This window comes from Priestia sp. VA7 (genome assembly GCF_055710015.1).
In genome coordinates, this window is record NZ_JBVQPN010000004.1 from 57,672 (window position 1) to 115,342 (window position 57,671).

Annotated in this window: 61 protein-coding genes and 4 pseudogenes; 41 read left to right on the forward strand and 24 right to left on the reverse strand. The window is 33.9% G+C overall.

The window, feature by feature from the left end; all coding sequences use genetic code 11:
- Positions 1-175 precede the first annotated feature (175 nt).
- The 3 genes from AC0C45_RS18140 to AC0C45_RS18150 form a co-directional block, all read right to left on the reverse strand.
- Positions 176-475, reverse strand: a complete 300-nt coding sequence (locus tag AC0C45_RS18140; protein ID WP_053215339.1) for a DUF2653 family protein — start codon at positions 473-475, stop codon at positions 176-178.
- Between the two features lie 13 nt (positions 476-488).
- Positions 489-941, reverse strand: coding sequence for a hypothetical protein (locus tag AC0C45_RS18145; protein WP_047933616.1), 453 nt, complete (start codon positions 939-941; stop codon positions 489-491).
- Between the two features lie 519 nt (positions 942-1,460).
- Positions 1,461-2,894: an amino acid permease gene (locus AC0C45_RS18150; protein WP_047933615.1), complete on the reverse strand. Its 1,434-nt coding sequence runs from the start codon at positions 2,892-2,894 to the stop codon at positions 1,461-1,463.
- A gap of 636 nt (positions 2,895-3,530) precedes the next feature.
- Between AC0C45_RS18150 and hutP the strand changes: the two genes are divergently transcribed.
- The 11 genes from hutP (at position 3,531) to aspA (ending at position 17,362) form a co-directional block, all read left to right on the forward strand.
- Complete coding sequence (hutP, locus tag AC0C45_RS18155; protein ID WP_028408945.1) at positions 3,531-3,995, forward strand: hut operon transcriptional regulator HutP; 465 nt, start codon at positions 3,531-3,533, stop codon at positions 3,993-3,995.
- Positions 3,996-4,305: 310 nt separating this feature from the next.
- Entirely contained in the window at positions 4,306-5,817 is a 1,512-nt protein-coding gene (gene hutH / locus AC0C45_RS18160) for a histidine ammonia-lyase (protein ID WP_257064411.1), read from the forward strand.
- A gap of 217 nt (positions 5,818-6,034) precedes the next feature.
- Positions 6,035-7,693: a urocanate hydratase gene (hutU, locus tag AC0C45_RS18165; protein WP_047934124.1), complete on the forward strand. Its 1,659-nt coding sequence runs from the start codon at positions 6,035-6,037 to the stop codon at positions 7,691-7,693.
- A 19-nt stretch (positions 7,694-7,712) separates the two neighbouring features.
- Entirely contained in the window at positions 7,713-9,008 is a 1,296-nt protein-coding gene (hutI, locus tag AC0C45_RS18170) for an imidazolonepropionase (RefSeq protein WP_237893848.1), read from the forward strand.
- Entirely contained in the window at positions 8,983-9,966 is a 984-nt protein-coding gene (locus AC0C45_RS18175; RefSeq protein WP_237893849.1) for an agmatinase family protein, read from the forward strand. Before hutI ends, AC0C45_RS18175 begins: the two co-directional genes overlap by 26 nt.
- A 109-nt stretch (positions 9,967-10,075) precedes the next feature.
- Positions 10,076-11,407, forward strand: a complete 1,332-nt coding sequence (locus tag AC0C45_RS18180) for an MFS transporter (RefSeq protein ID WP_257064408.1) — start codon at positions 10,076-10,078, stop codon at positions 11,405-11,407.
- 750 nt (positions 11,408-12,157) lie between these two features.
- Positions 12,158-12,637 (forward strand): site-2 protease family protein, encoded by a 480-nt coding sequence (locus AC0C45_RS18185; RefSeq protein WP_171777400.1) that lies wholly within the window; start codon positions 12,158-12,160, stop codon positions 12,635-12,637.
- A gap of 384 nt (positions 12,638-13,021) precedes the next feature.
- The gene (locus AC0C45_RS18190; protein WP_016763729.1) at positions 13,022-13,294 is read left to right on the forward strand and encodes a GlsB/YeaQ/YmgE family stress response membrane protein; all 273 of its coding nucleotides are present in this window, start codon (positions 13,022-13,024) and stop codon (positions 13,292-13,294) included.
- A 33-nt stretch (positions 13,295-13,327) separates the two neighbouring features.
- Complete coding sequence (locus tag AC0C45_RS18195; RefSeq protein WP_255219823.1) at positions 13,328-13,453, forward strand: hypothetical protein; 126 nt, start codon at positions 13,328-13,330, stop codon at positions 13,451-13,453.
- 1,159 nt (positions 13,454-14,612) lie between these two features.
- Positions 14,613-15,884: a cation:dicarboxylate symporter family transporter gene (locus AC0C45_RS18200; protein ID WP_237893851.1), complete on the forward strand. Its 1,272-nt coding sequence runs from the start codon at positions 14,613-14,615 to the stop codon at positions 15,882-15,884.
- A gap of 35 nt (positions 15,885-15,919) precedes the next feature.
- Complete coding sequence (gene aspA, locus AC0C45_RS18205) at positions 15,920-17,362, forward strand: aspartate ammonia-lyase (RefSeq protein WP_128820942.1); 1,443 nt, start codon at positions 15,920-15,922, stop codon at positions 17,360-17,362.
- A 326-nt stretch (positions 17,363-17,688) separates the two neighbouring features.
- Here the strand turns inward: aspA and AC0C45_RS18210 are convergent, their stop codons facing one another.
- The 3 genes and pseudogenes from AC0C45_RS18210 to AC0C45_RS18220 form a co-directional block, all read right to left on the reverse strand.
- Complete coding sequence (locus AC0C45_RS18210) at positions 17,689-17,979, reverse strand: spore coat protein (RefSeq protein ID WP_257064402.1); 291 nt, start codon at positions 17,977-17,979, stop codon at positions 17,689-17,691.
- A 16-nt stretch (positions 17,980-17,995) separates the two neighbouring features.
- Positions 17,996-18,193, reverse strand: a complete 198-nt coding sequence (locus tag AC0C45_RS18215; protein WP_013082684.1) for a hypothetical protein — start codon at positions 18,191-18,193, stop codon at positions 17,996-17,998.
- Between the two features lie 95 nt (positions 18,194-18,288).
- Positions 18,289-18,486: pseudogene (locus tag AC0C45_RS18220) on the reverse strand (KGG domain-containing protein); the annotation flags it as partial.
- A 177-nt stretch (positions 18,487-18,663) separates the two neighbouring features.
- Between AC0C45_RS18220 and AC0C45_RS18225 the strand changes: the two are divergent.
- The 4 genes from AC0C45_RS18225 to AC0C45_RS18240 all read left to right on the forward strand — a co-directional run bounded on the left by AC0C45_RS18225 (position 18,664) and on the right by AC0C45_RS18240 (position 21,930).
- Entirely contained in the window at positions 18,664-19,566 is a 903-nt protein-coding gene (locus AC0C45_RS18225; RefSeq protein WP_237893852.1) for a YsnF/AvaK domain-containing protein, read from the forward strand.
- Between the two features lie 330 nt (positions 19,567-19,896).
- Positions 19,897-20,733 (forward strand): STAS domain-containing protein, encoded by an 837-nt coding sequence (locus tag AC0C45_RS18230; RefSeq protein WP_171777399.1) that lies wholly within the window; start codon positions 19,897-19,899, stop codon positions 20,731-20,733.
- Positions 20,734-21,099: 366 nt separating this feature from the next.
- Positions 21,100-21,459 (forward strand): SOS response-associated peptidase, encoded by a 360-nt coding sequence (locus AC0C45_RS18235; RefSeq protein WP_257064447.1) that lies wholly within the window; start codon positions 21,100-21,102, stop codon positions 21,457-21,459.
- A 228-nt stretch (positions 21,460-21,687) separates the two neighbouring features.
- Positions 21,688-21,930 carry a hypothetical protein gene (locus tag AC0C45_RS18240; protein WP_016763737.1) on the forward strand — a complete coding sequence of 81 codons (243 nt, stop codon included), beginning with the start codon at positions 21,688-21,690 and terminating at the stop codon, positions 21,928-21,930.
- A gap of 85 nt (positions 21,931-22,015) precedes the next feature.
- Here AC0C45_RS18240 and AC0C45_RS18245 read toward each other — a convergent pair whose 3' ends face one another.
- On the reverse strand, positions 22,016-22,168 hold the full coding sequence (locus AC0C45_RS18245; RefSeq protein WP_087944160.1) for a DUF8096 family protein: 153 nt from the start codon (positions 22,166-22,168) through the stop codon (positions 22,016-22,018).
- Positions 22,169-22,332: 164 nt separating this feature from the next.
- A complete protein-coding gene (locus AC0C45_RS18250) occupies positions 22,333-22,644 on the reverse strand; it encodes a hypothetical protein (RefSeq protein ID WP_047933679.1) in 312 nt (103 codons plus the stop codon).
- 326 nt (positions 22,645-22,970) lie between these two features.
- On the opposite strand from AC0C45_RS18250, the gene AC0C45_RS18255 reads away from it, so the two are divergent.
- From AC0C45_RS18255 to AC0C45_RS18275, 5 genes are all read left to right on the forward strand, one after another.
- The gene (locus tag AC0C45_RS18255) at positions 22,971-24,062 is read left to right on the forward strand and encodes a YsnF/AvaK domain-containing protein (RefSeq protein WP_237893854.1); all 1,092 of its coding nucleotides are present in this window, start codon (positions 22,971-22,973) and stop codon (positions 24,060-24,062) included.
- Positions 24,063-24,394: 332 nt separating this feature from the next.
- Positions 24,395-24,565, forward strand: coding sequence for a hypothetical protein (locus AC0C45_RS18260; protein ID WP_016763740.1), 171 nt, complete (start codon positions 24,395-24,397; stop codon positions 24,563-24,565).
- A gap of 339 nt (positions 24,566-24,904) precedes the next feature.
- The gene (locus tag AC0C45_RS18265; RefSeq protein ID WP_047933677.1) at positions 24,905-25,210 is read left to right on the forward strand and encodes a hypothetical protein; all 306 of its coding nucleotides are present in this window, start codon (positions 24,905-24,907) and stop codon (positions 25,208-25,210) included.
- Positions 25,211-25,230: 20 nt separating this feature from the next.
- A complete protein-coding gene (locus AC0C45_RS18270; protein ID WP_171777397.1) occupies positions 25,231-25,788 on the forward strand; it encodes a hypothetical protein in 558 nt (185 codons plus the stop codon).
- A 20-nt stretch (positions 25,789-25,808) separates the two neighbouring features.
- Complete coding sequence (locus AC0C45_RS18275) at positions 25,809-26,417, forward strand: hypothetical protein (RefSeq protein WP_171777396.1); 609 nt, start codon at positions 25,809-25,811, stop codon at positions 26,415-26,417.
- A gap of 309 nt (positions 26,418-26,726) precedes the next feature.
- On the opposite strand, the gene AC0C45_RS18280 is transcribed toward AC0C45_RS18275, so the two are convergent.
- Both AC0C45_RS18280 and AC0C45_RS18285 read right to left on the reverse strand, forming a co-directional pair.
- Positions 26,727-26,972: a hypothetical protein gene (locus AC0C45_RS18280; protein WP_047933674.1), complete on the reverse strand. Its 246-nt coding sequence runs from the start codon at positions 26,970-26,972 to the stop codon at positions 26,727-26,729.
- An 85-nt stretch (positions 26,973-27,057) separates the two neighbouring features.
- Entirely contained in the window at positions 27,058-27,282 is a 225-nt protein-coding gene (locus AC0C45_RS18285) for a hypothetical protein (RefSeq protein ID WP_047933673.1), read from the reverse strand.
- 378 nt (positions 27,283-27,660) lie between these two features.
- Here AC0C45_RS18285 and AC0C45_RS18290 point away from each other — a divergent pair, with 378 nt between their 5' ends.
- Positions 27,661-27,936, forward strand: coding sequence for a hypothetical protein (locus AC0C45_RS18290; RefSeq protein WP_047933671.1), 276 nt, complete (start codon positions 27,661-27,663; stop codon positions 27,934-27,936).
- A 237-nt stretch (positions 27,937-28,173) separates the two neighbouring features.
- Entirely contained in the window at positions 28,174-28,518 is a 345-nt protein-coding gene (locus AC0C45_RS18295) for a YflT domain-containing protein (RefSeq protein ID WP_257064395.1), read from the forward strand.
- A gap of 181 nt (positions 28,519-28,699) precedes the next feature.
- Here AC0C45_RS18295 and AC0C45_RS18300 read toward each other — a convergent pair whose 3' ends face one another.
- Entirely contained in the window at positions 28,700-29,026 is a 327-nt protein-coding gene (locus AC0C45_RS18300) for a YflT domain-containing protein (RefSeq protein WP_257064394.1), read from the reverse strand.
- Positions 29,027-29,398: 372 nt separating this feature from the next.
- On the opposite strand from AC0C45_RS18300, the pseudogene AC0C45_RS18305 reads away from it, so the two are divergent.
- A pseudogene (locus AC0C45_RS18305) lies at positions 29,399-29,635 on the forward strand (serine hydrolase); the annotation flags it as partial.
- Positions 29,636-29,793: 158 nt separating this feature from the next.
- Here AC0C45_RS18305 and AC0C45_RS18310 read toward each other — a convergent pair.
- On the reverse strand, positions 29,794-30,021 hold the full coding sequence (locus tag AC0C45_RS18310; RefSeq protein ID WP_047933668.1) for a hypothetical protein: 228 nt from the start codon (positions 30,019-30,021) through the stop codon (positions 29,794-29,796).
- A gap of 164 nt (positions 30,022-30,185) precedes the next feature.
- Complete coding sequence (gene gdh / locus AC0C45_RS18315) at positions 30,186-30,971, reverse strand: glucose 1-dehydrogenase (protein ID WP_047933667.1); 786 nt, start codon at positions 30,969-30,971, stop codon at positions 30,186-30,188.
- Positions 30,972-31,526: 555 nt separating this feature from the next.
- On the opposite strand from gdh, the pseudogene AC0C45_RS18320 reads away from it, so the two are divergent.
- Positions 31,527-33,205, forward strand: a pseudogene (locus AC0C45_RS18320) (glycoside hydrolase family 13 protein).
- Positions 33,206-33,771: 566 nt separating this feature from the next.
- The gene (locus AC0C45_RS18325) at positions 33,772-34,401 is read left to right on the forward strand and encodes a flavodoxin family protein (RefSeq protein ID WP_013082702.1); all 630 of its coding nucleotides are present in this window, start codon (positions 33,772-33,774) and stop codon (positions 34,399-34,401) included.
- Between the two features lie 86 nt (positions 34,402-34,487).
- Here AC0C45_RS18325 and AC0C45_RS18330 read toward each other — a convergent pair whose 3' ends face one another.
- Positions 34,488-34,814, reverse strand: coding sequence for a YflT domain-containing protein (locus AC0C45_RS18330; RefSeq protein WP_237893859.1), 327 nt, complete (start codon positions 34,812-34,814; stop codon positions 34,488-34,490).
- Positions 34,815-35,035: 221 nt separating this feature from the next.
- Here AC0C45_RS18330 and AC0C45_RS18335 point away from each other — a divergent pair, with 221 nt between their 5' ends.
- The 3 genes from AC0C45_RS18335 to AC0C45_RS18345 all read left to right on the forward strand — a co-directional run bounded on the left by AC0C45_RS18335 (position 35,036) and on the right by AC0C45_RS18345 (position 36,483).
- Complete coding sequence (locus AC0C45_RS18335) at positions 35,036-35,461, forward strand: CBS domain-containing protein (RefSeq protein WP_013082704.1); 426 nt, start codon at positions 35,036-35,038, stop codon at positions 35,459-35,461.
- Positions 35,462-35,538: 77 nt separating this feature from the next.
- Positions 35,539-35,844: an MTH1187 family thiamine-binding protein gene (locus AC0C45_RS18340; protein WP_016766202.1), complete on the forward strand. Its 306-nt coding sequence runs from the start codon at positions 35,539-35,541 to the stop codon at positions 35,842-35,844.
- A 144-nt stretch (positions 35,845-35,988) separates the two neighbouring features.
- Positions 35,989-36,483: a YflT domain-containing protein gene (locus AC0C45_RS18345; protein ID WP_171777393.1), complete on the forward strand. Its 495-nt coding sequence runs from the start codon at positions 35,989-35,991 to the stop codon at positions 36,481-36,483.
- A gap of 466 nt (positions 36,484-36,949) precedes the next feature.
- On the opposite strand, the gene AC0C45_RS18350 is transcribed toward AC0C45_RS18345, so the two are convergent.
- The gene (locus AC0C45_RS18350; protein WP_472928471.1) at positions 36,950-37,951 is read right to left on the reverse strand and encodes a DUF3231 family protein; all 1,002 of its coding nucleotides are present in this window, start codon (positions 37,949-37,951) and stop codon (positions 36,950-36,952) included.
- 217 nt (positions 37,952-38,168) lie between these two features.
- Here AC0C45_RS18350 and AC0C45_RS18355 point away from each other — a divergent pair, with 217 nt between their 5' ends.
- The 4 genes from AC0C45_RS18355 to AC0C45_RS18370 all read left to right on the forward strand — a co-directional run bounded on the left by AC0C45_RS18355 (position 38,169) and on the right by AC0C45_RS18370 (position 40,533).
- Positions 38,169-38,330, forward strand: coding sequence for a hypothetical protein (locus tag AC0C45_RS18355; protein WP_162837690.1), 162 nt, complete (start codon positions 38,169-38,171; stop codon positions 38,328-38,330).
- A 538-nt stretch (positions 38,331-38,868) separates the two neighbouring features.
- The gene (locus AC0C45_RS18360; RefSeq protein ID WP_100229253.1) at positions 38,869-39,342 is read left to right on the forward strand and encodes a hypothetical protein; all 474 of its coding nucleotides are present in this window, start codon (positions 38,869-38,871) and stop codon (positions 39,340-39,342) included.
- 357 nt (positions 39,343-39,699) lie between these two features.
- Positions 39,700-39,909 (forward strand): hypothetical protein, encoded by a 210-nt coding sequence (locus tag AC0C45_RS18365; protein WP_233335154.1) that lies wholly within the window; start codon positions 39,700-39,702, stop codon positions 39,907-39,909.
- A gap of 9 nt (positions 39,910-39,918) precedes the next feature.
- Positions 39,919-40,533: an STAS domain-containing protein gene (locus tag AC0C45_RS18370; RefSeq protein ID WP_233335153.1), complete on the forward strand. Its 615-nt coding sequence runs from the start codon at positions 39,919-39,921 to the stop codon at positions 40,531-40,533.
- A 296-nt stretch (positions 40,534-40,829) separates the two neighbouring features.
- Here AC0C45_RS18370 and AC0C45_RS18375 read toward each other — a convergent pair whose 3' ends face one another.
- Positions 40,830-41,666 (reverse strand): STAS domain-containing protein, encoded by an 837-nt coding sequence (locus AC0C45_RS18375; RefSeq protein WP_013082710.1) that lies wholly within the window; start codon positions 41,664-41,666, stop codon positions 40,830-40,832.
- Between the two features lie 756 nt (positions 41,667-42,422).
- Positions 42,423-42,545: pseudogene (locus tag AC0C45_RS18380) on the reverse strand (hypothetical protein); the annotation flags it as partial.
- A 72-nt stretch (positions 42,546-42,617) separates the two neighbouring features.
- Here AC0C45_RS18380 and AC0C45_RS18385 point away from each other — a divergent pair.
- A complete protein-coding gene (locus AC0C45_RS18385) occupies positions 42,618-43,073 on the forward strand; it encodes a hypothetical protein (RefSeq protein ID WP_171777392.1) in 456 nt (151 codons plus the stop codon).
- Positions 43,074-43,469: 396 nt separating this feature from the next.
- Here AC0C45_RS18385 and AC0C45_RS18390 read toward each other — a convergent pair whose 3' ends face one another.
- The gene (locus tag AC0C45_RS18390; RefSeq protein WP_047933065.1) at positions 43,470-43,679 is read right to left on the reverse strand and encodes a hypothetical protein; all 210 of its coding nucleotides are present in this window, start codon (positions 43,677-43,679) and stop codon (positions 43,470-43,472) included.
- 137 nt (positions 43,680-43,816) lie between these two features.
- Positions 43,817-44,998 (reverse strand): cation:proton antiporter, encoded by a 1,182-nt coding sequence (locus AC0C45_RS18395; RefSeq protein ID WP_047933066.1) that lies wholly within the window; start codon positions 44,996-44,998, stop codon positions 43,817-43,819.
- Between the two features lie 389 nt (positions 44,999-45,387).
- Here AC0C45_RS18395 and AC0C45_RS18400 point away from each other — a divergent pair, with 389 nt between their 5' ends.
- Together AC0C45_RS18400 and AC0C45_RS18405 are read left to right on the forward strand one after the other, a co-directional pair.
- Entirely contained in the window at positions 45,388-46,992 is a 1,605-nt protein-coding gene (locus AC0C45_RS18400) for a copper resistance CopC/CopD family protein (protein WP_047933067.1), read from the forward strand.
- A 24-nt stretch (positions 46,993-47,016) separates the two neighbouring features.
- Positions 47,017-47,652 (forward strand): YcnI family copper-binding membrane protein, encoded by a 636-nt coding sequence (locus tag AC0C45_RS18405; protein WP_016766214.1) that lies wholly within the window; start codon positions 47,017-47,019, stop codon positions 47,650-47,652.
- 80 nt (positions 47,653-47,732) lie between these two features.
- Here AC0C45_RS18405 and AC0C45_RS18410 read toward each other — a convergent pair whose 3' ends face one another.
- From AC0C45_RS18410 to AC0C45_RS18425, 4 genes are all read right to left on the reverse strand, one after another.
- Positions 47,733-48,584, reverse strand: coding sequence for a TIGR03943 family putative permease subunit (locus tag AC0C45_RS18410; protein WP_047933070.1), 852 nt, complete (start codon positions 48,582-48,584; stop codon positions 47,733-47,735).
- A gap of 15 nt (positions 48,585-48,599) precedes the next feature.
- Positions 48,600-49,469 (reverse strand): permease, encoded by an 870-nt coding sequence (locus AC0C45_RS18415; protein WP_047933073.1) that lies wholly within the window; start codon positions 49,467-49,469, stop codon positions 48,600-48,602.
- Positions 49,470-49,987: 518 nt separating this feature from the next.
- Positions 49,988-50,950, reverse strand: a complete 963-nt coding sequence (locus AC0C45_RS18420) for a TIGR03943 family putative permease subunit (RefSeq protein ID WP_171777388.1) — start codon at positions 50,948-50,950, stop codon at positions 49,988-49,990.
- 10 nt (positions 50,951-50,960) lie between these two features.
- Positions 50,961-51,947 (reverse strand): permease, encoded by a 987-nt coding sequence (locus AC0C45_RS18425; protein ID WP_047933078.1) that lies wholly within the window; start codon positions 51,945-51,947, stop codon positions 50,961-50,963.
- A gap of 277 nt (positions 51,948-52,224) precedes the next feature.
- Here AC0C45_RS18425 and AC0C45_RS18430 point away from each other — a divergent pair, with 277 nt between their 5' ends.
- The 6 genes from AC0C45_RS18430 to AC0C45_RS18455 all read left to right on the forward strand — a co-directional run bounded on the left by AC0C45_RS18430 (position 52,225) and on the right by AC0C45_RS18455 (position 56,716).
- The gene (locus AC0C45_RS18430) at positions 52,225-52,572 is read left to right on the forward strand and encodes a hypothetical protein (RefSeq protein ID WP_016766219.1); all 348 of its coding nucleotides are present in this window, start codon (positions 52,225-52,227) and stop codon (positions 52,570-52,572) included.
- 341 nt (positions 52,573-52,913) lie between these two features.
- On the forward strand, positions 52,914-53,198 hold the full coding sequence (locus AC0C45_RS18435; RefSeq protein WP_016766220.1) for an HMA2 domain-containing protein: 285 nt from the start codon (positions 52,914-52,916) through the stop codon (positions 53,196-53,198).
- 18 nt (positions 53,199-53,216) lie between these two features.
- Positions 53,217-53,750, forward strand: coding sequence for an HMA2 domain-containing protein (locus AC0C45_RS18440; protein ID WP_047933083.1), 534 nt, complete (start codon positions 53,217-53,219; stop codon positions 53,748-53,750).
- A complete protein-coding gene (locus AC0C45_RS18445; RefSeq protein ID WP_253948241.1) occupies positions 53,750-55,864 on the forward strand; it encodes a heavy metal translocating P-type ATPase in 2,115 nt (704 codons plus the stop codon). The genes AC0C45_RS18440 and AC0C45_RS18445 overlap by 1 nt, the downstream gene beginning before the upstream one ends.
- Positions 55,836-56,426 (forward strand): HMA2 domain-containing protein, encoded by a 591-nt coding sequence (locus AC0C45_RS18450; RefSeq protein WP_016766223.1) that lies wholly within the window; start codon positions 55,836-55,838, stop codon positions 56,424-56,426. Before AC0C45_RS18445 ends, AC0C45_RS18450 begins: the two co-directional genes overlap by 29 nt.
- A gap of 65 nt (positions 56,427-56,491) precedes the next feature.
- Positions 56,492-56,716: a hypothetical protein gene (locus AC0C45_RS18455; RefSeq protein ID WP_011106165.1), complete on the forward strand. Its 225-nt coding sequence runs from the start codon at positions 56,492-56,494 to the stop codon at positions 56,714-56,716.
- Positions 56,717-57,065: 349 nt separating this feature from the next.
- Here the strand turns inward: AC0C45_RS18455 and AC0C45_RS18460 are convergent, their stop codons facing one another.
- A complete protein-coding gene (locus AC0C45_RS18460; RefSeq protein WP_016766224.1) occupies positions 57,066-57,524 on the reverse strand; it encodes a hypothetical protein in 459 nt (152 codons plus the stop codon).
- Positions 57,525-57,671 lie beyond the last annotated feature (147 nt).

Sequence of the window (57,671 nt, forward strand, 5' to 3'; positions counted from 1 at the left end):
AAAACGATGTAATATAGAAGAAATTCATTAAAAAGAAGCCTTCTTTTTTAAAAACTGAGGCTTCTTTTTATTTTACATTTACATATATCTTTTTATAATAAACTAAACTTATAATGAAAGAACTTATTCGTTCCAGTATGAAAATGCTCGGAAGTCTCATGTCAAAAATTAATTACTAATTACTCAATACTTGAATAGAGGAAGTAAACCCATTCTTTTCCGAAAAAGATAAATTAACTTGTAGATGATTAGCGACGAACTGGTGATAGTCCTGTAAATATACTGCAACAGCATCAATGATGTCTTGTTCATGCAATCGCGCTGTACGTCCTAATGCTAAGGTAGAAGCAGCAAACCCAAGAGAGGGATGAAATTCCAAATCTACTTCTACTTGTTGAGGTTCGATTCTTTCTTTTAACGCAATATAAATACAAATACTATCTACAATATCTTGTTCATTAAATAGTACTTCCATCTTAAATTTCTCCTTAATATCTTCTTCTTGTAAAGATGTTTTTAATTACCCAAATGATGACTAAAATCACAAGTATATCTACAAGAATTCCTAAAAAAGAAAATCCATTTGAAGCGTTATTTCCATACGTACCATTATAATTTCCTCCAAATGGATGGAGCATATGGCCCAAAAGTGCCCCCGTTCCAAACGCTGCAGCATGAGTCAGTATACTTTTTGCTCGTGAAGGCGGCGTCTGGTTATACGTCGTGTGAGACCTAGTATACGATGGTGTTTTTGTAACGTTGCTTGACGGAGACTTATATCCAGAATGATAAGTGCCACTTGAATATGTGCCCCTACTTGAATGAGAACTGAACGAAGAACTGTGACTGAAAGAACTATGGCCACTAAATCCTTTTGCCTGAGCAACATTTGGTATAGCTATTGCAAATATTAATACAAATATTAAGGTCAATTTTTTCATTACAATTACTCCTGTCTTTATTAATCTAATATAGCTGATTTATAATAAAGTTTCTTTCTTAGAGAGCTTATGTAGCTGTTACTATACCACTAAATTTATAAAATTCTACTATTTTCATCTATTTTTAATGTGATTTTAAGATGAATTTTAGAGTGATTATCATGATTAGAAAAAGTATAAGGGGTTTCAATATCTAATTGATATGTGAAATTAACATAAAAGACGGTGATATAATTTATAAAAATTAGAAAAGAAAGAAAAAGACGAAAAATAAATGTAGAGTATAGTAAAGGTCTTTTGAGAAATATAGAGGTAACCCATATTCAGATGGCAGAGTCTAATCACATGTTTTATAAAAAGGGTTGATGAATTAATTCGTGTCTAATGTTTGTTAGTGTAATTAAAAAGCAGATCTTATCCAAGGATAAAATCTGCTAAAAAATCAAAAAGAGGTAATGAAAATATCGTGATTTACTCAATGATCCATTAATTAAAGGAAGAATGTAATTCCCACTAGGTCTATTCCCCAGAACTTCTCTTTAATATTATTGTATCTTTTTCCTTATCTATTTTCTTATGAATACGTAAGTAATAGTAGGCATAGCACCCAATTGCAAATGGGAGACCGCAATATAAAGCAGCCCTGAGAGAATCAACAAAAGCCATACTAACAATGACTACTAAACAGAGTACAAAGCAAGTAATTGGAACAATAGGATACAGAGGTGTACGGAAGTTTAATTGATTAATATCATTTCCTTCCGCAATATAAGCTTTACGGAAATTTAATTGAGATAGGGCAGTTAACATCCAAACAGTGATGCCAGCTAGGCCAGCGATTGATACTAAAATTAGAAAAACAGTATTAGCAGCAATGAAGCTTGTTAAAAGAGATAGACATGCTACTAAAAAAGTTACACTTAATGCGCGTAATGGTACCCCCTTTTGGCTTAATTTTGAAAAAGATTTCCCAGCAAATCCTTCGAGGCTCATAGCCCATAGCATTCGTGTGGATGCATATAACCCTGAATTTGCAACCGATAAAACCGCAGTGAGAATAACAAAATTCATCACATCTGCTGCATACGGTATCCCAACATTGTCGAAAACATAGACAAAGGGGCTATCTACTGATCCTGCTTTTTTCCAGGAGACTAAACTAACGAGGATAAGCATGGAAATTACATAAAAAAATACTGTTCGCCAAACCGTATTTTTAATAGCTCTAGGGATTTCCCTATGTGGATTTTCAGATTCTCCAGCTGCAATACCAATCAATTCGGTTCCCTGAAAAGAAAAAACAACTCCAATCATGGCAAAGAAAACACTACTAAATCCATTTGGAAAAAGTCCTCCATTATTCATTATGGTAGAAACACTTTGAACTGGATTTTTTGCCCCATGAGTATCAAGAAATCCAAAAATTATACCTGCCCCAATTATAATAAATAATAAAATGGTTACGATTTTAATACTTGAAAACCAAAATTCTGTTTCTGCAAAACTGCGAGTAGACAGAGAGTTAATGATAAACAAAGAAGTTCCAAAAATAGCACACCAAACCCAAACAGGAATATCAGGAAACCAGCGCTGCATTAATAATCCAGATGCTGTGAATTCAACACTTACTGTAACTGCCCAATTCAACCAGTACATCCATCCCACAGTAAAACCTGTTCCAGGTCCTATATATTTTGTTGCGTAGGCTTGAAATGATCCTGTCACCGGCATAGATACGGTCAATTCACCAAGACAAAGCATAACTAAGTACATTAAGAAACCCACAACAAGGTAAGCTAATACAGCCCCACCAGGACCTGCTTCATTGATAATATGACCCGAATTTAGAAAAAGGCCTGTTCCAATTACTCCACCAATTGAAATCATAAATAAATGTCTGCTTTTCATATTTCTTTGAAGCTCATTGGATACTTCTATTTTTTTACTATGCATGTATAACCCTCTTCCTAATAGTATGATTTAATTATTTTTATGTTATAAGCAGGGTTCTCCTTTAAACTAAAAATTTAAATGAGCAGATCGGTTGGACATAATTTAAAATATGTTTTGAATGAATATAGTTTCTTTATGATTTTTAAAATATCTATTAAAACCTCAAAAAATATAATCTAGCTTTCCTTTCCAAGTTACTATAAGTCTTTCCAACACAAAAAAACTTCGCAAAAATAATAATTTCCTTTTTGCCAAGTTCCATTCTATAAACTAATAACTAAATTGGAGTCTTGTCTTATTTACTTAACTACGCCTAAATAAACTTATATAAGTAATATTTTTAAGTTTGATAGGTATCTGATCTACTCTCTTGGAGAAAACCCTATTCTAAAAAATAACATCATACCTGATTTTTATATTTCCATCTTTTTGTTAAGATCCTCCATTAACTAAAATTTAATTCATCCACTAAAGGCTATATTATCTAGAATTTTCAGAATTATATTTAGTATATCTACCGAATAAATAGTTGTCAACGCAGAAATGTATGCGCTACCAAAAGGTGGGTTGACATCTAATATACTCTTCAGTATATACTAATCTAGTAGTAAGGGAAGCACAAAGGGGGAACATCTTATGAGCAATCAGGTCAAACAAAAGAATAATTTTTCAATGGGTAAGTTAACTTCTTTATTGGTTCTCTTGCATAATACTGAACTGGTGAAAGAAGTTGAACAAGAACTGGACTCAAGGGGTTATAACTATACAGTTGGAAAAGTTGGGGCTATGGAGCTATCAAAAGTAGTTGCTGCTGTTGAAACAAGTGCTAAAAATAACCATATTATAAATGCTAATTCGTATAGGGAAGTCCATGCTCTTTATCATGCCATATTGGAGGCAATTCAGGGAGTAAGTAGGGGGACTTTACAGTTAGGCGATATTTTACGTACAGTTGGTTTAACTTTTTCAATTGTCAGAGGAAATATTGACTCCTCTGGTTATGGGGGAGAATGGATTAGTGTATGTGTCTATGGAACTATAGGGGCTCCAAAAAAAGGGTTTGAACATGATGCATTAGGTTTTGGGTTTAACCATATCTAAAAAAATCTATTCAAAGCAATTTAAATAAATAATTTTAAATTTTTCAAAAAACAATTGACAAATTATTCAGATAAAGAGATACTAGTTTCAGACACATTAGTTGCTTTAAGCTTTAGACCTTAAAGTATAGATTCATTTAGCATTGTTAGTTATGTTTGTTTTAGATATTTAAAATTGTATTTAAAGCCCATAGTTTATTCAGTTTAGTTTATAGGGGGCTATATCAAAAAAGATTTGTTTCTTTTTTGATATAGCCCCTTTTTATGTTCAAAAACAATAAGACTTTTTAATTTAAGAAGGAGTGATTAGAATGTTTGTTCAAATAGACGGTAACTCATTAACGTATGAACAAATTCATCAAGTTATTTATGAAGGTTATTCTGTTAAAATTAGTGATCACGCTCTAGAAAATATCAAAAAAAGTAGAGCTTTAGTGGAGGATAGTATTACCAATAACAAGGTAATTTACGGTGTAAACACAGGGTTTGGGAAATTCAGTGACACAGTTATTTCAAAGCATGATTTAGCTGACTTACAAATCAATTTAATTCGAAGCCATGCTTGTGGGCTTGGGGAGCCATTTCCTAGAGAAGTAAGCCAGGTTATGTTACTTCTAAGAGCTAATGCATTAGCGAAAGGCTATTCAGGAATTCGTCTAGAAACACTTCAGTTATTAATAGATTGTTTAAATCAAAATATCGTTCCAGTTATTCCTAGTCAAGGATCGCTAGGAGCAAGTGGTGATCTAGCTCCTCTATCGCACTTAGCCCTATTATTAGTTGGAGAAGGAGAAGCCATTTTTAATGGTGAAAAAATGTCAGGTGCAGAAGCATTGAAATTAGCAGGTCTTCAACCAATCAAATTGCAAGCTAAGGAAGGGCTTGCTTTAATCAATGGAACCCAAGCTATGACTGCTGTAGGTGTGGTTGCTTACATGGAGGCTCAAAAGTTAGCTGATCTTTCAGATGGAATTGCTTCCCTGACATTAGAAGGTTTACAAGGAATTGTTGACGCTTTCACACCAGAATCTCATTCTGTAAGACCTTACCCTGAACAGAAACAAGTGGCTGAACGGATTCTTTCTTACCTTGACGGTAGTCAACTAACCACTACTCAGGGACAAATTCGAGTTCAAGATGCCTATTCATTACGATGTATCCCACAAGTCCATGGTGCTATTCAACAAGTTTTAAATTATGTAAAAGAGAAACTATCGATTGAGATAAACTCAGCAACAGATAATCCACTAATCTTCTCGGACAGTGGAAATGTTATTTCCGGTGGAAACTTTCATGGACAACCTATTGCTTTTGCGATGGACTTTCTTGGAATTGCAATGTCTGAAGTAGGAAATATTTCTGAAAGACGTATCGAACGATTGGTGAATCCCCAACTAAGTGATTTACCGGCATTTTTAAGTCCTGACCCTGGTCTTCAATCAGGCTTAATGATTACTCAATATGCTGCTGCTTCATTAGTTTCGGAAAATAAGACATTAGCTCATCCTTCTAGTGTAGACTCTATTCCATCTTCTGCTAATCAAGAAGATCATGTGAGTATGGGAACAACTGCTGCTCGCCATGCTTATCAAATTATTCAAAATAGTAGAAGGGTTCTTGCCATCGAAGCTATCTGTGCTGCTCAGGCTGCTGATATTAGAGGTGTGAGTAAGTTAGCTCCAGAAACAACGAAACTTTATTCAAGAATTAGAAAATCTGTTCCAACAATTACGAAAGATCGAATCTTCTCACGTGATATTGAAAAATTGGCTGCTGATTTAAAAGGGGTTGTAAAAGAAGTTAATTACGAAATGGTACGTTAATGAACGTGTAAAGTCGTTTTTATTATAAAACTCTAGCATAGACTTATTAAAATATTAGGGTATCAACCTTTCTTTTTCTCAATTATAAAGATTTATGAGATTTCCTGCGTAAAGTAAACCCGTATGAAATATGGCCAGATTATAAGTAATTATCTATAAGAATAAATTTTTAAAAAACGTTTAAAATTATTTAAATTTATTTACAGGGGGAAGAAATATGACTACTGAACAAAAGATAATTAAGGCACCTCATGGAAAAGAATTAAATACAAAAGGTTGGGTACAAGAGGCTGTTCTTCGTATGTTAATGAACAATTTAGATCCAGAAGTGGCAGAACATCCGGAGAAATTAGTTGTATATGGGGGAATAGGGAAGGCAGCTCGAAATTGGGATGCATTCGATCGTATCGTAGCCACTTTGAAAGATCTAGAAGAGGATGAAACACTATTAGTACAGTCTGGAAAACCAGTAGCTGTTTTTAAAACTCATAAAGATGCACCACGTGTACTTTTAGCTAACTCCAATATTGTTCCGGCCTTTGCAAATTGGGGAAAATTCCATGAACTCGATAAAAAAGGATTAATGATGTATGGGCAAATGACAGCCGGTAGCTGGATTTATATTGGAAGTCAAGGAATTGTACAAGGTACATATGAAACATTTGCTGAATGTGCAAAACAACATTTTAATGGTAGTCTCGAAGGTACCATTACCGTAACAGCTGGATTAGGAGGCATGGGAGGCGCTCAGCCATTAGCAGTTACAATGGCAGGGGGCGTAGTCATTGGAATTGATGTTGACCGAACACGTATTGAAAAACGAATTGAAACACGCTATTGTGACGTTGTGTTAGAAAGCCTAGATGATGCGATTGCCTTAGCACAAGAAGCAAAGGACTCAGGAAAAGCGCTCTCGATTGGTTTGGTTGGAAACGCAGCTGAAGTGCTTCCTCAAATGATTAAACGTGGATTTATTCCAGATATTGTAACGGATCAGACATCTGCGCATGATCCATTAAATGGATATCTTCCAGTAGGCTTTACCTTAGAGCAAGGAGAAGTATTACGTACTGAAAATCCTGAAGAATATGTAAGGAAATCTAAGGCGAGTATGGCTGTTCATGTTCAGGCTATGTTAGATATGCAGAAAGAAGGAGCCATTGCTTTCGACTACGGAAATAATATTCGTCAAGTAGCGTTAGATGAAGGCGTAAAAGACGCGTTCAACTTTCCAGGTTTTGTACCTGCTTATATCCGTCCTCAATTCTGTGAAGGAAAAGGACCTTTCCGTTGGGTAGCTTTATCAGGTGATCCAGAAGATATTTATAAAACAGACGAAGTTATTTTACGTGAATTCTCATATAATACCCATCTTTGTAACTGGATTAAAATGGCGAGAGAAAAAATTGAATTTCAAGGATTACCGGCACGTATCTGTTGGTTAGGATATGGAGAACGTGCACGATTTGGAAAAATTATTAATGAAATGGTTGCATCTGGAGAACTTTCAGCACCTATTGTTATTGGTAGAGATCATTTAGACGCGGGATCTGTTGCTTCACCAAACCGTGAAACAGAAGCGATGAGAGACGGCAGTGATGCTGTAGCAGATTGGCCTATTTTAAATGCACTAGTTAATACAGCCGCAGGGGCAAGTTGGGTATCTGTTCACCATGGTGGTGGCGTAGGCATGGGATATTCTCTTCACGCAGGTATGGTCGTAGTAGCAGATGGTACGGAAGATGCGGCTAAACGTCTTGAACGCGTATTAACAACAGATCCTGGTATGGGCGTAGTTCGTCATTTAGATGCAGGCTATGAATTAGCCATTCAAACTGCCAAAGAAAAGGGCATGAACATTCCAACATTAGACTAAAAGAAAAGGAGTGAGCATTATGTCATGTATTACGTATATTAAATGTGCCTCACAACTGATTACAGTTAGAGGCGGAACTAAAGAACCAAAACGTGCTCAAGATATGTCCGATATCGGTATTATCGAACATGGCAGTGTTGTAGTAGAAAATGGATTGATTACATTTGTTGGATCAGATGTTGAAGCAGAACGCTATGTTCATACTTTGAATGGACATATAAATACGATTGATGCTTCAGGAAAGATTGTTACTCCAGGTCTAATTGATGCTCATACTCACATTGTGTTTGGGGGCAGTCGTGAAAAAGAACTAGAGATGCGATTAAACGGAGCTAAATATATTGATATCCTAAAAGCAGGCGGAGGAATTCTCCAAACAACAACAAGTACAAGAGAAGCTACAGGAGAACAACTGATCCAAGAAACCTCTAAACGCCTGAATCGTTTTCTACAATATGGAGTTACGACGGTTGAAGCGAAAAGTGGATATGGTTTGACACTGGAAGATGAATTGAAACAGCTACGAGCAGCAAAAAAGCTAAACGAAAAACACCCTGTTGATTTAGTTTCTACCTTCATGGGAGCGCATGCTGTTCCAGTTGAATATAAAGAAAACCCAGACGAATTTGTTCGTTTAGTGATAGAGGAAATGATTCCAAGAGTTGCAGAAGAAAATTTAGCTGAGTTTTGCGATGTTTTTTGTGAAGAAGGAGTTTTTACAGTTGAACAGTCGGAGCAAATTCTTGAGGCAGGAAAAGTCTACGGATTAAAGCCAAAAATACATGCAGATGAAATTGTTCAATTTGGCGGTGCAGAACTTGCAGCAAAAGTAGGGGCTGTTTCAGCCGACCATTTATTACAGGTATCTGATGAAGGTATTAAACAAATGGCTAAAAGTGGTGTTATTGCAGTCTTGTTGCCAGGTACAGCGTTCTTTTTAATGGAGAAGCCTGCGAATGCAAGAAAGATGATTGAAGCTGGAGTTCCGGTTGCCCTTTCAACTGATCGTAACCCAGGGTCATCACCTACTGAATCATTACCTTTTATTATGAATCTAGCTTGTCTTACGATGAAGATGACGCCAGCCGAAGTCCTAACAGCATGTACAATTAATGCAGCTCATGCCATTGGAAGAGCTGATGAAGTTGGGAGTATCGAAGTAGGAAAGAAAGGGGACCTTGTTTTATTTGATGCACCAAATTATCAAACGTTGCAATATAACTATGCAGTAAACCTTGTAGATACTGTGATTAAAGAAGGACAAGTGATTGTAGAAGGTGGGGTTTTACGTGACGTACCCGTACCCACAACTTAATCGTCCCTCTTTTCATTGGGGAAGACAGCGTTCAACTGAACCTAAGGTAAGTGATTGGATCGAGACTTTTGAAGGGCAAGATGAAATAGATTTTCAAGCTGTAGATGTAACCGTTTTGGGAGTCCCTCTTTCGAGATCTTCTATTAGTGCCTCAGGAGCAAGTGAAACACCCCTTGCTATGAGACAACTATGGAAATCGTTTAATCCGTATCATATTGAATATGATACGGATTTGACCTCCTTATCGGTTTTAGATTTAGGCGATGTCAAACAGCATGTAACAGATATTTCACTTTCTCATCAGTATATTAAAGAAGCAATGATTTCAATGAGGAAATATCACCCCCATACCCTCCCTATCATGTTAGGGGGAGATCATTCGATTACGGCTATGTTAGTAAAAGGCTGGAAAACATCACATCCAGAACAACGTATAGGAATTCTTCAATTCGATACACATTTTGATTTACGCAGTTTAGAAGATAACGGACCATCAAATGGAACACCCATTCGAAACTTGATTGAGAGTGGTACAATTGAAGGCAAAAACGTTTGGAATATTGGCTTGCATGGGTTTTATAACTCTAAATCTCTCACAGAGTATGCAGATACCCACAAGGTTAATTATGTGACCTTACTTCAAGCTAGAAAAACAGGAATCTCTAATACAGTTGAAAAAGCCTTAGACGATTTAGCTAAGAAAGTGGATGCCATTTATCTTACAGTAGATATGGATGTTCTTGATATCGCTTATGCCCCTGGTGTACCAGCAGGAACTACAGGAGGAATGAGAACGGATGAATTGTTCGAAGCGATATATATTGCTGGCTCACACCCATTAGTCCAAGCGATGGATATTGTATGTTTAGATCCCTTACGTGATAAATCAGGAATGACTATTAAAGCAGGAGTTCATGTATTCTTAAATTTTTTAACAGGCTTTGCAAATAGAAAATAAAATATTAATTTCCTTATCCTTTTGAAAATAACAAATCTCTAGTGATTTGTTATGAAGCTTTCTTTCTCAGGAAGAAAAGTGAAAAAATGAGAGAGGAGAGAAGTAATTGATGAAACACAATTATCGCTACTTTATTATTTTTATGATTGTTATTATAACAATCATAAACTACATAGATAGAGGAGCGCTTTCATACGCTCAAGCTGAAATTATTCAAGAATTCAACTTAAATCCAGTAAGTTGGGGGGCAATTTTGGGGTATTTTGGCTATGGTTATATTTTTGGTGCACTATTTGGAGGAGCGTTGGCAGATAAGAAAGGTCCTAAGTTTATGTGGATTCTTGCTGGCACCACATGGTCTATATTTGAAATTGGGACAATATTTGCTGGTCACTTAGGTGCAACGTTCTTTGGGGGTTCTGCATTAGCTGGTTTTGCGGTATTTCGTGTTTTGTTTGGTCTGGCTGAAGGACCTACTTTATCTACAATGAACCGAACGATGGCAAATTGGGTATCTCCAAAAGAAAAAGGTTTTTCCGTAGCACTTGGCTTAGTTGGAACTCCAATTGGAGCATTGGTCACGGCACCTATTGTAGTGGGTCTTCTCACATTCACTAATTGGAAGATAACATTTATTATTCTTGGCCTATTAGGTTTTATTTGGGTATTAATATGGAGAAAAATATTTACAAATTTACCTGAAGGTCATCCAAGAGTTTCAAAAATTGAACTTCAAAAAATTCGAAGCACAGATAATTTAATAAAAGGTGAATTACAATTAGATAATACAAATCCCCAAAATGTTCCTTGGTATTATTTTTTTAAAAACCCTACATTAGTAATGAACGCTATTGGGTACTTTGCATTTTTGTATGTCAATATCCTATTACTAACTTGGACTCCAAAATATCTGCAAGATGAATTTAATTATTCTTTAGCATCTCTTTCATATATAGGTATGATTCCATGGGTAGGTGCTATTGTTACAGGATTAATAGGAGGGAAAATTTCGGATAAATTACGTGAGAAAACAGGAAATTTGCGTATAGCTAGATCCTGGTTCACAGTAGTCTGCTTATTTTTTACAGCTATTTGTTTTATGCTAATCCCAACGGTTGGAAGCGCGGCCTCAGTGCTTTTATTAATGTGTATAGGTAATGCCTTTAATTACCTACCCAATTCGATCTATTGGACAGTTGTTCTTGATACAGAGCCCAATAAAGCAGGAACTTTTGGGGGAGTAACTCATTTTATTGCAAACCTGGCTACTATTATTGCGCCTACGCTAACAGGAAGTCTTGTTGCGGCACATGGGTATAATGCTATGTTTACTGCTGCTGCCATTGCCGTAATAATTGGAATGGTATCTATGATATTTGTGAAACCAGGACAACGAAGTCATATATCGGATATGCATAATGAGGAAAACATTATATTGTAAGAACTATTATTCTTCTATAGGATAAAAAGTTTTTTAAGGAAAAAGATGGTTAATCTAAGAATTCAAAAAGATAAAAATAATTATAATCATGCTAAAGAGCACTCCTGTTTTTTGAGTACAGAGGTGCTCTTCTACAATAAAATTTGTATGACAATCTTTCAATTAATATGTTATAATTACTAGTAGACCTAACCTTTCTTATACTTTTGCAAAGTATAACTCAAAATCAAAAAAAGTCACCTCACTCTTCAATGCCAATAGAACGAGGTGCTTTTTATTTTATAGTATCGTTTAGTCTTCCTCCGAAATCTTAATTAAAATAGTGATAGCTACTGTTGTCAGAAATATAACCCCTAAAATTATCAATAGATTTGTACTCATATCTCCCATCTACCCTTCTACTCTAATCCTTATAATTTCATTGTAACAAAGGAAATAAGTGAATAGAAAAAAATGAAAGCGTTTTATTTAAGTGTTTTATCATATTAAAATACTTAAATTTTTTAAACCAGATTAACGTATGTAATTTTTTTCTTGAGTAGAGCAAGCTACCTTTTTCTATTTGGAGGTAGCTCTTTTTATTGTAAAGAAGGTCGGGTTTAATTATTTAGTTAACCTAATAGAAACCATAAAAACAAAACATAGAAACGCACCGTTCTCTTATATAGCCCTCATAAGAATACCGGTTTTGATAGACGGAAATGTGGAATATCAAATGTAAGACTATTTTAGCATGAAGGGGAGACAGGTATGTTTGGATGGAGTGATATGCCGAAATTATTATTTTCTTTTTTAATTGTCATTCCACTTGTGTCTGTTATTCACCAGCTGGGGCACTCACTTATGGCTATTATTTTAGGTGGAAGGATCGATTTTACCATTGGACAAGGGAGAACGATTTTTAGATGGAAAAAAATTAAAATAAAATCTATTTATTTTTTGCACTCCTTTTGTATTTACGAAAAATTAAAGTATGATAATCGGTTTACTCATGCTTGTGTTTATGCTGGAGGTACCATAGCTAATTTAGCGTCTATCCTTCTTGTATATGGTTTAATTATGTGGGGTGTTCTCTCAAAGAATCTCTTCTCTTACCAATTTGTTTATTTCTCTATTTATTATATTGTTTTCTCGCTCTTACCCTTTGAATATTCAGAAACGAGTTTAAGCGATGGGCGAGCTATCTATGATGCATTGAGATATGGAAAGATAACGTGTAATCCGGATTAACAAAGGAAAAGTAGCTAATTAAAACTGTACATTCACAACGTATATTAACGCGGCAACGATACTGAAATAGATACTGATTAGTAATCAAGTCGTAATTCTTTAGATACTATGATGCAGCTACTGCAGTAAACTTACCTGTCTACTCAAAAAATAACAAGGAGCTCTTACTGCAGTAGGTAAGGGGTAGATGGTTATATAGGAGGTGCTGGTTTTTTATATGCTGAGGGCTGTCTTAATCGTTTATCTTTTTCATGAAACAGTCGAGAAATGAGAGGGTGTCCTTTTATATACGAGAAAAGCTCTAATCAGGAAAAAAATAACAAGATTAATGAGTTCTAGTGAGGGGTAAAGTTAACTAAACAATTTAGAAGGAGGGAAATATTAATGGAGATTCTATGGATGCTAATTGTAGGTGGAATTATTGGGTGGCTCGCCGGTTTAATTACAGGACGCGACGTTCCTGGAGGTATTATTGGTAATATTATCGCTGGCTTTATTGGTTCTTGGTTAGGCGGCCTTATCTTAGGAAGTTGGGGGCCAGTCATTGGCGGTTTTGCAATCATCCCAGCAATTATTGGATCAATCATTTTAGTATTAATTGTAAGCTTTCTTTTAAGAAAGATGGGTCAAAAAAAGAATCATAGTCATCATGTATAAAAATTGAAAAAACTTAAATTGGAGTGACTAAAAATGAGAGAAGAAAATAATTCTATGCTATATGATTTTGTTGAAGGTAATCAATTTGAACTAGATTCTTATCTTACCTATTTATTCGATCAAATTAATAATGATAGCGAAATTCTGTCAGAAGATTAATGAGATTACAGATATTTTATTATAAAGAAACAGACAAAAAAATAATAAATCAAAATATAGTATAAGCGACCTTATTAACTTTGTTTACGGTATATAGGGTCGCTTATTATTATGGAAAATATTTAAAAATAAAGTGCAGATATGCTTCTTTACTGCAGTAGGTCAGGAGTAAACGGATCTAGAATATGCGCTTTTTTTATAGATTAGGAATTAGCTTCCTCATTTAAACTGAAGTATCTATTACTCAACCTTATTGAACATAAACGAAAGGTTAATATTTAAGTAACAGTTCTTCGTTATTAAAATATCATTCACTTCTATGAGACCTATCTAAATAAAATGTACGCGAAATGAATAATAATTTTCTTGATTTATCTGTTATATATAAATATAATGTAACTGAAGTACGCAAAAAGAGAACATGAAATTAAAAATATACTTTTCGTTATCCTCATTTTTTTGATTCCATTCATTACCTATATACAAGAAAAGTATGTTTATTATAATGAGATTACAGTATGAAGAGATTAAAGGAGATAGCCCAACTTAATGCTATAGTTTCGTTAATTAAGTTACACCTGGAATAAACCCTAAATTCCTTTAGCTTTCGGAGAAGATATGTGTAGTTATTACGATTGAGATTTTTTGAAAGCGATATCATTTCGTTCGAAGAAAAACACTTTAAGAGACTTAATTATTTTAACAAATTATAGAGATATCTAGGGTTATTGCTACCTTATCTCTAGACACTAGATAAAGAAGAAGATATTTCTTTATCTGAAATGAAGGAATAATAGATTAGGATATTTTGTCTAACATTCATATAAATATAAAAGTGACTGTTACTACATTTATATGAATGTTAGACAATAAACAGGATTTCAAAAAGGTTAAAAGGATAATAGAAAATCTCTTTATGAACGATACTATATGCTCAGGTATATAAGGTGAGCAGAAAAAGTGTATTTTTACAATGAAAGTATTGAAAACGCTTTACTGAAGGGGGGAGTTAATTTCAAATCATATGATTACCAGTTATTTTAAAGATTATTCACACATTGGACTTATTTTTAATTATTGTCTTTTTTATAGACGCTAGCCTAAGCATAGGCTCTCTTTAAGTGTTTTAATGAACCAGAAATTGAAAGGGGTTACAACTATGAAGAAATTGGGATTAGCTACACAAATATTTATTGGACTTGCGTTCGGGATTGCTATAGGCGCTATTTTTTATGGAAATAATACAGTGATGGCGATTCTTCAACCTTTAGGGGATATTTTTCTTCACCTAATTAAAATGATTGTTATTCCTATCATTGTATCTGCACTAATCGTATCTATAGCTGGTGTAGGTGATATTAAAAAGTTAGGAAGACTAGGTGGAAAAACCATTCTTTATTTTGAAATTGTTACTACAATTGCATTAGCAGTGGGCTTATTAGCCGCAAATTTATTCCATCCAGGTAGTGGTATAGATATGGGGAACCTAGAGAAAGGTGATATATCCAAATATGAAGAAACATCTAAAACAACTGAGAGTGCAGGTGTAGCAGCTCAAATCGTTCATATTATCCCAACCAATATATTCCAATCTCTGACTGAAGGAAATTTATTAGCGATTATCTTTTTCTCAGTCTTATTTGGCCTAGGAGTTGCAGCAATTGGAGAAAAAGGCAAACCAGTTTTAAACTTTTTTGAAGGCGTACTGGAATCCATGTTTTGGATGACAAACTTAGTTATGAAATTTGCCCCATTTGGCGTATTTGCTTTAATTGGTTTGAATGTGGCGAAGTTTGGAATCGGCTCATTAATTCCTTTAGGAAAGTTAGTACTTGTTATATATCTGACCATGATTTTCTTTGTTTTTGTAGTATTAGGTATTATTGCAAAAATGGCTGGAACGAATGTTTTAGTCCTTATAAAAATCTTAAAAGATGAGTTAATTTTAGCGTTTACAACTGCAAGCTCTGAAGCAGTATTGCCAAGGTTAATGACTAAAATGGAGAACTTTGGTTGTCCAAAAGCTGTCACATCATTTGTTATTCCGACAGGGTATACGTTTAACCTTGATGGATCATCCATTTACCAAGCTATTGCTGCCCTTTTCATCGCACAAATGTATGGCATTCATTTATCTTTCATAGAACAAATTACACTCTTACTTGTGTTGATGTTGACTTCTAAGGGAATGGCAGGTGTTGCAGGAGCATCATTTGTTGTTGTATTAACAACACTGGGATCAATGGGATTACCTCTAGAAGGCATGGCATTCATTGCTGGTATTGATCGTATTTTAGATATGCTTCGTACATCTGTCAACGTAGTAGGTAACGCATTAGCTGCTATTGTAATGTCTAAGTGGGAAGGCGGATTCGATAAAGAAAAAGCAAAGCATTATACAGAGTCTATTAGAAAATCGGACGTAGCATAAAAAATTTCTTTTTATGTAAAGAAGGAGACAATGTTATGGCAAATATAGAAATACCAAAAAAACAAAATGTAAGAATTGAAAAAGATTTCTTAGGAACAAAAGAAGTTCCTACTTATGCTTATTATGGGATTCAAACTTTACGCGCAGTTGAAAACTTCCCAATAACAGGATATCAGATTCACCCAGAGCTTATTAAAGCATTAGGAATCGTTAAAAAGGCTGCTGCTCTTGCTAACATGGAAACAAAAAGGTTATATGATGGGTTGGGTAATGCAATTATTGAAGCAGCAGACGAGGTTATTGAAGGGAAAAGAAACAATCAATTTATTGTTGATCCAATACAGGGTGGTGCGGGGACCTCAATGAATATGAATGCAAATGAGGTTATTGCAAATAGAGCTTTAGAGTTACTTGGTCACAAGAAAGGTTCTTATTCCGATTTAAGCCCTAATAGTCATGTAAACATGTCACAATCCACAAACGACGTATTCCCAACTGCTATCCATATTGCAACGCTTAATCTGTTAAATAAGTTACTGAAAACAATGAATTATATGCACAGTGTATTTCAGAAAAAGGCAGAACAATTTGATTCTATTATAAAGATGGGACGTACTCACCTACAGGATGCGGTTCCAATCCGTCTTGGTCAAGAATTTGAATCATATAGTCGTGTTCTTGAGCGCGATATGAAACGTATTAAGCAATCTTATGGACATTTATATGAGGTTAATATGGGAGCAACTGCAGTTGGGACGGGTTTAAATGCAGATCCACGTTATATCGAAAATGTTGTAAGATATCTAGCAAATATCAGTGGTTTACCACTTAAGAAGGCCAATCATCTTGTAGACGCGACTCAAAATACAGATGCTTATACAGAAGTCTCTGCTAGCTTAAAAGTTTGCATGATTAATATGTCTAAAATTGCGAATGATATCCGATTAATGGCATCTGGTCCTCGTGCTGGATTAGCTGAACTTATATTACCAGCTCGTCAACCTGGTTCATCTATTATGCCTGGAAAGGTCAATCCTGTCATGCCTGAAATGATTAATCAAGTAGCTTTTCAAGTTATAGGTAATGATCATACAATTTGTCTGGCATCGGAAGCAGGTCAACTTGAACTAAATGTGATGGAGCCTGTTCTTGTGTTTAACTTGCTTCAGTCAATCAGTATTATGAATAACGCATTTCACGTCTTCACAGAACATTGTCTAAGAGGCATTGAAGCAAACGAGGGACGTTTAAAAGAGTATGTAGAAAAAAGTGTAGGGATTATTACAGCCGTAAATCCACATATCGGATATGAAGTAGCGGCTCGAATTGCTAGAGAGGCTATTTTAAATGGAAAGTCGGTACGAGAACTATGTTTGCAATATGACGTATTGACTGAGGAGGAGCTGGAATTAATTTTAAATCCCTATGAAATGACGAACCCAGGTATATCTGGTAGCTCTCTTTTTTACAGAAATTAACTTTTAAAAGCGTAATCCATATTAAGTTTACAGTATAAGCCACCTACTTTCGATATCCCTAGGTGGCTTATTTTCTATATACACATCAAGAGATTACGGATTATATGGTGTCAAAGGGGTACTATCACCCTCAAAATATGCAAGAACAGCTAAAGATAGACTTGCAAGCAACTGATACAGCCTTACATCTTCCTCAACAGTAATAATGAGACATATTCATTAGCAAAAAAGCTATCCACTTTATATAGTGGATAGCTTTTTTGCTTTTACCCTTATGATTCGGCTCGAACTCTCTTGTAAAGAGACGTTCCAAACCTACCTACCATTTAACCTTTTGCTAAATCTAATGCTTTATCTGCCTTTTTCAAATCGTGATTTACTTGTTCTTCAACATCGTAGGCATGATACATTTCATTATCAATCATGTATTGAGCGATTTTTTCATGAAGATCGATCGCTTCATCTAATTGTTTTTTTAATACTTTGCGCACTTCTGGTGTTGCCGTTTCTGTAAGCGCTACTGCATACGTTCGTACAACATTTTTCGCTGATAATAATAAATCTGTTGCGATAGCAAGATCATCTAATGTTTTGTTAAGCGTACTTTTAGTAGCCATTCCTCGACCCCTCCTGTTATTGAGCTTTCTTTAAAATTTTTTGTAATTCATCAATTGCCTTAGTAGACGTTTCCACGTCTTCTTCAAGAATCTTTTTTAATTTTTCATCCTCTACCAGCTCCAACATCGCTGTACCTTTCGTTACACATGATGTTTTAAGCGTTAAGATTTCATGGACTTCTAGCGTCTCATGCATAGCTAATTTTTTTGTCATGTCTCAATTCCTCCATGTCATCGTATTTTTTGAAGACCCTATGCGTATAAATCAGTACCTAGCTAAGCTATTTTGTAGAGATTTTAATTGTTAGAATTTTTATTGCTAGCTTTTCCGCCTTTTTCACCAATTTCTCGAAAAAACTCTTTGCTTTGGTTCTTAGATGTAGCCTTTCCACCCTTTTCTCCAATCTCCTGGAAAAACTCCTTATCATGATTTTTAGATGTAGTTTCTCCACCTTTTCGTCCAGCTTCTTCTCTACTCATTTTTTCATTTTCCTTATTCTTTTCCATGTTTGTTTCCTCCTTATGATTTTTTTGACTTGTGAGTTATATTCCTAGCTCACTTCCATTTAAACAAGGATTGGCTAATTTTTTGAATGTTTTAGAAAAAGAACCTGGGGTATTACAAATAGCATAAATGAATCCATTTATATAAACCATTTTCTATATTAGGAGGAGGAACTACTCATGACAAAAAATGTAATAGGTACGTATGATAATGAAGAAGCTATTATCACAGCTATTCAAAACTTAAAAACACAAGGATTTCAGGAGAAGGATCTTTCTCTGGTAACCAGCAAAGATATCGATAAAGAGGAATATTTGGAAGTAGAGAGCAAAGAAGGAATTGACGTAAAGAAGATTGAAACCACAGAACAAACTCATCATGATGAGTCAATTATGGATAAAATTAAACATATGTTTTCACCAAATCATCATCAAGAGACTCATAAAGATAAAGCAAAAGTAGAAAAGCGTTTAATTAACTTAGGTGTCCCTCTTACAGAAGCAGGACCTTATGCAGATGATCTACAAAAAGGAAAAGTATTATTGTTAGTAAGAGCTAATAGAGAGACAAAAACAAATTCTTTCTTAGGAAATAGAGAGAATTCTGCTTTTGCGAAAGGTGACTCTGTTTATGATAAATCATTATATGGAGAACATCGTGAGAATGAAAGAAATGTTCCTGAAAATGCGGAAGAACATATTGAGCTAAAAGAAGAACAATTAAACGTAGATAAAGAACGAGTCCAAACAGGAGAAGTTCAAGTCGATAAGGACGTTCTTCAAAAAGAAGAAACAGTTAATATCCCTGTCGAGCATGATGAAGTGTACGTAGAACGTCGTCCTGTATCTGATAAAAGAACCAATACGCAGATTAGAGAAGATGAAGAGACAGTTCGTATTCCCCTTGAAGAAGAGAAAGTGACCGTATCAAAAGAGCCTGTGGTAACAGAAGAAGTAGTTGTAGGTAAACGACGAAAAGAAAAAAATGAAAAGATATCGGAAACTTTAAAGAAGGAAGAAGTAAATATTAAAAATCAAGAGAGTCCTTTGACATCAAATAATAACGAAACGTTCAATAAATAGGAGAAGAATAAAATTCAGGTTTTTGAGCAGACTAAGATAATAGGAACCTAAATCCCTTATATTCCCTTAAATGTTTGTTTTTAGAAAATCTACTCAGATGAGTAGCTCTTTTTTTAGAATCAAAGCCAATATTAAGTAGCTTACTTAACCTCATTTTATTTTTTAACTCAAATAATTCATCGATAAAAATAAAGAGGTACCCCAGAAACGCTTTATTGGATGAATGCACCATATCTTAAAGTGAGTATCAATGTTTTGAATAGTAGTTAGGTTTTCTATACTCAATAAAAGGGAAAGGTAAAGTTATCTATCACCAAAGGGGAAAACACTATGGATAAAATGACTCAAGAATTACATGATTTTTTATTACAACATGTGAATGAAATGGCTCAAGAGTGGTTAGATTCTCGAGAGATAGAAGAGAATTCTGTTTATACAGCTGATGCTTCTTTAGAGGTAACTGAATACCTTCGAGAACAAAATCACTATTTTACCCGTACGATAGTAAAGGTCCTAAAGGATGGATCTTTTAAAAATCTTAGTGGTTGGGCCCAAGAGATTGCAACCAAACGAGCTCGCTTAGGGAATCCTCTGTATCAAAGTATCCAGCATTTTAAAAAATTCCGTTTCATTTTTCTTAAAAGGGTTGAAGTATTTGTAGATCTCCATCAGTCTAGTATTACGCAAAGAGATATTCTTTTATGGAATAGAACTTTAAACGAAGCATTTGATCGGATGATTGAACTTTTTACCATGTATTATGGGCAAGTAGCAGAGGCGCAAATATATGCTCAAAAAATGCTAATTTCGGAACTTAGTACACCAGTTATCAGTATTTCAGATACAGTTGGTGTCCTTCCCATAATTGGTCAGATTGATGACTATAAGAGCAATAACTTTGTAGAAAAAATTATGGTGCAGGCAAAAGACCTTGAATTGTCTTGCCTAATAATTGATTTATCAGGCGTACCTTCCATTGATACAATGATGACGAATGAATTGTTTCAAGTGGTAACCATGTTAGAATTGCTAGGAATCGATACAACGATCACAGGTATCCGTCCAGAGATCGCTTTAACAGCCGTTCAATTGGGTATAGACTTCAGTAAAATAAGAACCTATGGAAAACTAAAGGACGCAGTAAGTGACCTTTTGCATATAAGGTAAAGGAATTATAGTAGCAGGAAGACTACCAATGGAAGGTAGTCTTCTTGTTGTTGGATAGAAAGCAGAATATTTGACATATCACAGCCCAACTAACTTTTGAAAGACCTTCGTGTCAGTAATTAGTTATAAATGGCTATTCTGTCCGAGCATAAACAAAATTTGATTCATAAAGACTCAGCCTTGCCGTAGATAGGCTTGCGATTGAATGCGGTGGAAAACGGTATCATTCTTTAATAGGGAAAAAATCATATAATTGAAAGAAAGGTGCTTTTTTGAGGAAACGAGGATATAAAGTAATGCGCATCAGTGGTAGCAGCATTGTAAATTGTATACCTTAAGTTCTAAAGAGAGTTAAAAAAACATTAAATAAAAAAAGAAGGGAAAAACAAGCAGCCTTTTCGATTTGTTATGGAAGATGACCGGCCATTCGCATTTGCTGGACTTTGGGATGAATGGGATAAAAATGGTGATCCCCTTTATTCGTGTACAATTATAACCACAATCCCAAATGAAATCACGCAAGAAGTTCATAATAGAATGCCTGTAATTCTTGAAGAAAATGCATATGATGTATGGATGGACTCTAAGATGTATGATATAGAGTATCTTAAATCTCTGCTAATTCCTTTTCCTGCTCAAAAGATGAAATCATACCCTGTATCTACAATTGTTAATTCACCGAAAAATGATGTTGCGGAGTGTCTATTTCCGATTAACAGTTTATAAAGTAATACAGTCCAATTCTCAATGTTGCTAATATATAATTTCCGTACTTCTAGGGGGTTATTACATAAATCCGTGCAGATTGGTAGCAATAATATTGTAAATCGAATGCCTCAAGTTTTAAAAATAAGTCTTTGCAATAAATATAATCTCTCAGCCTGTACTACCTACAAATCTGTCACTGATTCATTTGTACAATTTACTAATATTAAGCTTTTAAGGAGAGAGAAAATGGGAACATTATTCAATCAAATACCCCGAAAACATTATTTTGATAATGATGCTGTTAAATTTCTTGATACAGTAAAAACTCTTGCAAGAGATCATGGTCTGACAGTTGAAGAGACCTGTCGTATTTTAGAATTATCTATGAAAATTGATGATTATGATCGCAAAGATGAGCAATTAGCAGGATTGGGACGATTAATAAAGGATTTGATTGATGAAATTTCTATGCTAAGAGAAAAGTTATAACAGGACAAATTAGAAAAAGGGTTAAAACACAGTCTAACCAAAAAAGAGAAGGTATTTACCCCTCCTTTTTCCGTATCATCTATGCTTAAATACTCTTCTTCATCCCGCATTCTCGACATTCACGTAAGAATACGCCATCCTTTACAGAAATTTTGAAGTAAGCTGAGTTGCAGTTATCGCAACGGCCACTAACTTTATCCGGAAATTCAGCATAGTCGTAAACTTTATCAAGGATGATTTTTTGCTACTCTTTCTCTTCTATATAGTAAGAAAGCAGTCTTTTAATAGTTAAAGGACTGCTTTTTTACTTCATTCTATAATGAAGCTAACTCTTTCTTCTTCGTTCCCATGTGAAAAATAATTTCAAATCTGTATAGCAGAAAGGAATTTGTAGAAAAGCTGTTAGGATTTATTTCCTTTAAATATGATCTTTCTTTTCTCCTGTTTAATCCGTTTTAACCGTAGTTCTATCTTTTTATCTAACGCTCTATACAGTATTTCGCTAGTTGCACATATCAAAAATAAGATTAGAGTAATAATTGCAGCCTTTGGTACATGAAAATAGAAACAAAGTACAACTACAAGCAGGGACATAGCGTAAATGGAGTTGGTTACCCATCTTCTATTTCTATGAGCTTCTAGATTTCTCTCAAGTAATTCTTTTTGCCCTTCTTCTTTTTTTGTATCTTTTAAATGATGGTATGTAGAATTCATCGCTTTTTCTCCTCCATGAAAACTAATTGTAAATTATCTTTGTATTAAATATCCTATATGTTTCAATTAAGGAAAAATATGAGGTTTTTCCTTTTTCATATTATATACGAACGAATGTTCTTTTTCAATAAAAACTCTAAAGTTTTCCCGAATATGGATATTGCCTCTACTTCATCTTTCTACATTTTATGATTTAGGTGTCATTTACATAGTCATCCGTATTAAGTTTTAAATAGAAACCCACTGGGTACATGATATACACAATAAGGATGGAATTAAATGTGAAAAGAAGTTTTCGTTTAATTAAAATTTAAGGAGATGGGAAAATGGAAGCGAGAAAACGAGTTGTAGGGACTTTTCATTCGGAGCAAGAAGCAATACATGCAATTAAGGGGTTAAAAAGTCAGGGATATCGTGAAACAGATATATTGGTAGTAGCAAAGGATAGAAGTAAAACTCTACAGTTAGGAGCCGAGACGAATGTAATGATAGAAGCTGGAACATCAGCTGTAAGTTCGTTGGCAGGTGTGATGATGGATAGCTTTCTTACCATAATGACAGGTGGAATGGCTACTACTACCCAAGCTGGTGGCCTAACTTCAAAACTTATTAGAATGGGCATTCAAAACTTTACTGCAAAACAGTGTGAAATGGATGTAAAAGAAGGGAAAATCCTTATCCTAATTGATGTGGATGAAACTCAAACAATTCCTTCATATACTACGGTTAGGGAGTTGCCATACGAGACAGAGGGGCATAGGTCAGTGCTACTTCGTGAAGAGCAACTTAATGTAAGGAAAGAGCGAGTTCAGACTGGGGAAATACAACTTCGTAAGGGAATTGTAGAAGAACTACGAACTATCAAGGTTCCAGTTATGCGTGAGGAAATCTACGTAGAACGTCGCCCGGTCATAGACTGTCAGTATGATGGTAGCCCATTGACAGAGAACGAGATCATTCGTATTCCTATTATGGAGGAGCGAATTGAAGTAACCAAGAGGCCTGTAGTTGTGGAAGAAGTCATCATTGGTAAGCGTAAAATTCAAGAGATTAAAGAGATGAAAGATACTGTTCTAAAGGAAGAAGCAAAAATTGAACAGTCAGAACTTCCCGCAATTCCTGAACTTGCTGACTCTGAAATCTATCAAAACATGGATAATTACGTAGACCAAAGTTACCAAGAAGTTGCTGCCGCAATTGCCTCTGATGTTCCAAAAGAGGAAAAAGTTAAACTTTCACCCAACAAGAAACAAGAAGCTCAACTTAAAGTGACAACTTCTCCTGTTATCAAAGAGATTGAAGAGGTTACAGCCTCAGTAAACAATCAGAAACCAGAAAGTCATGTTGAAGATGCGGATATTACTACTTCTGAAAAAGGGAAGAATAATGAGAAATCAACAAACAAGCAAAAGAAATAAGTATATCTCCTCTATGGTTTATAGCAGAGAGAATAATTAGGGATATTTAAGGAAGGGCTGCCTAGCTGTATTGGCAGCTTTTTTTATTTTTCTTTAAATTAACATAAGTAATATTTTTAAAATCAAAAAGAATTAAAATAACTCATTAAAATGAGCATAAACAGGTAATAAAATAAAAGAAATGACTTTCATTACTGGAGGTCATTTCTTTTATTCCTAAAAGTCCTGGAGATTATATCAAATTTCAACAGGTATTCTCACTAAATTCTAGAAATATTACTTATCGAAATAACTTAAAAATATTTCCAAATTTGATAAAAGAAGGTGATTAAATGGAACGAAAGAAATTTATTGAATACATTGATAAGTTACTGGAACAATCTGATGCGTGGAGAAAGGATGCGGAGAAAAGAGAAGACTGGAACAGTGCATGTTTTTACCAAGGTGAGGTCAAAGCTTATGAGAAAGTAAAGAGATTGGTTAATCAGCAGTTACATGTATAAATAAAAATTACAACCCTAACTCAGAAATGAGTAGGGTTGTAATTTTTATTTTTCTAGTTTCCATAAGTTTGATTATAGGAAGTAGACTTTTTAATCTATTACTTTGCTAAGAACGTTCATAAAACTACGTGAATTTTAAAGAACGTTCTTAAAATGTTTTTTAATTTGAACGAACGTCGAGAATAATAAATTTTTCATACAAACCCACAGTTCGTAAAAGTATACTTTTGCGAACTTTTTATTATGGCTATCCTTATTAAATTTAATTAGAGGATACTTATCTATAAAGCGATATAATTACTTTAGTTGGATAAATTAATTAGAAAGCGAGGGAAGCACATGGGACTTGATATTGAGATGTACGGTAAAGAAGATCGGTATCTTGATTTTAAAGAAATTGAGGAGTCATTACATGATGCTCTATTTCACACAAATAATAACTGGAGAAGTTATTTGTATTTAAGAAAAATTAGAGATTACTATTTGACTAATGTAGAATTTGATCGAGACGAAATTGATAAATTTATAAAGGATTTAGAGAACATAAAAATATTTATCCCAGGAGATTATGATCCGGCATTGAGCGAATTAATAAAAATATTAAGTAGTCATGAAATCCAAAAAATATCTATAGTAGGAGACTAAAAGAAAATTGGAGGTAATCTATGAAAAACTGGGAACTGAAAGATACCGATCAGTTGGAAAAAGAATCTGATTGGAACGCAGCAAGGGATAAGTTATATCATACTTGGAAAGAAAATTCCCAGGACTTAAAGGTTTTTCTCAAACTTAGCTTTTTGTGTTGGTATTTAGGTGTAGAATGGGGCGTAGAAAACACGAGTAAAGTACAAGAAAGTGATTATGATGACTATGAAGAATTGCTACAGGAACTTTATCATTATGGAATCATTCATTTTAAAGAAGATGCATTTTTTAATGCTGTTTTTGGTTTTATGATTGAGTTGTTTCCAGAATACTTTGGAGAAGATTACGATAAAACGAAAGAGTTCGGTGAATCACTGATTAATAAATCCTTCAATTTGAACAAAGAAGATCCATTTATAGAACTTATTTACCTTTCCGGACGAACTCCATCCAGAAATCCGACTTATAGTAACGCAGTAGAAAAGCATTTTACCACTGTTAAGAACAGCCTCAAAGGAACGGGTGTTTTTCAAGAATATTTTAGCTACATGCTGCTACCTAATGGCAATCAACTTTAGCATCCAATCGAGGAGAAATTATGAAGCCAAAAGACTTACTTAATTTTTATATTAAAACTGATCTCCTTCCTCTCTTAGAGCCTTTGGGCTTCAAATATGCCAAAAGCACACCTAAATTCTCTAGAAAGACAGGGCATTTCAGTTTAAGTTTATCTTTTTGTATTAGTCCGTATAGCTCCCAAGATGAATGCATTTTTTGGACTATGTGGGATGTATCGTCAAATGAATATGGGAAATGGTATGAGCAAACTTGGGGTACTCAGTTAGCTAAAGCTAATAATGTAGTTGTTGCCAGCGCAGATTGGAATATTCCTAATTGGTTAGAAGGTAATGAAGAACATTTTACACTTTACAATAAAAAGTCAGATAAAAAAGAGTTTAGTAAATTTGTTCAAAATGTAATAAATATAGGTATTCCTCATTATGAACAGATTATAGATTGGAATACAGCAGCTGAGATGGCTTTGAATGAGGAAGATGTATTTTATGAAAGAGTATGTGATTTTTATCTAATGGCTAATGAGAAAAAGAAAGCGAAAGATGTTCTTACATATGGTCTCGAACGAGCCACCGATGAAAATTATGAAGATTTAAAGCAAAGAATGGACAAGTATTTTAAAGAGAATTGAGATTAGAGAAAAGGAACGCTCATCATAGAGTGTTCCCTCTTCTTGTATCAATAACGCACATTACGTTAACCCGCATAGTATGGAAGGACTCATTGAAACTAAACCAACTTGTCTTTATTGTAGGAGTGTTGTTCACCCATCTATTATAAAGAATGATTTGATTTATTGTGATCTCTGCAATTGTTTATGGATGGGCTATTTAATTTTGTTTCTAAATATTATATGAGGCGCAGCGTATATTTCTGCCTATTATCTACAATAAACTATCTAAATGAAAAATCTCGACATTTTACCATGTCGAGATTTTTATTAGGCGACGATTTCTATATAGTCTTTTTTTACAGCATCCCATTGGAATCTTCCTTCTTCTACAACAAGATGAGCCTCAGGATCCCAAGGGAAATATTGTTTAGCCATATCTAAACGTAAATGTTCAATACTCGCCGGAGGAAGCTCCCTGTCTCGTTTATTTAGTCCGATAAAATAAATACCACCTTGCGCTAATACATCGGGATGTAAATAAACAAAAACCGGCTGTAGTTCTGTTTTTCCCATTCTTACCACTCCTTTCAAGTACTTTTTAATAACTTAGTGTAATAATCAATTAGAATATCTACTTTTTCATGCTATTGATTTAATATTAATTTCTCTTATATTTATTTTCAGTGGAGGATTCGTTTTTAGTTTTCTTCCTATTTCTTTCATCTTGCTTTTCTATCTTTAACTCTTCAGTTGGTATTGGATCAACTGTCTCTTCAGTTTTAAATTGATCAAATAGAGTTTTATTCTCCGTAGGATATTGCTCAGCATGATCCCTTCTTTTGGTCTCTTGAGGATGGGGGGATTTCTTTCTTGACTCTGTCATTTTAATACCCCCCTGTTCCGACCATATAAATCCATATACATCTCCTCCTATAGGTGAAATAGTTTATTTACTTTTATCCTAACGAAGATGATCTCAAACCTATGCTTATGGAATTTTCGATTCGATTATAAAGATAAATAAAATGAGAGAAGAGACCTTAAACAAGAAAAAATACATGATTAATTGGTTTTTGCGAAAAAACATTTGAGTTTGAATTAGATATAATTACGAGATAATCTACAAGTTAAATTGAACGATCTGCTTTTAAAATTTAATAGATAGCCTTGAAGCTTGCAAATGATACCTAAAAATACAGGTTTATTAAGCTATCACATAAGGAAAATGGTTTCAAAATAAAACTAAGGAGGAGTAAGTAGAATGCGACAAAAAACACTTATTTCTGGTCTTGCTATTTCAACAGTAAGCGTAGGAATTACAACTTATTTATTGAAGGATAAATCAAACTTAGATAAGGTAAAAGGGTTTGTTCGAAGTGTAAAAAAAGTTATTTCATATGAATCATCGACCAAAAAATTGGCCTCATTTCCCATACACAAAGCAGGTTATCCAGACCCTCTGGACATTGAAGATAATAAAATGGTCTCAGAAGGATCTATGTTCCCTGTACAATATTATAATGAAAAGAAACAATGAATTATCAGTTCATATTATTGACTATGTTAATACAATTGTAAAGCACTTCAGTTGTATCTTGGACAGATATTGCTTTCATCATAATCATATGTATTATTTTAGAGCCAACAAACATATTCATGGGCTTCATACCTTAGTCTAAAATATCTAAAGCGTAGTTAAGATGTTCTAAGAAGGTAGCAAGTTATTCATATTATAAACTTCCATTAAATAGCCTATGATTAAGGAGGTTTTTTAATGAAGAAAATAAGAGTGGTAAAGGACGGCTATGAAGTAAAAGAGGCTATTGAACAATTTTTAAGTCTAGGATTTAGAAAAGATAATATTTACTTATTAGCCCATGAAAAAGATCGTACTGAAGAATTGACAAGTGCGTTGAATATAAACGATATTGGTGTATCCGAATTAAGGGATAACAATCCAATAGCAAATTCATTTCATTTTTCCAAAGATGAACTACACTCTAAGCTTTACTCTTTGGGATTATCAGATGAGGAAGTTCAACACTATTTAAAAGAATTAAATTGGGGCCGTATACTAGTTTTTGCATTAAAAACAGATGATTTTACTACTAACGAATAATATCAGTAAAAAAGCTATACAAACTCTCTATAATTAACAGGTAAAGAGAGTTTGTATAGCTTTTTTAGAATTATATACTTTTCTAATAATAGAGCAAACCATATATAGACAGCAACATACCAATAAGGTTCATTCTTCTCGATCACTTAGTTTCTTTAACATTTATTCCATCCGCAAACTATTAAATACTTTTCTTTGCAATAATTACTATACGTTCTTGCTTCATTTCACCTATACATCGTTCAGTTTCTTCTTTTGTTAACCCTAACGAAGTCATTTTAGAACGGAGTTCATCTTCACGAGAAAATAACTTATCAACAGTAGACGTAAAAATCCCTTGTTCAGAAGTTCGATATTCTTTTGTATTTGTTATATCTGTTAAATATTCCGAACGCTCTTTATTATAGGCCAACAAGTAAACTTCACTTTTACTAAAACCAGTGGTAAAAAGATCTTTAATCAACTTATTTGCCTGACCACTATTTTCTGCTACTTTAATTTCTTTCACTATTTTCTCCTCCTCTCCCCCTATAAAATAGGTTGTTCAACTAATAGATATATCCTTCACCAGCTAATTAAAAACAATCTCATACAGATACAGGGTAAAGGTCGTATAAATTGAGTTAAATTATCTGCTTTCAAGGAACTAAGATGTGGATTGTTAAACTCCAAATGTATAGTAGATAAAATTAGTCTTTCCCCTATAGCCTAACTTTCCTAGGCTGAAAGATTAGATAAGATCTTAAAATAAGAAATAAGCTTAAATAATTCCCTTTTGAGTTGTATATCGTAAGCAGGATTAGGTTAGTTACCGTAATGGTTTTTATCGGAATAGAAAAGAAACTTAAAGGCTATATTGGTAGCCCTTAAGCTTCCTTTTTCCAATGGACAAGGGCGTTACGGTGGCTGGGATATGGGGATGACGGTGTGAACTTACCGCGGTGACTATGCGCACATCGGCCAATTTGGCTGGGTCGGACGAAGTGGCACCTCTATCTACGCCGACCCGAACAACCAGATTACCGGAATCCTACTCACTCAAGTTGGGATGTCTATTGCAGATTCTGCGTGGGCTATTCACCACTTTTGGACCATGCTCTACCAAGTAACCGGAGACTCACACCCAGCCCAAAAATTATTTATATTTCCGATAATATTACTTACATTGATTGTATTTTTATATCATAAACAAGGCTTTCTTAACAAGTTACAAATATTACCATTTTCAGATGAACCTTATATTTAGGGATTTCCCTATCCTTCAATGTATTAAGTTCACCCTTTAGATTTAATATCCTTATCATGTATGCAGTTCGAATCAATACAGGGAAGTCCACCTCTAGATTCGATTTCCTCTATAATTTGACGATGAATTTTTCGACCTTCTTCATTTAAATAGGGAGTTATCTGTTGAAGTGAATGATGAAAGTAAGTAAGTTCATCATCTTTCCATTCTTTTTTTGAAATCATTGACAATTTAGTCATATCTCGACCTCTATACAATTTATAAACACCTCTCTACTTTTTTGTTTGAAAGCAATAAGTTTATTGAAACCAACTGTTTTTCTTCTTCAATCCGGTATTGTTTCCTTCTGAATCACTATTATCATTTAGACAGGCAATAAAGATATTTACTCTTTCTTTCATAAAATAAATAAAAACATCCTTTAGCCTCTCCCAGCTTGGAAAGAAGGGTATTTGGTCATACCGCCATCAGCAAATAATGTAATACCTGTTACATAGCTTGCTTGTGATGATGCTAAGAATGCTGCAACTGCTGCTACTTCTTCTGGCTTACCGATGTAACCCATTGGAATCATGCTTTCTACGTCTGCACGTTGTACAGGATCTGCAAATTTCTCTGCGTTAATTGGTGTGTTCATCGCACCTGGTCCAATGTTATTTACGCGGATACCTTTTGGCGCATATTCAAGAGCCAATGTTTCCGTCATTTGTTTCATACCGCCTTTACTTGCTGCGTAGTGAACAAATAATGGCCAAGGAATCCTTTCATGAACACTGGACATGTTAATAACGTTTCCTTTAATGTCGTTTTCAACAAAATATTTGATTGCTTCGCGGCTTCCTAAGAATGCACCTGTTAAGTTTGTATCAATAACTTTATTCCAGTTATCTAGAGATAACTCATGAGAAGGAACTGGGTTTTCAACACCAGCGTTGTTAATCATTACGTCCAATGTACCAAATTCTTTAGTAGCTGTTTGAACAAGATTTACAACGTCTTCTTCTTTTGTTACGTCGCCTTGAACGATGATTGCTTGTCCGCCTGCTTCTTCTACTTCTTTTTTCGCATCTAGAGCTTCTTCTTCATTGTTGTAATAGTTAATAACAACTTTTGCTTCTTCTTGACCGAAACGAACAGCCATTGCACGTCCTAAACCTGTTGATCCACCTGTAATTACAACTACTTTATCTTTTAAATCTGTATACATCATAAAATCCTCCTATCCCGCAGAAATATACTCTCTCTTCTGAGGTGCTTTTTAAAACAACTAATAAGTTTTGTCTTCTTGTTAGATTACCTCTGAATATATAAAATAAAACTCATTTTACCTAGTAATCCAGTAAAATGGTTAAACAGCACTATTCATTCCATATACATGTCACCTTAAAAGATTGTTTGAAGTTTTTCATTCCTAGAGACACACAATGGTTAAAATTGATTGGTTAATTAATTGAATATGAATATTTCCAAGAAGAAATAAATGTATATGAAAAGAACATTTAGTGAAAATATATAGTTTATAAGAATTAGTTTTTTTATAGAAATCTAACTTTTTCAAGCCAAAAGATTATATGAGGTCGCTTATTTCTTCCTCACTAATTACGTTTTCTCTGTTAAAACATAGGGTAAATACTTGTGCAGATAAGAATAATTTCTAACACTACCTTAATATCTATACTTACCTGCTATAGAGTTCGCTCGTTACGGAGAACTTATAACAAACATTTCAGGATTAATAATGATAAAAAGGAGTTCTTGACCAATGGAAAAGAAGTGGTGGAAAGAAAGTGTAGTTTATCAGATATACCCCATTAGCTTTAAAGATTCAAACGGTGACGGTATTGGGGATTTGCAAGGCATTATATCAAAGCTTGACTACCTACAAGAGCTAGGCATTGAAGTGATTTGGCTATGCCCTATTTATCAATCACCAAATCATGATAATGGCTATGATATTAGTGATTATCGAGCTATTATGAAACAGTTTGGAACGATGGAGGATTTTGATGAACTATTAACTCAAGCACATAAACGAAATTTGAAGATTATTATGGACTTAGTTGTTAACCATACATCGGACGAACACCCATGGTTTATTGAATCCCGTTCTTCTATAGATAACCCAAAGAGGGACTACTACATTTGGAGAAAAGGTAAAAATGGAGGTCCACCGAATAACTGGGAATCTTATTTTGGTGGATCTGTTTGGGAATATGATGAACTGACGGACGAGTACTATCTTCATCTCTACACTAAACAACAGCCAGATCTGAATTGGGATAATAAAAATGTTATAAGAGAAGTTGAAGAAATGGTGTCTTGGTGGCTAGATAAAGGAGTAGATGGATTTAGATTAGATGCTATTGCTCATATTGTTAAAGCTGAAAATCTTCCAGATGCGCCGAATCCAACGGGCCTTCCATATGTAAGAGCCTATAAGCTATTTTCTAATTTGGAAAAAGTTCATACTCTACTTAGAAATTTATATGAGGAAGTACTGTATAAATACGATATCATGACAGTGGGGGAAACATCAGGATTAGGACCTGAACAAGCATTGAACTATATTGGGGATAAACGTCACGAACTGAATATGGTCTTTCATTTTGAACATATGCTATTAGATTCAAAAGCTGGGGGACTAGTAAATGGGAATTTAAGCCATGGAACCTTCTGGATTTAAAGAATGTAATGAGTAAATGGCAAACGATTATTCATAACCAGGGTTGGAATGCGAATTATCTCTGTAACCATGATCAACCTCGGTCAGTCTCGCGTTTCGGAAATGATGGAAAATATCGAAAAGAATCAGCCAAAATGTTAGCAACGTTCTTGCTAACATTAGAAGGGACACCTTACATATTCCAAGGAGAGGAAATTGGCATGACAAATCCCAATTTCCCGTCCATTGAGGATTATCGAGATATTGAGACCCTTAACTATTATAAGGAATCAACGGAAAGGGGAGCTTCGCTGGATTCTACTATGAAAGCAATTTGGAGGAAAAGTCGGGATAACTCTCGCACTCCTATGCAATGGGATGATACACATGCTGCGGGTTTTACTCAAGGTAAACCTTGGATTAAGATAAACGCAAACTATAAAGAAATTAATGTACAGGAAGCTCTTCAGGATAAGAATTCTATTTTTCACTATTATCGAAAGATGATTGCATTGAGAAAAAAACACGATGTCCTTATCTATGGAGAATATAATCTCTTATTACCTATTGATCCAGACCTTTACGTATATACTCGTACGTTAGGTGAAGAAAAATTTTTAATTATATTGAATTTCTTTGATCGAACGCCAATATTTGAAATGCCAGAAGAGTTAAGTATGTTAGATGCTAAACTTTTGATTTCTAATTATGATGTAGAAAGAGAAGATTTACATGGGTTAAAGCTACGGCCTTATGAAGCTCGGATTTATAAATTATAAAAGAATTAATGATCGAAATTTCACCTTTACTTTAGGGCGGGTATATTTAGGAGTATCGTAATAAATTAAACTATATATTTCATATTTCAATCGATAATTTTCTCAAAATTATTACAATCATAAAATAAGTATATAAATAAGCCAAGACATTATAACCTGTCTTGGCTTATTTAAAAAATTCAATAACCAACCGATTTTGATTATATATCCAATTTTTATTATAAAATTAAATGGGTTCGAAGAAAGTCCAGCATGTTAAATAACTCTATATCTCCCATACATCATAAAAAGACAAAAAATTAGAGGTTTAAAATGAACTGAAAATCCATCTAGTATAAATTCTATAATGAAGAAAACTACGGGCTTTTTTGATGATTGTTTTTATATTAGTTTAAAAAAGAGTCAAGATAAAACAAAATAATGCAAATATAGCAAAATTACTAGCACTCATCCTTTACTTACCCGTCGACTGAAGACTCATAATCCTAGCAATTTTGCATGTTTCTTTCTTTTCAACGAGGGAATATCCAAAGTAATACTTGTTTATAAGGAGTTGGGAAATCAGTATGAAACTGAGAGCTCTTGCACTTAATTGTACATTAAAGAAAAGTTCTGAAGTCTCAAATACAGGTGCGTTAATTGGCGAAGTGGTGAAGATATTTGAGAAGAATGAGGTGCAAACCGAAGTTATAACCATAGCAGACTATAAGATTGGACACGGAATTACAGAAAAAGCAGTAAATGAAGAAGATAAATGGCCTTCTATTTTTGAAAAAGTAAAGGAAGCAGATATTGTACTAATAGGCTCTCCTATTTGGCTAGGTGAACAAAGCAGTATTACTACTCAAATTATAGAAAGGCTTTATGGTGGAAGTAGTCTAACAAATGATGAGGGTCAATACATTTACTACAACAAAGTAGGGGGAGTAGTAGTGACGGGAAATGAGGATGGTGCCAAACACGTTTCACGTTCGGTCATCTACGCATTATCTCATATAGGTTTTACCATTCCTCCCAATGTGGACACGTATTGGGTAGGAGAAGCAGGGCCGGGACCATCCTTTATTGAGGCAGAAGGATATAAAAATGATTTCACCATGCAACATGTGAAAATGATGGCTCATAACCTAATACATTTTGCAAGACTGTTGAAAAGTCACCCAATTCCTGCTGAAGGAAATGTAGTCAATAGTTAATAAAAGAGGATCCCATTAACGGGTCCTCTTTTATACGTTTACATACATCCTGTACCTATTTTTGCAAAAAATCTTCCTTTTTTATGTTAGCCTGCTTTGGTTGCAACTACTAGTACACGTCCTTGATCTAATTCTCTTTCATATTGTTGAGCTTCAGCATCCGATAACCCTAAAGATTGAATTTTAGAACGTAATTCATCTCCACGAGATCGGAATACATTGGCTACTAAATCAAATGCGCCTTGTTCTGAAACACCAACATCGTTCGTCTCTAATGCTTCCGTTAAATCTTTGGAACGATTTTTATCGTGAGCTAATAAATATACTTCCTCCTTTGTGTATCCTCGATTTAGAAATTGTTTAATTGCCTCTTTTGCTTGGACTCCGTTTTCTACTACTCTTACATTTTTCATAAAAACCCTCCTTTGTAGTTAAATGATATATACCCATTTTCAAGAAATAAAAATCTTTTTTTACTAGCTAATAAAATGCTATGAATTTTCCTAATTCACAATTCATTTTCTCCCCCTTAAAATCTAAAGCTGTGTTTACTGAAACTCAAGCTTATGTTTTAGAAGATGCTGTACGGGAATGAAGTAAAATAAGACGATTATTTAATAAAGGAGGAATTATTATGAACATAACAGAAGTAATGACCTCAAATATTGAGACATGTAACCTTAAAAGTTCTTGTGGTGAGGTAGCCAACATGATGAAGAATCTAGATGTAGGAGTTATTCCCATTTGTGAGGATAATAAGCTAATAGGATTAATAACGGATCGTGATTTAGTTATCAAAGGATTGGCTAATAATTTTAATGCAAATACGCAGATATCTGAAATGATAACAACGGACGTCATTACTGGTACAAAACATACGTCTGTAGAACAAGCTATGGAAATCATGTCTCAATATCAAATACGCAGACTTCCTATTGTAGATGATGGAAAACTCATTGGAATGGTTTCTTTAGGGGATTTAGCAGTAAGTAATGATTCAAATAAAGAAGCAGGGAAAGCTCTTGAGGATATTTCAGTCCCTGCTGAACCTACTAAATAAAAATCAGGAGATTTTATCTATAAATTGTCTCTTTCTTAATTTCAAAAATACAAGGATATGAGAAGGGAGTAAACGTTATGCCATTGTTAGAAATAAGTATTATACCTGTTGGAACAGATTCAACAAGCTTTAGTTCAGAAGTGATTAACGCTGTACGTAAGCTTAAGGGAAAGGAATTACATTATGATGTAACACCTACTTCTACCATAATAGAAGGAGACCTTGAACAATTATGGCAAGTAGCAAAAGAAATACATCAAGAGGCAATTTCAAGTGGTCCTAATCGAGTTATCACAAATATACGTATTGATCACCGGAAAGATAAGAAAACAGATATGAACCATCAAATAAATACCGTTGAGGATGCGTTACATCATAGTTAGGATAACGAAAAAAAAAGATAATCTACTCAACGAAAGGGATTTTTTAGTTTTTCTCTCTCTATAATAGCCATTATGATAAGTAGAAGTTTTAATATTTATACCTAGGGAACATGAATAATAGAAAAGAAATAGGAGGAGATGAAAATGGAACGAACTGCAAAGAGAGTTGTAGGGATCTACAAATCTGAGCAAGAAGCCATTGCAGCTGTAGAAGATCTTAAAAATCAAGGGTACGCTACACGTGACATCTCCATCATTGGACAAGACCGTAAAGAAGTAGATAGAGTAACAGAAGAAACAGATACTGAAGTGGTGGATGGAATTGCAACAGGTGCCCTAACTGGTGGAGCTCTTGGCGGGCTAACAGGTTTATTAGCAGGAGCTGGTGCACTTGCTATTCCAGGAATAGGACCGATTGTTGCTGCGGGACCAATTGCAGCCGTGTTAACTGGCGCTGTAACGGGTGCAGGAGTTGGAGGATTAACAGGAGCTCTTGTTGAAATAGGTCTTTCTAAAGATGAAGCTGAATACTATGGTAACTCAGTCAAAGAAGGAAATATCTTAGTACTCGTTGATGAAAAAGAGCAGTTTAGTAAAAATACAGAGCAAAAACCACCTCTATCCCGAAGAATTCTTTAAATTTGAATAAAAAAGTTTATAAAAAGAGTTCTCTAATAGATGATGGGGCTGCCTCAGAGAGTAAAACAAATAAAAAAACTACTGGCATATGTGTCAGTAGTTTTTTTAGGTTAAATGGTACGTAGATAAGAGCCTTGCATTTTAGAATCTAAACACTTCATGAGTAGTTTGCTCCAGATGTGAAAACTTATTACTCTTACTAACGAAAAAATATAATTATTTCAAATCATGTAGTTATATATTAATTGACTACTATTAACGAACTACATATATATTTTTTGTTTTCTTATTTATCAAAACTAGAAAAAACTTGTTAAAAGGAAATAAATCCTTTTAACAAGTTTCTTTTTATCGGCATCAGCATGCTAAAAAGCCCTTTCATCAAGGGCTTTTTGAAGCATTTTTATATAACGAATTTTTAGAGTGTTATGTAATATTATCAAGTAGAATCTTTTTATTAATTAGGTTACATTCCTTTTAAAGCCTTTCGGTTTGGGGCCTGAGGCGGTTGCTCTAGCCATTCTCGGTTGACCATAATATTAAATCCCTTTCCAGCATACATTAATATTTCTCCAATTAATTTACTATAATAAGTAGCTAAATCCAACCTCATAGATAAAGACAAAGCATGTCCGATAAGTGTCACATCAATAGAATTTAAAAAATGAAAAAGCGCAACGATCAGCTTGTCGGAAAAAGGAGAAACCGTTGAAGTCGTTACTTCCATACTAACAGGAACTGTGCCAAGAAGTTCTTCTTTCTTTAAAAGATCATTAAAGAAATTAATTTGTTTTTTTGATATTTCCATTCCATCTTTTATATAATTTTTAATTTCTTTATCCTTAATCACTTGTAACAAGCCCATACAGAGCAACACCGAGAAATAGTTACGTTCAATATTAAAGAATATCTCAGTAAGCTCGATAGCATTTAAAGGTCTTTTTTTTCCCATGGCTGCTACTATATAAGATTGTTTTTTTACATATTCAACTTTTTTAGGATAGGTAATCATAGGTGGTCGATCGTAAATGCCTTTAGATAACATTAAAGTAGTAGATTCTGCATAAAGCTCTGTAGCCTGATTCAAAGCTTTAGTGAAGAAATTAAGAACATCTGCTCGAGCAACAGTAGAAGTAGCAAACCCTAAGTTAACCATCGCCATACGATTCATCGAGTAGACAAAGCTCAAAGCAAAAAGATCATAAAAAAGGGGAGGAGCTGATAAGTTAATATCCTTTTCCGTAAACCCATCAGGTAAAGGGATATTTTCTTCGGAAAAAATATCTCTAATTTGGTTTAGGTGTGTTTGAGAGATACGTAAAGATTTTTGCAAAATAGGCTTTATCTCTTCATCTTGTACGTGATGAAGAAAATACTTTAACAAACAAGTGGACATTGTTTCTTGAATATAAACTCCCCATAATCCACCAATTTCCGGACTTGACAACCTTACAATACGCTTAACCATTGATGCCTCCTAGTTACATGTATTTATCTTGATTATTGTATTTATTTTCCCGAATTATTCCTTTTTAATTCACAAAAAGATAATCTGCCTACAAAAACATAATTTCTATATTGTATACTCCCTTCATCTTTAGTCTACATAAAGTTGTTCACCAAAATAAAGTGTCAATATATGTCGAAGGGGTAATATAAAAGAAAGAACATCAGGAGGGGAGGACATGTTAGATAATTATGAACTTTCCCTATTCCATAGGGAGGTTAAAGGTTTAATTGCGGATTATAATAAGTGTAAAGATTTAGCTATTAAAAATGAATTATATCATCAAATAATACTTCTAAAAAAAGCGCTTAAATATAAACGAAATAAGGTCCCGAGATAATATAGGCGATCTATTTATTGAGGAAAACGATTTATCTCTCAAATCAAATTGTTTTTCTCTTTTTTTATATAAATAGGCTTTTAACCTTTCAAACGAAATAAGAAAATAATAAAAATGGAATAAACTATCCTTTCTAACATGCTTGGTCGAGATGATACTTAACTTCTTTCTAGTTTATATAAAAAAGATATGGGGAAATTAGCTATATGTAAGTTTTTGATAGAGGGAACATTTTAATGTAGTCACTTTTTTATTAAATAGTATAGTATCTCGTCACTACATGAAGAAATTTCCTCAAAAGTTACTCCAAACTGAGGGGGAAATCCTTACACAAGAAAAGGCAGACTTAGTTTCTTTCCTTAAAGATGTAAAGCCAACTAAATCTTTTAATAAATAATGTTTAATGTACATATTGTGAATGTTAATTAGTTGTGAAATTAATGGATAAATCGCTGGTTTAATTATAGGAAATGATGGTCCCTTTTTTAGCTTGTTATAATGAAAGTATATATAATACGGGGGGGCAGAGGATTTAAATATGATACTTATTAAAAACAGTGAAGAAGTAATAAGAGAAGCAAAATATCAACTTCACCTGACTATGGATGATTATCAAACCAAAATTATCTCTATTTTTGATAAACAACGTATTCTAATGAATCAACGAATTAAATTAATGATTCTCCTGTCGGATATAAAAGAACAGGCTGTATTAATTGGAAAGCATTCCGCAGCCAAAGGAAGATTAGAATATGAGGGACAGGATCAACTAATTACAGAAGTTATAGATGAAGTTCCTTTTCAGTACAGCAAAGAGACAGTAACCGATTTAGAAAATAACATACAAATTAGTAAAAGAGAAATCGAAGAGCTAGCAAAAGAGTGTGAATTAGATACTGAAGAAACCATTAATCTTAAGGCTCTTTTACTTAATTTAAAAGTATCTAGTTACATAAATGGGCACTATGAAATGTATGTAAAAGATAATACTTTATCTGGAAAAAGACCCTAGAATGTTAGGGTAGAAAGAATAAAGCTTTACATATAAGTAAAACGCATCAAGATTTGGTGAGATATTAGTGCTTAAATATAAGACATATATGTAACAGAAAAAGTACTGTACAGAAGTAGTACCTTTTCTATGTTTATGCTTTGTACTCCATATATTTTTAGTTACTATATTGTAGTTTATCGGAAATAAAGATATTATAGAGAATTTATGATATAATTTAGGTGTGCTATACAACTAAATAAAGATTATAAGTAACTTACCATTTCATTAATCTTAATACACTTTTCGACATGTTTGGTCCTCTAATCCTCATCTATTAGAGGACTTTTACTTTTTTAAATAAAAGGAGGAAAACCTTTGCAATATATACAACAAGAAAAATTACATGTGATTAGAGAAACAATTTTACAACGAAAAGAAGAGTTTGCTGAAAATAAAAGAGAAGATCTTGCAACATCTCATAACATTTATACAGAATTAACTACTTTTCGTTTTGACCTCCTTACCACTTATGCCGATTCTCTTTTGATGGAAAAAGAGGCAGCAAATGAAGCCGTACAACAATGAGGAGAAAATATGGCTAATTTATTAGTCAATCACGGTCTTCCCTTAAACCTAGCTCTAGAGGAGATTATCTATTATCGAGGTGTAATCGGAGAAATAATTAAAGAAGAAGCAAAAAATAATGATTTTTCTCTCGATGCTTTTTATCAAATCATTTCTCATTTTAATAGCATTGTAGATAATGCCATCCAATTCGTAAGTAAGTCGTATATAAAAGATTACACTGAAAAAATAAATTATGCTCAATATGCCATTGATGAATTATCTGTTCCCGTTGTTCGTATGACAGAAGAAATAGGCATCCTTCCTTTAGTAGGTGATTTAGATACCAAACGGGCACAATATTTGATGGAGAGTGCCTTAGAGAAAGGAAGCCAATATAAATTAGAATGGCTTATTATTGATTTATCAGCAGTTCCTATTATTGATACGATGGTAGCCGATCAACTGTTTAAAGTAATAGCTGGGCTACAGTTAATAGGAATTGAAGTTGTCATCAGTGGAATACGTCCGGAAATCGCTCAAACTATGGTGAACTTAGAAATAAAGGTTGAGGAAGTCAAAAGTTTTTCTAGCTTACATCAAGCTGTTCAGTATACGAATTCATTTACAGAATCTTTAATGTAAATATTTCTCTATATGATGAGCAAACTATCAAAGACGCCGTGAAGCATCACACTAAATTTCCTATTCTAAATAGAAGAAACCTACTGTACAGGAGCAGTAGGTTTTTCTATTTTAATTTGTATATAATATACACTCGTAGTTAACATAAATTTTATCAGTAATATAGCAAAATAACTCTCGGGTTATCTAAGTAATCGTTGCTAAGATAGAATAGACCTTATTTCCTTTTTGAGTACAAATTTATTTTTACAAACTTATCTGCATTTCTACGTGCAGAGAAAACTTCTCTATTCCTTCTAGAGCCGGTTCTGTTCTAAGTATTCTTTTAAAGTTTGCTGTAACGTTCCTTTTGCTTCTGCCTTGTCCTCAAAGGAGATCCCTGAGTGAATCATTGTTCGCACCAAGTCAGCACGTAAACCTGTGAGAATAGCTTTGCTTCCCATCATTGAAATGCCGGTTAATATTTTTTGAAAATGGTCAATAACATGCATCTCCATGTTGGCAATTCCAGACAGGTCCATAATTAATGTTTGAATCTTTAAATCTGAGATGCCCATCAACACTTTCTCCTCAATCGTTTGGATACGATTGAGGTCAATCATGCCGATCAACGGTAATACAGCTACAGATTGGCTGAGTGGTATAATTGGCACCGATAGATTTTCGACTAAGTCCCTTTGGGAGGCAATTAGTTCATCTTTATACTTGGAATAACTAATGAGAAAAGTGTTAAGAAATTGATCAATTTTATCATTAATTCGCTTCTCTAAGGCATAAAATTCTTCACGGCTATTAAATTGGTCATTTATTCGATCATATTGATAGAGAAAATGCCATAATGTTCGCCTAATGGCCTGTACCCATTCTAGTTTGAAAGCAAGAGTTAAGGCGTGCTCTGCCCAAGCTATTCCTTCTTGTTGAGCGAAAGCAATGAGTTCTTCCTCTTTTTGCTCTACGACATATAGTGATAACTTTTGAGCATTTTTCAAAAGATCAATATTTCCAGTTTCTAAAATGTCATTAATCTTAGAAGCCACATTAACTGCCTCTGATAAGAGCTTATCCTGGAAGTTCTGTTTGTTGTCTTTAATAAAATCGGTCATTTTTTCTCTTTTTTTGTAAATGATATCCATTTCGATACGCCCCTTATTCGGTTTTAGATTATAGGTGTCTTTAAGCGAATTTTGGTCTACTTTTGTTTTCATTTTTTGTATATAAAGAAAGGTTCTCTTTCCTTCTCCTACCTACAATAGATATGTTTTTAGGTAAAAAACAACAAAGTTTTTATAATAAATCTTTAAACTTCAATATACCTATAATTATGAGTTTTTTACATGAGAACAGGTTAATTAAGGTTGTTTTCACTAGTCGATAACTGTTCAGATAGCCTATCAAAGATAGTCTGAGCTTATTTTTCCTTTAACACGTCAACTTTCTCTTAAGCAATAGGGATATAACTTTATAAAGGATTAATCAAGAGTAAATACTTTATAGAATAAAGGATTAACGTTTCATCTAGGATTGTAAAATCGCATTTTGCATCAAGCTTTACTACTCAGTTGTACATATCTCTTATCCCCCTTGACACTATTCTCTTTTCAGTAAGATTCTTTTTTATTTTACCTCAAAAAACATATATTTCATATACATCTTAAAGGAGTAAATTCTTCCTCAACATTATAAAACCGTAAATTATATAAACCACGTTACATTAATAAAGATTATATACATTTTTATGTGTAAATACCTTATTCCATATAAGATAATTATCTTAATATGGTATTTCTCACTCTATATATTAAATCCTTGAAATCTATTTCGAGGGCTTTTTTTGTTGGGGCTTCATCTTTTAGTTCAATATAAATAGAAAAACTCCTGGTGCCAATCAGGAGTTTTTCTATTTTTGAATTCGAAAGACAAACTTGTACTTTTACATTTTTCATAGTTACCATAATTAAATCGAATCGACCAGCCCATGTACGATTTTCATCTTCTAGAGTGGGATACATACGGCATCATTTGTTCATCTACATATATACTGCTATGAACGACATACTGAACCTATATATAATGGAGGTGTAAAAATGAAGAGGACAGCAGTTACAGCCTTTGTCCTAGCTACTTTCTTAACCTTTGGTAAAAGCATGCAAGTTAAAGTTCTAACTATTCCTGAATTACCAACGACAGAAGCGTCTAAACAATGGGCCTTGGAGGTCAATAATCCTGACAACGATTACCCTAATTTAGCCCAATCTAAGAGGGGAGTGTATCACACATATTGTTTAAACATGAAAAACGTAGGGAAGGACGTACACGATGTAAAAGTTCAATTATTTCGCAATGAATCCAATTCAAATACTAAATATGGACTTTTACCAACTATGGAGTCGCCAGAGCTTTCTCAGAAAGACGGACATCCCTTACATGTTTCCAATTTTAGTTTGTCTGAAGAGGCAACCGACTTAAATATTGTGATAACGTGGAAAGAAAAAGGCGCAGAAAGAGAATATCAAGAAACATTTACTTTCCACCAAAAATAGAGTCTCAAAGTTAATGAGGCTCTATTTTTGATGGAAAGCTAGTATTAAGTAGGATTTTTAGTTAACATAATTACTCCTTCCGGAAGAAATCAAAAAAAGAACCCTTTTGGAAGAAGGATTCTGCATAAGACCTTGTGTCTTCTTTAGGCAGCTTTTTATACATCCTTGATCTATCAACATTTATGAATAATGCGAATGGGGAAAAATGAATAAAACAACTGCCTTTTATACATCTATCATGAACATCTCAAGGGAAATTAATAAAATGAGAATCCCTAAAATGACGCCGATTATTACAATGTGTGATAGTATTTTTTGAAATATCCAGTACTTGAAAAGCCTGTTATAAGGTATGAAATTTACTCTTTAGGTATATAAAAAGCACCTAACCCGCAGTTAAGTGCTTTTTTGTGTATGATGAGCAAGTTTCTTTCTCACCGTCATAGTAATCATAAGAACGCCTATGATACTTAATATAGTCTCTAGAACATACACTTTATGTTCTTTTATATATTCTGTAACAGATTGGCTACCAAAGATGAGAAATAAAATAGCTTCTAAATAAAACGAAGGATTTTTAATACACCAACTCATTTTTGATTCCATCTAATTCCTCCTTTCACGCTTTCTATTTTGTATTTATTGTATCTTGACTAAGAAAGGAGTAAGGGTTCCTTATGTATCTACAAGAGGACTTTAGAAAGGTTTCAACAATAACATTCACTCTCTTTTAGTATAGAGGTTTATTTTACATTCAAAACTGAAACTAATTTTTTTAGTGTTGTTCCTTGTATAAGAAGAGAAAAGACTACATTACTAAATGTCATTGCTAACAGAAGATTTTTTCCTTCAAATTCGGGTGTAATGCCTAAAACAAGTGCAATTGAAAGAGATCCCTTTAATCCTCCCCACGAAATAATAGGCTTCCAAGATGTTGGAATAGATTTATCAAAAGCTAAGCTTATATAGACAGCGAGAAAACGCGCTAACAGGACAATAAGAATACTTCCAACAATGAGCCATCCTTTGTCTAAAAAATCAATACGACTTACTTCTAATCCTACCAGTAAAAAAATAAGAGCATTAGAGAGAAAAGCAATCGTTTCCCAAAAGGAATTTACTTTTTCATGAGTTAAGTCTGACATACCTATGTTTCGTCCATAAGTTCCTAGGATTACACCACCTACTACTACAGATATTACTCCAGAAACCCCAAAGTGTTCAGCTAGCTGAAACGTACCATAAAATAAAACCATTGATAATCCAGTCTCCACTAAATAATGATCAATCTTAGATGTAATACGAGAAGCTATTAAACCAAACACTCCACCAATCAATACACCTCCAGTGGCAACTTTCAGAAATTCGAGAAGAGCATTCAACGTACCGGTTAAGCTCAAAGCGGTAGTTACCACAGCAATTTGAAATAACACAACAGCAACTCCATCATTGGCTAAACTTTCGCCTTCGACCACAATGGAAAGGCGCTTGTTTAGACCCATTGACTTAAAAATGCTTAGAACGGATACAGGGTCTGTAGCTGCCATAAGTGCACCAAAAATTAAGGCTTCTTGTAAGGAAAGGTGTAAGAAAAAATAAGTAGAAAGCGCAACTAGTAAGAACGTGAGAAATGTACCTAACAAAGCTAATAAAGAAATTGATTTCTTATTACGTTTTAATTCATCAAAAGGCAGTTTAAGTGCTGCATCTCCTAACAAAGCTGATAAGAAGATGAAAATAACAGTCGTTTGAAATACGGTATCATTGGCTGCATAACTTTTTATTTCTCCCAATGCAGGAATGGGTACCAAACCAATGATTAATCCTATTACTACAAGGAAAGTGGGATAAGGTTGTTTCATTTTTTCTGCGATAAATACTACACCTATAGCAATCGCTAATAAAATAATCCAATATGTAATCATTTAATTTCTCCTTTTACCTCTAATAGATGACATGTTTTATTAAAGAAATATGTAGCTATCCATGGAATTTCAGCTTAGCTAGATTAATTTGCCAGTCTTACTTTGATTGGAGAAAGTAAAATTAATCTTAAATTACCATTATATACGTTTGACCTGCTATATGTAAAAACCGAGTTGATTTCCTCACGAAGCGTTTCCCTGCGTAACAGATAAATTATGCTCCTACGGGTTTTATTTAACCAAGCTTGTTCCTTCATTTGTTCTAAAATGTTCAATGTTTTTGTCTGCTATTTTAAGAAAATCACTCTACTGAGTGATTTTCTTTGTTTAAGGCTAAACTTATACTAAGAATGAGTGTTATAAAACAAGAATATATAGGTGGAAAATGTATGTTAAAAAAGATAGCTCTACTCTTATTCATATCTTTTTTTGCTTTAGGTGCACCTCTTAATGTATCAGCACACGCAGTCCTTTTGGATGCATCACCGAAAGAAGGAAGTCAACTAAAGCAAATGCCTGGCAAGGTATCATTGACGTTTAATGAACGATTAGGAGAAGGTGTTTTTAATCTTCAAGTACGCAATGATAAAGGGAAACTTATTACCACTAAAAAAGCAACAATGAATCGAACTCACAAAACGATCTCTTTGGATGTGCCACCTTCCCAAAAAGGTATTTATACCGTTAGCTATTCAGTCATTTCTGCAGATAGCCATCCTGTACAAGGAACGTACGTCTTTTCTATAGGAGAAAAAATAGATCAAGCTATTACGAATGATAATAGTAATCAAGACGAAAGTGGGAAGCAGAGTTCTTTTTATAATATAGGTTTTTCTTTAGTACAGACATTCTATTATCTGGCTTTATTATGGTTAGTTGGCTTTGTCCTATGGAAATGGTATGTTCCTTATCAATCAGGTCAACAAAAACAAAAGTATAAGACGAATGTAAGGTACCTTCAAACTGGATATATTATTTTTTTACTGATTAGTATAGGAGTCCAAAGCACTGCGCTATTAAAGGATGCTAACCTTTCCCAAATAAAAACATTTGTCATTCATTCTGCTACTGGTTGGTCATGGCTAACTTGCATTCTTCTTGCCTGTGTTGGATTTCCTTTCCTACTAAAGAATAAGTGGCTTGATTTTATATGGGTAGGTTTGCTGTTAGTAGCTACTACGTTAAATGGTCACGCTATAGCATCAGACGTACCAGTCTATACAATAATTTTAGACTTTATGCATTTGGTTACCGCCTCTTTATGGGCAGCTGGGTTAGTTTATCTTTTCATGATTTGGCGTAAGGAGAGAGAACAAGCTTTAGCTTTTCTTCCGATTTTTTCGCGCATAGCCTTTGTGAGTCTTATATTATTAATCCTTTCAGGTGTTCTTTACACTTTAAAGCTTCTTCCAGATATAACAGCACTCTTTAAAACCACGTGGGGACTGTTATTGTTAGCTAAAATATTTATGGTCATGTTAGTAGGTGGTGTAGGGATACTCATTAGAGAACATCTACGAAAGAACGATTCACCAGGCCTTACAAAGTTTTTAATGTCTGATATAAGTTTTATGCTGATTATTGTATTAATTGTAGGAACGATTACACACTTAAACCCTGTTCCACAGAATGAACCTTTGGTATGGAAAGAAAACAAGCAAGACATAGAATTTTTAGTAAAAACGTCGACCCTATCTCCTGGCAAGGGGTCTCTCTGGGTAACAGCATCTTTACCACAGGATGGATCTTCTATCCAATCGATAGACATCGCACTTTCTCCTAAGAATAAAGGAGAGCTTGCACCAATTGATGTGCCCTTAAAAGTAAATAAAGACGAAAGTCAGGAGAAACAACAAGTGCAGTATAAGATGTATGAAACAAACAACCTTGTCATTCCTTATGCGGGAAGATGGCAAATTGCTGTACGGCTTGTTACATCAAACCTAGATGAGATTGTAATCTATAAGGACATCGTTGTTTATGATGTTAAATAATGATTTTAGAAAGAAGGAAAAGAAATGAAAAAACAAGTAACAGCTCTTTTATCTACATTAGTTCTTTCAACGATTGCATTTGCGGGTACTGCAAGTGCTCATGTTGTCGTATACCCTCAAGAAGCGGCACAAGGCTCTTATGAAAAATTTACTGTGCGCGTTCCAACTGAAAAAGATATTCCAACTACAAAAGTGAAAATTGAGATTCCAAAAGACGTAGAGATATCTCGATTCGAACCTATGGAAGGGTGGAAATATGAACTTCAAAAAGACTCTTCAGGTTTGATTACAAGTGTGACATGGACAGCTACTAATGCAGGTTTATCACCTACAGAGTTTGGAGAATTCAATATGCAAGGAAAAGTAGGCGATAATGCTAAGAAGATTGTTTGGAAGGCTTATCAAACATATAAAGATGGGTCAACAGTAGCATGGGAAGGCCCTGCTGATGCAGACACACCTGCATCTATCACAACGGTAGTAAAAGGAAACAGAGCAGAGGGAGATTCTCATACATCAGCTACTAGCGACACAACTGCTACTAGCGAAGCAACTAACAATGATTCAAATTCTGCACTTCCTACTACTCTTTCAATTATTGCATTAGTATTAGGCGTTATTTCATTGATCTTTAGTTTAAGAAGAAAGAAGCAGAGCTAATTATTTTTATTAAAGATCTAATTAGACAGCCATCTAAAAACGCAGGTTAACATTTGTTAGCCTGCGTTTTCTATTCTTATTTATTGATTATTACGATATACATAAGGATCATCTGGTTTTTCTTCACGTTTTACTTTTGTTACTTTTACAATAGGAATTGTCTTTTTAAATGGTTGATAATACATCGTACTTACTTCACCCGTTACCGTTACCCAATCATCATTTTTAAATGATACATCATCCGGAAATTGAACTAACATACCAAACACACCTGAATCAGCTATACAATGAATGATACCAAAACGAAATAAAAAGTACTGATTGTCTTTTAATTCTTTGGTGTGGTACATAAATCCCTTAAACTTAATTTGTTTTCCGGTAAACTCACCAGGATATCGATAAATGGTTTCCATTGCATTTAAAAACTCTTCATCTTCTAAATTAATAGTTTTCCCTTTTGAAAACTTTTTTAAATCTTTATGAATCATTTTATCGTATGCATCTTCTCCATAAAAAGAACTCGTATCTGGCTGTAGAAACTGATGCGAAGAGTAAGGATCTTTTTTATCATAAATAGGAAAATGAAATCCTTTTGCTTCAACAATATTTGAATCAAGTGTAGCTACAGGTAAAAGGAAGACAGTTACAACAGGTAAGAAATAAAGAGGGTACCATGCCCGTCTTTTCCATTTGTTTGGTGATTCATGACTATGACCGCATCCGCTGTCACAATTATGGTCATGATCCTGGTCTTTCTCATCAGATCCTGTCATATAAAAAACGAGTTCTGCAATAGTTAAAAACCAAAGTAAAAAAATCGTTCCATATGAAATCCATGAATATTTCATGTTAATATATTTTGAAATATCTCCAGTTGCGTGAAGGTGCATAAAAATCATAGTAAAGCCTAACAAAATTAAAACTCTAAACATTAATATCCCTCCTTTTTAATGAACGATTAGTAGAGATAGGACTAGTACAAGAATAAACACGTATATAAATAGTGAAAAAACAAATTTTGTCTTAAATTGACTCAACATCATTAATGTATTTTTTATATCAAACATAGGGCCAAATACTAGAAAGGCAATAACTGCACTATCATTAAATGTACTTCGAAACGATGAAGCAATGAAAGCATCAGCTGAAGAACATAATGATAAAATATAAGATAAACCCATCATTACTACATTTGAAGATACTACTCCGTGCCCGAGAGCCATGAGGGTAGAGGTCTTTACATAAGTTTGCATGGCAGCCGCGATTAGCCCGCCGATAATGACAAATTTTCCAACAGAAAAGAATTCATCAATAGTATGTTTAAGAGCATCTCCTATTTTTTCACTCATCTTCTTGGAAGCAGCGTGTACATGTATTTCATTTTTAACTTGTGGGGTTTTAAATTGAAAGGCTAAAATTAAACCTACTATTAAAGATACAAGAAAGGCAACCACACCACGTTCAATCATGATTTTCCAATCGTTACCGAAAGCCACAAATGTCGCGAATAAGACAACAGGATTAATAATAGGACCTGTTAACATGAACGGAATAGCAGCATATAAGGGAACGCCTTTTGCCATTAAACGTCTTGTAATTGGGACAATCCCACATTCACAGGCTGGAAATAAAGCCCCAATTACACTTGCTAGAACAATTGCGCCAAATTTATTTTTAGGAATAGCTTTTGCCATCATTTCGTCCGTTACAAAAATCTGAATAATACCGGAAATAATTACACCTAATAATATAAAAGGTAGGGCTTCAATTAGGATACTAATAAAAATGGTGTTCATTTGTAAAAGAGATGAACTCATTATACTCACTCCAACTAAGAAATAATCATGTTGCTTTGTATTCGAATTTTCTGTTTGTTTTTAAACATAGAAAAAGCCCCTTTAAATAGAAATTAATATCACTTACAAAAAGTGATATTACACTATTTATCTAAAGGGGACAATCTCAAAAAAAAAATAAATATATACAAGAGCCGTAATAAAAAAATATCTTTATAACATAAACAACTAGCAGTCTCTAGGAAAGTGAGCTTAATCAAAACCATAAAGACCATATTATTTAAAAATACAAATTTAAACAAATCTTGGGATATCATATTCTTTTTATACAAATATCCTTTAATATTTACATGAACATTTCTTTTTACATTAGTACTTTACCATAGAAAAATGAAAGAATGGTGAAAAGTCATTTAACAATTTTTTACTTTTATTTCTGACCATACGTTTTGCAGTACTTTAACACAATAAAAGGAGAATATAACTATTTTGAATACGTATAGCTTATCATAATGAAGTAGATCTATCTTAAAATATTTCTATTCACCTGGACCTATGAGCTGTTCACCTTGGTAAAGTTCGTACACGTATGGGTTATCAGGCGGGTGAATGGATTCAATTTGTTGAACCTGAACATAGGGGGCATCTTCTCCGTTGTACGTAGTTTTTTGTATTATTCCCTTTATATGAACCCACGTATCTTTTTTTAATGTTGAGGCATTTTCTAGTGTAGATAATAAGCCGTATACAGATGCATCTGCTGCACAACAAGATATTCCAAAACGAGCAACAACAAATTGATTATCTTTAAATCCTTTTTCACGATATACAAAGCCGCTGACTTCGACTTTTTTTCCTATGAACCGAGCCGTGTTGTTTTCAATAATGTTCATGACTGGAATATAGTCGGTGTCATTTATAGAAATCTTCGGTTGTTTGACTAGCTTCTTTTCCAGTAATTCATAGAAACCTTTAGGAGCCACTTTAGCAGCAATACTACTTTGATGTGTGATTGGAACATTCTTTGGCGTTTCATCTGAATTTCCGGACAATAAATCATTCGTATCTTTTTCTAGTTCTGAATTAATGACGTCAATTTTTTCATCATCTGCGGGTTGTTGCTGAGTATCAGATGTATTAACGGAAAAACTTAACCCTCTTTTTACTGCAACAGAACTATCAAGTGTGTGGTTAGAAAATAAAAAGCCTGTCATGATAGGCAATAGAAATAAAGAGTAAATAAACGTTGTTCGAATTTTTCCTTTTTCCGTATGATCATGACCGCATTCACAAGATGAATCCTTATTTACACTACTTCGCCAAATTTGTATAATTCCCAACAAAAAAAAGGTACCAGAAGAAAACAATATAAAAGGCATCATTTTAGGCGCAATAAATTGAATGATTTTACCTGTTAATATGAGTTTAAACATAAGGAGGGAAAAACCCATTAGTAATATTCCCCTTATATAAATGATAAATTGCTGATCAATTTTTTTCATCCCATTTCTCCTATCTACTAACTATTCCATAAGTTATGACGATAAGATACACAATCACAGTAATGATAAGAATCAGACTAAATGCAAAACGTTTTTTAAAAAAAGACAAGAGCATAATCGTGTTTTTAAAATCCATCATAGGCCCATATAGTAGAAAGGCAAGAAGAGCTGTAGGAGAAAATGTATGGGAAAAAGATGAAGCAACAAAAGCATCTGCTTCTGAACAAAGTGACAGTACATAAGCAAATCCCATCATAACGGCAGAAGACGTATAGTCATTGCTTGCAAGGTTCGTTAATAGTTGTCTATCTAAAAAGGTTTGAAATAGACTTGCTACGAGTGCACCAAATAATAAGTATTTGCCCATGTCGAAAAATTCATCACCGGCATGATATAACGTTTGTTTTAATTTGTTGCCTACGTTTGCTTCTTCATGTTCGTGAACGTGTACATGTCGTAGCTGATTTGAATTTTTAAAAAAGAAATAAACGGATAAACCAATTAACAGACAAGCCACAGCAGCCAGGCCCATACGACTGTAGACGATGGACATATTTGACTGGAATGCATAAAAAGTAGCAGCAAAGACAACGGGATTTAAAATGGGTGCTCCAACTAGAATGACAATGCCGATGTGCAGAGGCATTCCTTTTCTTAATAAACGCCTTACAACGGGAATAATGGCACATTCACAAACCGGTAAAAGGGCACTTACCAGAACAGCTGGCAAAAGAGCTATATACGGATTTTGTGGGATCAGACTTTGGATGAATTTTTCTGAAATAAATACTTGAATAAGGGCAGATGCAAATACTCCAAGCAAGATAAAGGGGATAGCTTCAAGTACAATGCTTAAAAAAATGGAGTTTACATTTAATAAAGATGCTGGAATGGCTAAATCATTTGTATTTATATCAACAAAGAAAAAACAGTAACCAAAAAGCATTAGTAATAGCACACCAATTAGGTCTTTACTTAACTGTGATAGAGTTGTCATAATCTATCGTTTCACCTCCAATTACTAGAACTATATGATAGAGTTTGAACAAGTTATGCACCTAATAAAAAAGAGTTAATATAAAAAAATTATTTAAAAGATAAAAACCTCGAAAATAATGATTATATCCCCTTATAAAAACGTAATGATTACGATTTGATATATATTATGTAAAAATTATAAGATATAGAACTGAGAAAAATTAATACATTTAATTTTTCCATTTCTTATCTTAGCATCATTGAATTTAGCACTAGAATATAGTGAGAGTGGATATATGAATTATTTGTGTGGTGGAATCTTCCTGTTTGTTGGCCTATTTCTAATCAATGTTTTGTTTTCTTATCAAAATAAGCATATTGATCCAGCTTTTGAAACTACATTAAAATACCAAATTTATGCTTTCCCGTTATTTTTAATCGCTAATATGTTAATTGGATATGGAATTAAATTTGGGTTTAAAGCTGTTCATAACTTAACATTTGTTTTACTGACATCGAAAGGGATGGAAGTAATAATTGCCGTATTAATGGGTTACCTTTTCTTTAAAGAAGCTCCTACGTGGAAAACCTTACTAGAAATTTTTATTATGGTTATAGGGGTAGTTATTTCTAAAATGAAGTAGGGAGGGTGACAATTCAGTATAAACTAATTAAAAAGAAAGAGGCATTATAAAAAATCAATAAAATATTCTTTACCTATTAAATAAAGAGACTTTAAACATCTAAAGTAAAGAAAAAGAATGAAAGAATAACACCTTTCATTCTTTTTTATATAGATTAATTCTTTTTATAAAAAATATATCTATCATTATCCTAAAACAGAGATAATTTTATTGCTTACTTGCGCGTAATAAAATTTACATTATTTTAATACTTATATTGTTATAAAATATATAAGTTGGTAAAATAAAGAAAAATGATTGGTGGTATCTAAATATTGATGAGCATTAAAGAGAAGATACTGATGAAGTATGTAGAAAGAAAACTACATAAATTACAAATTGATCTTGTGCATTTTATTCCAGGAAGAATTAGACTTCGTTCAACTGTTTGGAAAGAGAATGAAAAACTAGTTGAATTAATTATTTTAAATTTGAAGTCTCAAGTTCTTGTCTATGACGCAGTATTTACACCAGATACCGGGAGTTTACTTATTACATATAAAGCTTCCCATATGACAAATAACAAAGAACTTGAAGAGTGGTTTCAACTTATTGAACAAATATATCAAGAAGAATATAGATCTTAAGGAAAGGGAGGTATAAGCATGCTTCCTACTGTAATTGGTTTAGGTGCTTCTTTTATTGCTCCAAAAATTATGTCTCAATTCCGTGATCAAAAAATAAAAGTATTGCATGCGATGCCGGGGCGACTGCGTATACAATGTGACAGTTGGAAACACCGTATCATTGCACATGCTCTAACGGAAGAAGTAAAAAAACATCCTCTTATTTTAACATCGGAGGCTTCAGAACTAACCGGAAGTTTGCTGCTTCAATTTGTTGTACCTCATATTAACCAGGAAGAGCTAGATGAACTGATGAGTTATATCGTACAAATAGCAGCTAACGCCATTTTAAACAAAGATGCTACATTGATGAATGGCATGACTAACACACTTGGATTTATAGATAAAGGGATTAAAAAGCAAACCAATGGCTTTGCTGACTTTGATAGTTTATTTGTTCTATTTTTATTAGGAAAAGGAATTCAGACATTTGGAAGTGCGCCTGCTTTCTCTGCAAGCTTACTTTATTGGTCATACAACATCATTAAGGATAAGGGGGAAAAGAATAGGTGATGATGTTCGGGGTAAAGGTAGCTCATTCTCTCCCTGGAAGAACCCGATTTTATATACCTAAACAGCTAGAAACAAGCCATATTGAAACTTGGTTACGCTCTTTTCCAGGGGTATATTCTGCAAGCTATAATCAAGTAACCGGAAGTCTACTCATTTATCATCATATTACTCTCTCTTTATACAGTCTAAAATCATTCATCCATAAATATAAACATAGACTCAAGCAAGCAGCATGTTCATGGAAAAAGGCTATACCTATCATAGCTTGTGGAACTATTTTTTTAGTTAACTGGTACCTTCAGCGTTCTTCATATCCTGCTATAGTAAAAGCACTTTCCTATTGGCTTAGCACCTTTACTGCTATTAGTACTTCCTATGAGGTAATTAAAGATGGTGTTGTTCATGTCCTAAAAGCACGAAAAGGGAATGCTAATACATTAACAGCTGCTTCTATATTCGCTTCTTTGTATATGAAGAATCCAGGATCGGCTTTAATTATCACTTTGATGTCTACTATTAGTGAGCTATTAACAGACTATACGTCTGAACAAACCAAGCATTATATTCACTCCGTCCTAAAATTAGATGTCTCATATGCCTGGAGAGTAAAGGAAAAGGGCGTTGAAGAAAAGGTTTTAGTCGAGGATATTCAAGTTGGTGATAAGGTTGTAGTTTTTACTGGAGAAAAAATTCCCGTGGATGGAATCATAATAGAGGGGAACGGCACAGCAGATGAAGCTTCAATTACTGGGGAGTATATGCCACGAGAGGTAAGTGGTGGAGATAATGTGTACGCTGGAAGTGTTTTGCAGAGTGGACATGTTACTGTAACAGTTGAAAAAGTAGGAGAAGATACATCCCTCTCTAAAATTGTGAAACTGTTGGAGGAAGCACAAGATAAACGCGCTCCTATTCAAAATATAGCCGATACAGTAGCTGAAAAAATGGTGCCTGTTTCTTTCGGATTAGCACTTCTTACATTTTTCTTCACTCGAAACCTTAACAGAGCGATGAGTATGTTAGTTATTGATTTTATTTGCGGAATTAAATTATCAACGGCTACAGCTTTATACGCATCCATTGGACGTGCTGCAAAAGAAGGGGCTATTGTTAAAGGCAGTGATCATATTGAAAAGATGTCTAAATTAAATACAGTTATTCTTGATAAGACCGGAACGATTACAGAAGGAACGCCTGTGGTTCAGCAAGTAATTGCTGCTGAAGGCTTTAATCAAGAAGATGTCATTCGTTTAGCTGCAGCAGCTGAGAAAAATTCTACCCATCCTATTGCTGATGCAATTATGAAGCAAGCGAAAGATTGGAACATTTTAATTCCTATTAGAGACAATAATGCTCAGGTAGAAACAACGGTAGGAAAAGGAATTTCCACTTGGCTAAATGGTAAAAGAGTTGTTGTTGGAAGTTTGCGCTTTATGAATGAATTAAAAGTTAAAACAACCAACTTACTTCAACAAATGCAAAACGACGAAAATGTGATTTATGTAGCTTATGATCAAACACTTGTAGGAGTAGTTAGCATTTTTGACAAAATACGTTCTGGTATGCACCGCGCAGTGAACAATCTTCGACATCAAGGTATCAACGACATCATTATGCTTACTGGAGACAAGAGAACGGTTGCAAGAGAGATGGCGCGTCGCTTAAAACTAAACTGGTATCATGCAGAGGCTTTGCCAGATGATAAAGCCTTTTATGTAAAGAAGTATGGGAGAACAGGAGCTGTCATGATGGTAGGTGACGGCATTAACGATGCACCAGCTTTAGCTCATGCTCATGTAGGTGTAACGATGGGTGCTAAACGAACAGACATTGCTTCAGAAGCCAGTGACGTTATTATTACGTCTGATAACCCAGTAATGCTTTCTGAGTTAGTTGGACTATCTAAAAAGACCATGAACATTATTAGACAGAACTTTATTGCCACGTTTGCTATTAATGGTATTGCAATTTTATTCGGTGCTTTAGGTATCTTCTCTCCAATTGTGGGAGCAGCTATTCATAATGCGGCCACTATTGGTGTAGTAATAAATAGTGCAAGAATTTTATGGTTAGGGAGGGAAACTAATGAATCCCAAATTCTACGTTCTGCATGATATACCAGGTCGTATTCGATTTCATATCCCAGCATTGAGAGATAAGAAAAATCATGTGGAAATAGAGCATATGTTTTCTGCTTTAAAAGGTATAACGAGTGTGAGAATAGAACCCACCATTCAAACCATGCTTATTCACTATGATGTTTCACAACTTTCTCGCAATACCATTTTTCGTTATGTATCTATCTTTTTTCAGCAAACGCGTTTAGATCCATTAGATGATATTATGATTCAAATGGATCCTGCTACACGAAATGATTGGCTACGTACATTGTTTTCTGGGGGATTACTTCTACTGGCAGGTATTCGAAAATCATCTTTTTATAAACCAGATGCACTCGTATATGGAGCAGTAGTTGCAACAGGCTATACGGTCTTATCCCATGGTACGAGCAATAAAATGAGGCACCCAGATATTTTAACTGGAATTGTTACGATGTTATCTCTAGGGCCATCAAATATGCTATATGTAGCGATGATTACATGGATTGTAAATGTGTTGGAATTGTTACATGAAAAGCAGAAAGTGCAATCACATAAGTTATCTACAATTACGTAAGATATTCATTCATACCTTTTGTATGAATTGATATAAAAAACTTAGGATTATGGGGGAGTTTTATAATGATTAATCGCGATTTTCTAATGGGGTTTGTATCAGGAACAGTGGTAGGCGCAGTAGGCTACCGTTTATATGAACAGAATGGTGGGCAATTACAACGTTTGGTTCAACCTAAACAGGCATATGGTGGACAACAAACTATTTCATCTTATCAACCTTCTATGGAAGAGCTTCAGGCACAGAAAGAGCGTCTAGAAGATATGATTGCTGAATTACAAGTAAAATAATGATAAAAAGAGTGAGAGGTAGTTCCAGGCTACCTCTCACTCTTTTTATTCATAATGAGGGAATCATTTTTAAATGATGAAACGTTTATTTACCGTACACTAAAAAGTTTCCTATGGTAAACTCTTGTTATTATTATATTCTGCAATTTGAAAATTATCAATAATTATAGAGGGGAATGTTCTAATTTTACAAATGAGCAGAAAGAGTAATTTACTTTTTATTTAAACCTATTACAAGGTGTTAAAGGGATTGAAGTGTTTATACATATTTCTCTTCCCAAAATGGTAATTATTTAAATGAAGAATAAATAAAGAAAAGCTTTCTTTTAAACAAAGAGGGCTTTTAAGTTTAACTTTGTGGAAATAAAAATGTTTGTCTAAACTTTCGTGCAGAATATTTCTTTCCATCCTTCATAACTCTAAAGGGTTCTTCTTTCCATGTTACAACTACTTCGATCTTTTTTGAGTCAACCGAAATAGGTTGATTTTGATGATGGAAGAAATTCTGGGAATCAGGGATTTTAAATGTGATTAATTCACTTTTAGTATTTGTATTTGGCTCGTCTCTATAGATTTCTACTGTAGCATCATAAACCTGTGCACCTAAGTTTCTCACATCGATACTATAGGTATTAAACATATCATTATCCTTCAAGTTTTTAACATCAGGTTTGTCTATCATTACTTTCCAATGTTCTGATGATTGAGATGTGGGAAGCTTTTCTGGTGTATAAGCGTAAGTATTAACAGAACCAAAAATGATGGAACACAAACAACTACCAACAAGTAAGATATGTGCTTTCTTCATTGTAGAACCCTCCAATTTAAAAGATAATAGTATTATCCTTCCAATTAGAGTTAATATACGTGATTCTTATTGTGCTAAACGGGCTAATGAACACGAATTCTATTGAACTTGATCCCTGAATCCGATACGATTAAGCTGATTGGTGTT

Coding starts and splice junctions, on each gene's coding strand:
- AC0C45_RS18190 (WP_016763729.1), top strand. CDS start 13,022: ATGGAGATTCTATGGATGCTAATTGTAGGTGGAATTATTGGGTGGCTC.
- AC0C45_RS18435 (WP_016766220.1), top strand. CDS start 52,914: ATGAAGTATGTAGAAAGAAAACTACATAAATTACAAATTGATCTTGTG.
- AC0C45_RS18370 (WP_233335153.1), top strand. CDS start 39,919: ATGGCTAATTTATTAGTCAATCACGGTCTTCCCTTAAACCTAGCTCTA.
- AC0C45_RS18345 (WP_171777393.1), top strand. CDS start 35,989: ATGGAACGAACTGCAAAGAGAGTTGTAGGGATCTACAAATCTGAGCAA.
- AC0C45_RS18255 (WP_237893854.1), top strand. CDS start 22,971: ATGGAAGCGAGAAAACGAGTTGTAGGGACTTTTCATTCGGAGCAAGAA.
- AC0C45_RS18265 (WP_047933677.1), top strand. CDS start 24,905: ATGGGACTTGATATTGAGATGTACGGTAAAGAAGATCGGTATCTTGAT.
- AC0C45_RS18215 (WP_013082684.1), bottom strand. CDS start 18,193: ATGACAAAAAAATTAGCTATGCATGAGACGCTAGAAGTCCATGAAATC.
- AC0C45_RS18230 (WP_171777399.1), top strand. CDS start 19,897: ATGGATAAAATGACTCAAGAATTACATGATTTTTTATTACAACATGTG.
- AC0C45_RS18455 (WP_011106165.1), top strand. CDS start 56,492: ATGATTAATCGCGATTTTCTAATGGGGTTTGTATCAGGAACAGTGGTA.
- AC0C45_RS18330 (WP_237893859.1), bottom strand. CDS start 34,814: ATGAAAAATGTAAGAGTAGTAGAAAACGGAGTCCAAGCAAAAGAGGCA.
- AC0C45_RS18270 (WP_171777397.1), top strand. CDS start 25,231: ATGAAAAACTGGGAACTGAAAGATACCGATCAGTTGGAAAAAGAATCT.
- hutP (WP_028408945.1), top strand. CDS start 3,531: ATGAGCAATCAGGTCAAACAAAAGAATAATTTTTCAATGGGTAAGTTA.
- AC0C45_RS18250 (WP_047933679.1), bottom strand. CDS start 22,644: ATGAATTCTACATACCATCATTTAAAAGATACAAAAAAAGAAGAAGGG.
- AC0C45_RS18355 (WP_162837690.1), top strand. CDS start 38,169: ATGTTAGATAATTATGAACTTTCCCTATTCCATAGGGAGGTTAAAGGT.
- AC0C45_RS18285 (WP_047933673.1), bottom strand. CDS start 27,282: ATGACAGAGTCAAGAAAGAAATCCCCCCATCCTCAAGAGACCAAAAGA.
- hutU (WP_047934124.1), top strand. CDS start 6,035: ATGACTACTGAACAAAAGATAATTAAGGCACCTCATGGAAAAGAATTA.
- AC0C45_RS18360 (WP_100229253.1), top strand. CDS start 38,869: ATGATACTTATTAAAAACAGTGAAGAAGTAATAAGAGAAGCAAAATAT.
- AC0C45_RS18415 (WP_047933073.1), bottom strand. CDS start 49,469: ATGAGTTCATCTCTTTTACAAATGAACACCATTTTTATTAGTATCCTA.
- AC0C45_RS18400 (WP_047933067.1), top strand. CDS start 45,388: ATGTTAAAAAAGATAGCTCTACTCTTATTCATATCTTTTTTTGCTTTA.
- AC0C45_RS18295 (WP_257064395.1), top strand. CDS start 28,174: ATGAAGAAAATAAGAGTGGTAAAGGACGGCTATGAAGTAAAAGAGGCT.
- AC0C45_RS18395 (WP_047933066.1), bottom strand. CDS start 44,998: ATGATTACATATTGGATTATTTTATTAGCGATTGCTATAGGTGTAGTA.
- AC0C45_RS18150 (WP_047933615.1), bottom strand. CDS start 2,894: ATGCATAGTAAAAAAATAGAAGTATCCAATGAGCTTCAAAGAAATATG.
- AC0C45_RS18280 (WP_047933674.1), bottom strand. CDS start 26,972: ATGGGAAAAACAGAACTACAGCCGGTTTTTGTTTATTTACATCCCGAT.
- AC0C45_RS18185 (WP_171777400.1), top strand. CDS start 12,158: ATGTTTGGATGGAGTGATATGCCGAAATTATTATTTTCTTTTTTAATT.
- AC0C45_RS18195 (WP_255219823.1), top strand. CDS start 13,328: ATGAGAGAAGAAAATAATTCTATGCTATATGATTTTGTTGAAGGTAAT.
- AC0C45_RS18225 (WP_237893852.1), top strand. CDS start 18,664: ATGACAAAAAATGTAATAGGTACGTATGATAATGAAGAAGCTATTATC.
- aspA (WP_128820942.1), top strand. CDS start 15,920: ATGGCAAATATAGAAATACCAAAAAAACAAAATGTAAGAATTGAAAAA.
- AC0C45_RS18145 (WP_047933616.1), bottom strand. CDS start 941: ATGAAAAAATTGACCTTAATATTTGTATTAATATTTGCAATAGCTATA.
- AC0C45_RS18325 (WP_013082702.1), top strand. CDS start 33,772: ATGAAACTGAGAGCTCTTGCACTTAATTGTACATTAAAGAAAAGTTCT.
- AC0C45_RS18460 (WP_016766224.1), bottom strand. CDS start 57,524: ATGAAGAAAGCACATATCTTACTTGTTGGTAGTTGTTTGTGTTCCATC.
- AC0C45_RS18180 (WP_257064408.1), top strand. CDS start 10,076: ATGAAACACAATTATCGCTACTTTATTATTTTTATGATTGTTATTATA.
- AC0C45_RS18420 (WP_171777388.1), bottom strand. CDS start 50,950: ATGAAAAAAATTGATCAGCAATTTATCATTTATATAAGGGGAATATTA.
- AC0C45_RS18210 (WP_257064402.1), bottom strand. CDS start 17,979: ATGGCTACTAAAAGTACGCTTAACAAAACATTAGATGATCTTGCTATC.
- hutI (WP_237893848.1), top strand. CDS start 7,713: ATGTCATGTATTACGTATATTAAATGTGCCTCACAACTGATTACAGTT.
- AC0C45_RS18140 (WP_053215339.1), bottom strand. CDS start 475: ATGGAAGTACTATTTAATGAACAAGATATTGTAGATAGTATTTGTATT.
- AC0C45_RS18425 (WP_047933078.1), bottom strand. CDS start 51,947: ATGACAACTCTATCACAGTTAAGTAAAGACCTAATTGGTGTGCTATTA.
- AC0C45_RS18340 (WP_016766202.1), top strand. CDS start 35,539: ATGCCATTGTTAGAAATAAGTATTATACCTGTTGGAACAGATTCAACA.
- AC0C45_RS18385 (WP_171777392.1), top strand. CDS start 42,618: ATGAAGAGGACAGCAGTTACAGCCTTTGTCCTAGCTACTTTCTTAACC.
- AC0C45_RS18440 (WP_047933083.1), top strand. CDS start 53,217: ATGCTTCCTACTGTAATTGGTTTAGGTGCTTCTTTTATTGCTCCAAAA.
- hutH (WP_257064411.1), top strand. CDS start 4,306: ATGTTTGTTCAAATAGACGGTAACTCATTAACGTATGAACAAATTCAT.
- AC0C45_RS18390 (WP_047933065.1), bottom strand. CDS start 43,679: ATGGAATCAAAAATGAGTTGGTGTATTAAAAATCCTTCGTTTTATTTA.
- AC0C45_RS18275 (WP_171777396.1), top strand. CDS start 25,809: ATGAAGCCAAAAGACTTACTTAATTTTTATATTAAAACTGATCTCCTT.
- AC0C45_RS18450 (WP_016766223.1), top strand. CDS start 55,836: ATGAATCCCAAATTCTACGTTCTGCATGATATACCAGGTCGTATTCGA.
- AC0C45_RS18290 (WP_047933671.1), top strand. CDS start 27,661: ATGCGACAAAAAACACTTATTTCTGGTCTTGCTATTTCAACAGTAAGC.
- gdh (WP_047933667.1), bottom strand. CDS start 30,971: ATGTATACAGATTTAAAAGATAAAGTAGTTGTAATTACAGGTGGATCA.
- AC0C45_RS18335 (WP_013082704.1), top strand. CDS start 35,036: ATGAACATAACAGAAGTAATGACCTCAAATATTGAGACATGTAACCTT.
- AC0C45_RS18350 (WP_472928471.1), bottom strand. CDS start 37,951: ATGGTTAAGCGTATTGTAAGGTTGTCAAGTCCGGAAATTGGTGGATTA.
- AC0C45_RS18375 (WP_013082710.1), bottom strand. CDS start 41,666: ATGGATATCATTTACAAAAAAAGAGAAAAAATGACCGATTTTATTAAA.
- AC0C45_RS18260 (WP_016763740.1), top strand. CDS start 24,395: ATGGAACGAAAGAAATTTATTGAATACATTGATAAGTTACTGGAACAA.
- AC0C45_RS18240 (WP_016763737.1), top strand. CDS start 21,688: ATGGGAACATTATTCAATCAAATACCCCGAAAACATTATTTTGATAAT.
- AC0C45_RS18405 (WP_016766214.1), top strand. CDS start 47,017: ATGAAAAAACAAGTAACAGCTCTTTTATCTACATTAGTTCTTTCAACG.
- AC0C45_RS18445 (WP_253948241.1), top strand. CDS start 53,750: ATGATGTTCGGGGTAAAGGTAGCTCATTCTCTCCCTGGAAGAACCCGA.
- AC0C45_RS18200 (WP_237893851.1), top strand. CDS start 14,613: ATGAAGAAATTGGGATTAGCTACACAAATATTTATTGGACTTGCGTTC.
- AC0C45_RS18430 (WP_016766219.1), top strand. CDS start 52,225: ATGAATTATTTGTGTGGTGGAATCTTCCTGTTTGTTGGCCTATTTCTA.
- AC0C45_RS18410 (WP_047933070.1), bottom strand. CDS start 48,584: ATGTTTAGAGTTTTAATTTTGTTAGGCTTTACTATGATTTTTATGCAC.